The organism is Thermanaerothrix sp., assembly GCA_026417795.1.
Lineage (GTDB): Bacteria > Synergistota > Synergistia > Synergistales > Synergistaceae > Thermanaerovibrio.
Map to the genome: position 1 here is coordinate 1 of JAOACP010000015.1, position 46,445 is coordinate 46,445.

Here is a 46,445-nt window from a genome sequence, read left to right on the forward strand (position 1 = left end):
GGATAAGGGAGTGCGCCAGGGTGATAAGGGACATGGCGGGGGAGAGCGACGCTTCCACCATGCGGGACCTCATAAGGTCAAGCCACGGGGTGGCCATATTCCCCTCCGTGGTAAAGGCGGGGCTCGGCATAGGGGGCAAGTACGGTCAAGGAGTGCTGCTCAAGCACGACCCCTACACGAACCGCTGGTACGGCCCAAGCTTCGTAAACATAGCGGGGCTCTCCTGGGGAATCCAGATAGGCGTTCAATCCACCGCGCTGGTGCTGGTGATAAACAACCAGAAGGGGATCGAAGCCTTCGAAGGGGACAAGATAACCTTGGGAGGCGACCTTTCCGTATCCGCCGGGCCCGTTGGCAGGAACGCCCAAGCGGGGACGGACTCAAGCCTCAAGGCGTCCATTTACAGCTACTCCATGTCAAAGGGCCTCTTCGCGGGACTTTCCCTTGAAGGGGCGGTTATATCCACCGAGGGGGACACCAACCGGGCCTACTGGGGAAGGGATATGTCGGTTCAGCAGATCCTTTCCAAACGGGCATCGGGGACAAAGATGGCACCCCTCCTGAAGGCCCTAAGGGATGCCGTAAAATCCAGAGACTAATTGGTTGTCATCTTTAAGACGACAACCTGCCGATATATTATCAAGAAGCGGCAACCGGGAGCTCCTTCGGGGCTCCCGGCTTTTTGCCCCGCAGCCAGGCGCGGAGAATCCAAAGATCCGCGCCTGTAGCTTCGCTAGCAGCCCAACGTCTAAATATCAAAACGCCAAAACGCCAAAAGCCTCACCCTACCAGGAGAAGCTCTGCGAAGCCGTCGCGGAATCGGCTTGCCTTCGATAAGATCTCGGTGACATCCACACGGCACGCCTCCTCTATGTCCCCCATAAACCCCATCTCGGCCAGGAAGGCCCCATGGGAGGACCTCTCCAATATACACCCCATGATATCCCCCCTTACACTCCTATGCTCCTCAAGGGCCACGCGGGCGGAGGAGGACAAATCAACGCGGGACGCCCCTTTGATGTCAAGCAGTCGATCCACCAGGGCCCCTGCGGCGACCACGTCCTCATAGGACTCAGATCCTTCGTGCCCGGCGCACAGAACCGCCACAGGCCCCGTCTCATGGGCCACAAGCCCCGCCGCGGCGCTAAGGTTTCTCAGACAGAATGGATAAACCCGGTCTGACGCCTCAAGGGCCCGAAGGATGGCACCGGTGCCGTTTGTGGTGGTCATTACCACACGAAGCCTGCGGTCTTGAGGCATCGCCATGAGTTCCCTGGGAGAGTTTCCACCGTCGAAGCCACGGGGAGCCACCCCACCCCTTTCCCCAAGGAGGGACCAACCTTCCCCATCTTCCTCAAGCTTCTTTTTCAAAACCCTTGCCTCTTCCACATCTCCCGCTAGGACAGCCCTGACACCTCCCAATTCAAAAAACACGCTCATCTGAGTGGTGGCCCTCAGCATGTCCACCACAAGGCAGAAGGCGAAGGATCCCGATATCTCCCTTGGGGTAAAGAACACCTGGACCCTGCATACCATGTGGATACCACCCCCACAACGATGTGATAGAATAAAACCAAGATTTTCAGCACATGAAAGGAGTGATCCCGATGCCCAAGAAAATGCTCGTGGCGGCGGACCTAAGCAAGCTCGGCGAGTCGGTGGTAAAGTACGGCTACTCCCTATCCCACAGGCTCAACATCGAGGCCACGTTCCTCCACGTGATCCCAAATTACTACATATGGAGGGGTTACGAGCCCTGGCTTCCCCCGGAGATAAACCAGGAGGTTCAGCAGATAGCAGACAAGAAGATGCGGTACTTCCTCAAAAAGGCGGAGGAGCAGCTGGGCTACCAGGATCATCCCGCCCATAAATTGGAGATCCTCTTCGGCGACCCCGCGGAGCAGATAATCGAGTACGCAAAGAAGGAGTCCATGGACCTCATCGTGCTGGGATACAAGGGACACAGCACCCTGGAGAACATCATCGTGGGAAGCACCGCCTCCAAGGTGGCCCGCTACGCTCCATGCTCGGTTCTCATATACCGCCCCGGCCACGAACCCATATAGGGCATCGCAGGCAAAATCCATCCCCAACGGATAATGGATGATTCGAACCAGTTAGCGTAAATGCACAGGGAGGGAGAGGCAGCGCCTCCCCCTCCTCTATTTGCGTTCTGCCTAACAAACGCCAACGTTCAAGGCAGCACAAAATCCGGCTATATTATCAGCTTGCCGCCCCCCTTTGGGCCCCCCATCTTGTCAAGCTGCTGCAGCACGTTGGAGGAGGCCACCGCGATGCTGGGCTTCTTAGCCTCCTGGGCGGCATACTCCTGAAGCCTGCGCTCGTACTCCTTGAGGCTCTTCTTCAGGGCCTCCACGTCACCCTTCACCCACTGGAGTATGCCCTCCACCATGGCCTTGACCATCTCCTCCGGGGGATCGGAGTTGAGCAACCCAAGCTCCTTGAGCATCCTATGCTCCTCCCGCACGGACTCCAGGATGTCATCGTCGGTCACGAGACCCTTCTTGTACAGGACCCTAAGGACTATGTTGAACTTGGTCTTGTTGTTCTCATCGTTTATGGCCAGGGAATCCACCCGGGCCAGCAACATGGAAAGCACCTCTTCAAGACTTATCTGCATGGGCATGGCCATCGCCGATCTCCTCCTCCTTGTACAGTAAGCCCAATTTTACCACCTCCATGGGAAAACCGTTATATACTTTACATGCAAAGCCCCGTCCGGAACGTCATCTTAAACACGGCTCATCGCCACACAAGGACTCCATAAGGAGGTGTAATCCCGATGAACAACGTCAAGCGACAGGGTATGCGGCTTATGATAGCCATAAAACAGGAATGGCCCGCGCTGCTCAACATAACCTTCGGCTGCGTGATACTTACCATAGGTATAATGGGGCTCACCATTCCCTATAAACTTCCCGATTCAGGGTTAACCGGCCTTGCGGTGTTGGCAAAGTACGCCTTCGGGCTCTCCCCCGCCTGGATAATAGGTTTGGGGAACGTGGCCCTTCTTTGGTGGAGCTGGAAGGAGCTTTCCCCAAGGTTCGTGGTTCTCACCACCTACGGGGTCACACTGCTCACGGTGCTGATAAGGCTGGCGGACAACCTTCCCCACCCCACCATCCATGACACCCTGCTGGTGGCCATACTGGCGGGGGTCATAAAGGGGATAGGTGGAGGCATAGTGTTCCGATGCGGAGCCTCCCTGGGCGGAACGGACATCATCGTAATGGTGCTTCGAAAAAGGCTTGGGGTTGAGGTGGGCAAATACTCGTTCTACATAAACCTGTTCATCCTGGCGCTCTCCAGCGTGGTGGTGGGGATCGAAGGGGCCCTCTTCGGGCTGGTAAGCGTCTACGCCAACGGGGTGGTCACCGACAACGTGCTCAGCAGCTTCGACAGGAGAAGGTTGGTCTTCATAGTCTCCAAGGAACACCGGGCCATAACACAGTACATAATCCAGGAGATGAACCGCGGTGTAACGGAGCTCATGGGCAAGGGGGGCTACTCCGGTGAGGACAGGCCTACCCTCATGTGCCTGTTGACCCCCAAACAGGCCATGGACCTGAAGCGTTTCGTGGCCCAGCTGGACCCCAAGGCCTTCATGGTGATCTCCGAAGCCTCCGAGGTTTTGGGCCGTGGCTTCAAAACCTGGAAGCAGCTCTAGGGCCGCAAATCCCGCTCCCGGGCCCTTCGCTCCAGCCTACCGTTGGACATCTCCTGCCATGGCGGCCCCCACCAAGGGGGCCTTCTCCATCAGGGACGACAAGATCAGCCTCACCTTCCGGCGAAAGGCATCCGCCAGGTACAGATCAAGCCTGGCGGCCAGCATGGGCACCAAACCTTCAGCCCTGGATATGCCCCCGCCAAGCACCACCGCTTCGGGATCCAAAAGATGTACCGCCGAGGCCATCCCCCTGGAAAGGGCGTCTAAAAACTCCTCCATAACTTCCGAAGGGTTGCCCCTCAAGAAATCCTCCCACTGCTCCTTAAAGCTCCCATTACCCCTAGCTTCCACCCCATCGGCCCCCGCCAGGGCCTCAAGGTGTCCTAGGCCGCCGCAGCCGCAGGGACGGCTGCCCCTTACCACCATGTGCCCCCCTTCTCCCGCCATCCCGTTGGAGCCCGTCAAAAGACGCCCCCGAACCACCACACCACAGCCAACCCCGGTTCCCAGGGTGAAGAGCACGAAGTCCGAAAGCCCCTTGGCGGAGCCGGCTATCATCTCCCCAAGGGCGTAACAGTTGGCGTCGTTCTCAGCGTATAACTCCACGGGAGAACCCGCGGCGGAGGAAACCACGGAGGATATCTCCCTGACTGACACGTTACGCCAACCTAGGTTTGGGGCGCTCACCAACACCGAACGGGATCTGTCCAGCATACCCGGCAAAGCCACCCCGCCCATGCTTGGGAACGGAAGTCCCTGCTCCTCGCATAGCTCAAGGGCCTTACGGGCCAGAGCGGTCCCCACCGAGCCAACGCTTCGGTCCGAAGGGGTATCTATCATGCCGTACCCCAGCAGCACAGCCCTTTCGGGGTCCCATAGGCCCACCGAGATGCTGTGTCCCCCAACGTCCGCCGCAAGGCGAAGCCCCAACGCCATGAAGCACACCCCTCCCCCAGTTAGCAGGTTCGATCCGCTATCATCGTGGCGGAAGCCAAAAAACGCCTCACGTCAAAGGGATCATCGGTCTCAAAGGAAACCTCGCAGGCCCCAACCCGGCGGCTCATAGGAAGCAAACTCACCGCATCAGCGATCTCCGGCCTTGTAAGCTCCACGCTCACCCTGTAAGGGGGCTTCATCGGATCAGGGCGCGGGACCCTCCCAGCATCCATGGACCACAGGGCGGACTTTGCCCCCTCCATGAGCACCTCCACGCCTCCCTGAAGGGCCGCAAAGGAACGAGCCCCCAGGGACTCCTTCAGCTCGCAGATGACGGGTCTTTCTCCGTCGAAAAGCGCCTCCGCCTCAAAACAGGCGAAGTCATCCCCGGCTATAAGGATAACCGGCGTGAAGAGCACGGCGCTTGAGAACACCTCCAGCCCAATGGGCCCCATGCGCCTTCCGTTGACCCTTACCCCCCTTATGGAAGCGGCGCCGTCCAAGGGCAAGGCCCCTTTCTCGGCACCCCACATGGCGGGATAGCCTATCAGCATCGCCGCATCGCTCTCCGACATCAGATGGGGAAGGCTTAAAAGGCTCAACGGGCTGTTAACTATGGTGCAAAACCGCATGAACCTAACAGGATCCAACAACCCCTCCGGGTCGTCCACCACCACAGAGTTATCCCCAAGGCAGAGCATCTCGCAGAGGGGCTCCATGTAGGAGCTGACCAGGCTCTGCGGAGGGCGGGATGCCATACAGGGGAACCCCTCGGACCTTATGGATATGAGGATCCTCATGGCTAAGACACCCAAGCGGCGATTGAAGAGGGGCTGCTCAACAAAGGACGCCCCACCCCAACAAGATGGCATACCCCGAAATGGAGCATTTTCTCCGCCCTCTGCGGGTTGCGCACCATGCCGGTGCACTCCACGACGCAACGGCCTCCCACCGCCTCCATGACAAGCCTTGAGTAGTCGTCAAACCCTTCGGGGGTATCGTATCCACACAGGTTGCCGGAGACTCCTATGAGGTCCACGCCTAAGGATGCCAGCTCCCTTGCCACCCTAGCCCCCTCCTCCGGGGCAAGCCCTTCACCGGCGGAGCCGGGGAAGAAGTCCGCAACCCCAAGCCGCACCGATATTATGGCGTCCTCAAATGCCCCCGCCAAAGCATCCACCACCTGAAAAAGCAACCTGGCCCGGTTCATCAAACTGCCCCCGTAACGGTCCTTTCTTTGGTTGGTAAAGGGGCTTAGGAACTGTCCCAGCAGGTAACCATGACAGCAATGCACCTGAACCCCCCTGTACCCAGCATCCAAGGCCCGCCGGGCGGCGCTGACAAAGAGATCGGGCAGCTGCTCTATTTCATCGGCGGTCATCTCCGATGGGACGAGTTGATGCTCCCTCATCGGGTGTGGCACCGGGGAAGGAGCCACGCACCGGAAGGTTGGGTCGTCAAGAAGCGTAAGATCCGCCACGGAACTACCCGCGTGATTAAGCTGCACCAGCGGCACCGCCCCGCAACGTTCTATGAGGGATGCCACCTCCCTGTGAGGCTCCACCAAAGGATCCGAATCCAGCCTCATCTGCCTTACCCTGGCCCTGCCCCATGGATGCACCGCATGGTGCTCCATTATCATAAGCCCCGCCCGGGATGTCAGGATCTCCTTAACCCTTAAAAGGGTCCCCTCCGTGGGACGCCCCTCAGGGGTGGCGGTGCCCGATGCCAACGGCGCCGCCACCAGGCGGTTAGGGATCCTCACCCCCTTTATCTCCAACGGCTCCTTAAGCAGCATCACCGCACCCCCTAGAAGTTTTAGTACGATCCCGGCGTCAAGGACTAAACGTTAAAGCGGATCTCCATGACGTCGCCATCCTTAACCCGGTACTCCTTGCCCTCGAGCCTCAAACACCCCGCGTCCCTGCAGGCCCCTATGGAGAACCCGTGGGCTCGGTAATCATCGAAGGACACCACCTGGGCCTTTATGAAACCCCTGGCGAGGTCCGAGTGAATGGCCCCAGCGGCGTCCACCGCCGTAGCTCCGTCCCTCAAGGTCCAGGCCCGGACCTCATCGGGGCCGCAAGTGAAGAAGCTTATGAGCCCAAGGAGCGAGTACGCCCCCCTTATCACCCGGTCCCTACCGGGCTCAGATATGTCAAGCCCTGCGGTGAACTCCTCAGCTTCCTCCGGGGAAAGGTCCAAAAGGTCCATCTCGAGCTGTCCGTACACCGACACCCAAGGGACCTCTCCCAGCTCCGAAAGCAGCTCCTTCCCTCCCGGAACGTCCTCGGGGCCCTTCTGGGTCTCGTCCAGGTTGAGGACCACCATCTGGGGCTTGGCGGACAGAAAGGAAAATCCCCTTAAAAGCCTAAGCTCATCCTGGCTCAGCCCCATCTTGCCGATGGGCACCTCGGAAAGCAGGCTCTCCTGACAACGCTCCAGAAGCTCCTTTTCCACCTGCTCCTCCGGGGACAGCTTCTTCTTGCCCCCCAGGCGGCTCAAACGGTTCTCTATGACCCCAAGGTCCCGGTATATGAGCTCCAGGTTGACGATTTTGTAGTCCCTTAGAACGTCCACCTTGCCCTCCGGGTGCTCCACCGAAGGGTTGGCAAACCCCCTCACCACGTGGAGAAGGGCATCCGCCTCCGCCACGAAGGAGAGAAAGGAGTTGCCGAGCCCCGCCCCCTTGCTGGCATCCCTGGAAAGGCCCGCAAGGTCCACGAACTCAACCTGAGCGGGGGTCCTCTTCTTGGGGTTATGATGCTCCGCCAGCAGATCAAACCGCCAGTCAGGGACGGGAACCACCGCCCTGTTGGGGTCGGTCTTGCCTCCAGGATAGGGCTTAACCTCCGCCCCAGCCCTGGTTATCACGTTAAAAAGGGTGGTCTTCCCGCTCAGGGGAAGCCCTACTATGCCGCAATGAAGCATGTGTCCACTCCTCCCAAAATAGCTGAGCCTCGCAGAAAAATCGAATCCCTTAGACCCTATTTTATCCGAACCAAGTCGTTTCCGTCCCTCGGGTGTTAAAATGAACAGCAAGACCATTGGGACCGAAGCTTACAGAGGTCTTCGCATACTTTATAGCTTCCAGATGGGGGGTGTCGCCCTTGGCCCGCATAATGATCGCCGACGATGCGGAGTTCATGAGGCTAGTGCTTAGGAAGATGATAGAGAAGGGTGGACACAAAGTGGTCGGAGAGGCGGACAACGGCAGGGATGCGGTGTACCTATACACCATGCTCCATCCGGACCTCGTGACGTTGGACATAACCATGCCCTTTTTAAGCGGATTGGACGCGGCGGAGAAGATAAAGGGAAACCACCCGGAAGCCAGGATACTGATGGTCTCCGCCATGGGGACTAAGGACAGCCTTGAGAGGGCCAAATCCATAGGGGTCAAGGGGTTCATAGTAAAACCCTTTCAAGAGGAACAGGTGCTGAAGGCCATAGAGGAGGCCCTGGGGGACTGATGCCGGAGATTAGCCCTTTGTTCGTCCCTTCTGCCACGAAGGGACATCCCTTAAAAACCGTGTTTTGCCCTTCTTTGGGTAATGAGCCGTCCGATGGGTTCAGACCTTTGAACGCAGGCGCCAAGACCAGGTGATTCCAATGGACATGAGCCTTCTCAGGCTAAAGGACGGAGAATGGTGCGTGGTGACAAGGATGCCCCACGGTGAGGCGGCGTTGCGCCTTGAAGCCCTTGGGTTAAGGGTGGGGAAGAGGATACAGAAGCTGTCCGGGATGCCCTTTCAGGGCCCGGTTACGGTGTGCGTGGACGGCCGTCAGGTGGCCATAGGACACGGGGTGGCGGCCAGGATAGCGGTGCGGCCGGAGAGAAGGGAGGCCATGGGGTCTCCATGCCTTTGATATGTCATAGGACTCCCGACAACCCATCGGGGGACGACCGGTGCGGAAGGCTGCTTCTGATCGGCAACCCAAATGTGGGCAAGAGCGCCCTCTTCTCCCGCTTGACCGGTTTAGATGCGGTGTCCTCCAATTACCCAGGTACCACCATAGGATTTCTTGAGGGCACCCTCGAACACCGGGGCAAGTCATATCGAGTCATAGACGTGCCCGGGGCATACACGCTTAACGCCACCAACGAGGCGGAGGAGATAGCAAGACGAATCGTGGACGAGGGAGCCCAGAGGGCCATAATCGTGCTGGACGCCACCGCCCTAGAGCGGAACCTGGTGCTGGCCATGGAGGTGCTGGAACGCAAGATACCATCGGTGGTGGCCCTCAACATGGTGGACGAGGCGCGCCACAAGGGGATAATCATAAACATCGAGACCCTTGAGAGGGAGCTGGGGGTGCCGGCGGTCCCCACCGTGGCGGTCACGGGCCAAGGTATCAGGGAGCTCCTGGACAAGCTGGATCAGGCCAGGGAATCCCACCTATCCCCCTGTTCCAAGGAGGAGCGCTGGAACCGCATAGGAGCAGCGGTAGGAAGGGTCCAGCGGGTGGAACACCGCCACCACACCCTGGTGGACAAGCTGGAGGACATAAGTGTAAACCCCATATGGGGATCCTTGCTTGGCATACTGGTGCTGGCAGCCTCCCTTTATCTGGTCCGCCTTTTGGGGGAGGGTCTCATATCCCACGTGTTCGACCCCATTTTTGAAGGGATATTAAGGCCCCCACTGGAGGACCTGGCGGGAACCCTGGGGGATGGAACGCTGCGCAAGGTCCTCATAGGAACCCTTTTCCAGGGGAAGATCGACTTCGAGCTCAGCTTCGGGCTTCTTACCACCGGGCTCTACGTGGAGTTCGCCATGGTGCTGCCATACATAATCGCGTTTTACGGGGTTTTGAGCCTGCTCGAGGACGTGGGGTACCTGCCGCGCCTTGCCATACTGTTCGACGCCCTTCTGCACCGAATGGGCATTCACGGGTACGCCGTCATCCCCACACTCCTGGGGCTGGGCTGCAACGTTCCCGGCATCCTGGCCACAAGGGTCCTTGAATCCAGGCGGGAGCGGTTCATAGCCTCCACCCTCATATCCGTGGCGGTCCCCTGCACGTCCCTTCAGGCCATGGTGGTGGGGGCCTTGGGTGAAAGCCCGGCGCACATGGCAGCCGTATACCTCACGCTCCTTGCATCATGGGTCATCATCGGACGCCTTCTGCATCGGGTCCTTCCGGGCTTCAGCCCGGAGCTGATAGTGGAAATCCCCCCCTACAGGCGTCCCTCCCCTTCGGCCCTGTGGCTCAAGATGAGGCTTCGAGTCAAGGACTTCCTGCTGGAGGCAACCCCTCTGGTCCTTGGAGGCATACTGCTGGTAAACGGCCTTGAGGCCCTGGGGGTCATGGATCTCATATCCTCCCTGTTCGGCCCCCCCATCAGGTTTTTAACCGGACTGCCTCCAAGCGCCGCAGGGCCCATAGTAATGGGCCTGTTCCGAAAGGACGTGGCGGTTGGACTGCTCCTTCCGCTGGGACTGACGCTTAACCAGATGACCGTGGCAGTCACGGTGCTGGCCATGACGTTCCCGTGCATAGCCACCTTCGTGGTGCTGCTCAAGGAGCTTGGGACCAAGGACACCATGAAAGCGCTCCTGATAATGGTAACCGCCGCCCTGTCCGCCGGATCAATCCTCAACATGATCCTTAAGCTGGCAACCCCGTGAGCCATGAGCGGTAGCTACCAACTCAAACGCCTTCCGGAGGACTTCCAGGTCCAAGAGGTGCTCGAGGAGGGCTTCATCCAGGACGGAGGAGGCTTCGCGGTTTACCTGATGGAAAAGCGGGACGTGGGGACCCAGGAGGCGGTGGAAACCATCGCCGCAAGGAGCGGCGTTCCCATACGGGACATCCGATTCGGAGGCCGCAAGGACAAGAGGGCCGTAACCCGCCAGTTCATCACCGCACCCAAAGGGGCGGACCTCTCCCGGGCGGGGTGCAGCAGGATATCCCTGCAAAGGGCAGGGTTCTCCGCCTCCCACATATCTCCCTCCAAGATAACCCACAACCGTTTCACCATAACCATCCGGGGGCTGGAGGATCCAGACCGCTTCGCAAGGCGCATCTCCATGGGAGGGCTCGGGTTTCCCAACTACTTCGACGACCAGCGCTTTGGAAGCGTGGGAGCCAGTGGAGCTTACTTCGCCGAAAGGCTCATAAAGGGTCACCTCAACGGGGCGCTTAAAGTAATTTTAACCGACGTAACCCCTGAGGACACCCCAAAGGAAGCGGCGCGAAAGTCCCTCATGGCTGAGGCCTGGGGTGACTTCGGGAAGTGCCTTTCGCTGGCGGCCCATGGGCTTGAAAAAAAGATCCTATCCCTCCTGGCGGAGGACCGCTCAACCAGGGGCATGAAGGGGGCTCTGCGTCTCATCCCAAGGGAACAGATGAGCATGCTCTTCTCCGCCTACCAGTCATTCCTGTGGAACCTAACGGTGAGCAGGCTCTTCGAGGCCTCATCTGCGGCGGGGCTTCGGGTTGTACTAAGGGGCGGAGAGGCCTTCTTCCCCTTCATAAGGCCCCATGGGCACCCCATGATGGTACCCACCGCCTCTTACAAGATGCCAACAATGGAGGGGGCGGTGATGGAGGCTTTTAATGCGGTGCTGGAGGGAAGGGGCATAAAGACATCGGACTTTAACATCCGTTTTATACGCTCAGTGCACTTCGGTTCCTACGAAAGGAGCACCTGGCAGTTCCCCACCGGCCTGAGGCTTCTGTCATCGGGACTAGACCAACTAAACCCTGGGAAGCACAGGGCCACATTGGAGTTCAGCCTGGAGAGGGGAAGCTACGCCACTATGTTCATAAGGTACCTGATGGAGCTTCCGGCATGACCGCCACCCTTCCCCTCTCCCCCCTAAGAAGGGAAAAGGGCACCTGGTAGGCATTTTCAAGGACTCCCAGATCCGGCCGGCCTCCATCCATTGAGGCCATTATCCTTCCATCCCTCATGACCATAACCCTTCGGCACCATCCAAGGGCCAGGTTGAGGTCGTGCAGCACCACCAGGACCACCCGATCCTCCGACGCGGCATTGAGGAGCTCCATAACCTCAACCGCATGTTTGGGATCCAGCGCGGCGGTGGGCTCGTCCAACAGCAGAACCCTTGGGACCCTGGCCATGGCCCTGGCCAGGGCTACCCTTGCGCATTCCCCCCCAGAAAGCCCCGCCGCCTCCCGGTTGGCAAGGTGAAGCACCCCCACATCCGCCATGGCCCTCTCCGCCATGTCCCACTCCCGCTTGCCATAGCCCCTTAAGGGCCCCACCAGGGGGTAAAGCCCCATGGTGACCACCTGGCGCACCGTAAAACCCTTCTCAAAGGTCACCGACTGGGGCATTAAGGACACCAACGAAGCCCTCTGGCGGCTTGGGAGCCTACTGAGTTCCAGCCCATCCAAAGCCACCGAACCACGAAAGGGGACGAGGCATCCAAGGGCCTTAAGCAGCGTGCTCTTGCCGCTTCCGTTGGGGCCCACCAGGGCGGTCACGCCCCCTTCGGCAAGGGACAGGTCAACCCCCTTAAGTATCTCCCGGCCCCCTAGTTCTACCCATATCCCCTGGGCCCTAAGCATCGCCGCGGCCCCTCCAAACCAGCCATAGGAACACCGGCCCTCCCATCAGGCTGGTAACGACACCCACGGGCATCTCATCCAACATCCGACACATCACATCCGCCCACACCAGCAGGACTCCTCCCAGAAGGGCGGAGCAGATGGAGAGCCCAAGGCTGGAAGGACCTAGGACAAGCCTTATCATGTGAGGGGCCACCAACCCAACAAAGCCTATCACCCCAAACTGCCCCACCACCAACGCCGCCGCACAGGATGCCCCAATCAGGGCCAAGACCCTCACCAGCCTCTCCCGGGCCCCCAGGGAAGACAGATCCGCACCGGAGGCTAAGAGGTCCAGCTCCTTGCGAAGCCCCATGGATGTAAGCAAACCCGAGAGGGCCCCCAATAGGGCCAGCAAAACCCCGTACCAGGTGGCGCCGGAGAAGCTTCCCATAAGCCAAAGCACTATGGCGGACACCTTCTCCCCCGCCAGGGCTTTTAGCAACGTCAACCCCGCCCCAAGGACGGAGCTGATCACCACGCCGGACATTATCATCCCCGAAGGGCCGGCGCCCAAGGACAAGGAGAGCACCGCCACAAGGGAGGCGAAGCTGCCCAATAGGGCGCCTCCGGAGGGGCTCATCCCCAAGAGGATGGCCGCCGCCGCCCCAAAGGCCGCCCCTGAGGCCACCCCAAGTGTATAGGGCTCCGCCAGACGGTTCCTGAAGACGCTCTGAAATATCACTCCCGCAAAGCCAAGGGCGGCGCCGGAAAGCAGCGCCCCAAGGGTCCTTGGAAGCCTTAGGTACCAAACAACGAAAGGACTTCCCAGGCCCTCTCTCGAAGGAGGACCTTGGAGGATGGCTCGGAGCACCTCCATCAAGGGCATCCGCCACTCCCCCGTCGACGCCCCCGCGATGATCCCTCCCAAGGCAGCCATCGAAAGCGCCGCCGCTAGAAGTCCAAGATCTCCACGAAACCTTGAATCCATAGCCTAGGGCTTGTCCTTAAATCCCATCATCAAGGAGTAAATCTCCTCCACCTTCCCGCAAAGGCTTTCCACCGAAACTCCAAGCTCCTGGGCATACCAAACGGCGCCGCCGGCCCCTACGCCTTCCTTAACGTATCCCCTCTCATAGTCCGAAAGCCCCCTGTGGCAAGACCGAGAGAAGTCCAAGGGGGCCGCATAGGGATCGGCTCCGAGGGAAGATGCCATCTCAAAGAACGCACAGGACTTATCCTGGGCCACGTACTTGGTGGTGGCCACCGATATATTCCTATCACATCCCATGGCCCTAAGAACTGCCAACACCGCCAACATCTGAGTCCCACCGGCCAGCACCACCCGGGCCTCTTTGGGCAGCCCCCAAACGAAACCCGCCACGGCGGCCTGCATGGGATCCCCCATCTCTTGAACGGCCTTAAGAGGATCACCCTTGAAGGCTCCAAAGCCTCCGCCGCACCTTGAACATCCCCTCTCCCATATGGCCTCCTTGAGGCTTATGGGATTAAGGGGCCCCGCAGAGGAGACCATTCCGTCAACACCTAAGGATCTAAGCACCATGAGGGCGGTGGTGGTGCCGCCAGGCACGGACTCCCCTATCACGTAGGGCCCCTCCAAGCCCCCCATGGACCTGCCAAGTTCCAGGGAGGCATCGAATATCTCCATTGCGTTGGGAACCGCCGAAACGGCCGACGGATCCCCGCCGGGAGGACATTTTAGGTCCACGTGCGGACAGGCGGGAGGTAGGTAAGACCCGCACCGTATCACGAGGAACGGGAACCTCGCCATCTCCCAGGCAGCCCTGGTTATAAGCGCCGGCGTCGGGTGCCCTTCCGGATCAACCGGAACCGCGTCAACCACCCTGGGACGTCCGTAGTAGAGCACGTCCGCGTCTGCGGCGGCGGTGAAAGGTATAACCTCCGGATTCGCACCAGCCGCAGATATACCGGGTATCTTGCACACATCACTGGCACCGATGAACAGGAAGAACATCACATGATACCTCCCTCGCTGGCAGGGGTCTTGACTTAAATTGGACTCGGGAGTAGAACTCCATTGCCATGCACCGCCGTTGAAGGATAATCTATAAAAGGGACTTTTGAAAGCCCCTCCAGCTAAGGGGGTTAAGGACCCATGAGAACCAAGCCGGCACCTACGCGTGGTAACCTGAGCAAGGTCATGAAGGCCCTGGACCTTGCCAGGAAGGGACATGAACTCCTGGAGCAGAAGAGGCAGATCCTCATGATGGAGCTCATGAAGCACATGGAGTCCGCCAGTAAGATCCAGGGGGAGATGAGAAGGCTCTTCGAGGAGGCATACTCCTCCCTTCAGAGGGCCAACGTGTCCACGGGCATAGACACCGTGGAGGAGATGGCCCGATCCATTCCCATAACCGACGGGATAACCATCCGTCTTAGGTCCGTCATGGGCGTCGACATCCCAGAGGTGGATCCCATAGACGAATCGCCCATCCCAAGCTACTCCCTCATAGGTTCATCGTGCCCAATGGATCGGGCATACCTTAACGCCCGGAGGGTTCTAGCCCTGATACTGAAGCTGGCGGAGGTGGAAAACTCGGTCTACCGATTGGCGGTTCAGATAAGGAAGACCTACCGCAGGGTCAACGCGCTGAAGAAGGTGATAATCCCCTACAACCAGGAGGCGGCAAGGTTCATATCCGATGCCCTGGAGGAGATGGACAGGGAGGATTTCGTGAGGATGAAGGCGGCCAAGGAAGGCCGAGGAGGTGAGGATAGTTGACATCCCTTGAGGAGACCATGGCGGTCCTGCTGGGGACCGAGAGCGAGGCAAAGCGGCTGGTGCAGGAGGCCAAGGATGAGGCGGAGACCCTGATACGGAAGGGGCAGGAGGACTTCATAAGGGAGAGGGACATGCGGATATCCGCTGCCCGGCAGAGGGCGGCGGCCATGCTGGAGAACGCCCGCAACGCCGCCCAGGCGGAGGCGGAGGAGATAATCCGCAACGGCAAGGCCCGCAGGGAGCGCATGCAGAGGGCCTTCGAAGAGAACGCCCGCCAGGTGGTCCACGCCATCGCCCTAGAGGAGGCGGAGGCCATACTGGAAGGGAGACGCAGGGGGCGATGATCACGTTCAGCGCCAACGGAGAGAGGATCTCCAGCGGGGTTAAGGCCAAGGTAATGCTCTCCAACCTCCTCAGCGACGAAGCCCTGTGGGAGCTGCTTCATCATGACAGCATGGAAGAGATAGCCGCAAGGCTCAAAAGGGAGGAGGGCTATAAAGAGTACCTGTTGCAGCTGCCCCCCGGCGAGATCCACAGGTATGACCTGGAGGGACAGCTCAAACGGATACCGTTGGACGAAACCGGGGCGTTCATCGCAAGATCCGCCGGGCCCAGGGCCCGTTTCCTCACCGCTTGGGCATGGAGAAAGGACTCGGAGAACTTAAAGTCCATCCTAAGGCACATCCACAGCGGGAGAAAGGATCCCGCGGGGCTTCAAAACAAGCTCTACCACGTTCCCCTCTCCAAGGTGCCCTACGAAGGGCTGCTTGCCGCCTCCAGCTTTAGCCAGGTCCTGTCGTCCCTCAGGAAAACCCCCTACCACGCCTCGCTGGAGGAGCCCTTGAGGAAGCTCCAGGATGGGGAGATTAGGAGCCTCTTCAACGCGGAGATGGCACTGGACATGACCGCGGAGGGCAACGTGGCAAAGGCGCTTTCGAAGCTCCCTACAGAGGATGGGAAACACGTCAAGGAGTTTCTGGGGGAGAGGTGGGATCTTTTCAATCTATACACCATATACAGGGCCAGGTTCTTCTTCCAGATGGGGCCGGAGGAGACCATGGGGCAACTCTTGCCCCATAGACACCGGCTCTCCCCGGAAACCCTAAGGGCCCTTTGCAGAACCCAGGGGGAGGAGGCCTTCTCCAACGCCATCTCTTCCACCCCATATGGGCATGTGTTCAATCAAAAAATAATGAACGACGACATGGGCGTCGAGAGGAACCTAAAAAGGCACCTGTTCCTCAAGGCCATCGGGTTTCTCCGGCGTAGGCCGCCATCGTTCCAATCGGCGTTCTTCTACCTGTACGTGCGGGAGCTGGAGGTGGAGGACATCATAACCGCCATAGAGGACGTGCGGTACGACTACGACAGGAGGAACGCGGCGTTGTACCTTTCAAGGCCTCTCATAGCTAGGGGGGATTCCATGTGGCAGTGACGAGGATGCTGGCCCTTACGATAATAGGGCCGGGAGACGAGATGGAGGCGGTGGCCCGGGAGATGGTGCTGTGCGGAGGATTTCATCCCATGCCGCTGGACTACCTGATATCCGACCGCGCCATAAGATCTAAGATAACCTCCAGACCCGAGAACCCCTATGACCAGCTTCTGATGGACCTCTCGGCCCTTTGGACCGCCTCGGGGGAACCGCTTCCCGAGCCGTTCCCGGTAATGGTGGACAAGTCCATGTGTCTTGAGGTTATATCCAGGGAAGTCCAGAAGGTGACCCAGGTAGTAAGGGTATGGAAGGAGAGGCTCTACGCCCTGGAGGAGAGGCTTGACCACCTGGAGGCATCCCTGATACTGAGCTCCGCCGTCAAGGAGGCGGGCCATTCGGGGAAGGACCTGAGCTACACGAGCTTTTCCAGGTTCTTCTTCGGAAGGGCCAGCACCGAGAACTTCAAACGCCTTGAGGATGCGGTCGAGGAGTCCCCGGTGATCGTAAGGCCCGTCAAGGTAACGGACTCAAACACCTGGTGCCTGGTCTTCACGTTCCCAGGATACGAGACAAACGTGAGGAAGCTGTTGGACTCCATATACTTCAAGGAGTACCCCGTCATACCGTCGGATATGGAGGGCTCCGAGGAGGATCTCAAGGACCAGATCGAGAAGACCCGCAGGGCCGTAGAGGTCCTTAAGGGGGCATCCCGAAGGCGCCTTGAGAAGGACAGGAAGCTATACGAGGAGCTCTACTCCCGGGTGTACACCATGCAGCGGATATACGAGCTGTGCTCCAACAGGGGGGAGGTAAGCGGCCTGTTCGTCCTCTCGGGCTGGATACCGGAGGACACCTTTGAACAGGTAAAAGGTCGGATCATGGCGCTGGCTCCCCGAAGCCACATGATCGTGGACGACGTATCAAGAAGGGTCGACGCCATATGGGTTCCCACCCTGCTCAGGAACTCCAGGCTGGTAAGGGCCTTTCAGGACATCGTGGGGCTCTACAGCACCCCTTCCTACGGCGAGATAGACCCGTCCTTTGCGGTGGCGGTGACCTTCTGCCTCTTCTTCGGTTTCATGTTCGGCGACGTGGGACATGGTCTCATGCTCATGGCCGGCGCATGGTTCCTAAAGCAAAAGAAGGTCATGAGGCAATCCATGGCCACGGTGCTCTATTACGCAGGCTCGTCATCCATCCTGTTCGGGTTCCTTTACGGCAGCTTCTTCGGGATAGAAGGGCTTCTACCGTCCCTTTGGCTCTCCCCCATGAGGGATATGGAGCGCCTTATAGCCACCGCCGTGACGGTGGGGGTGGCCATGGTGAGCATAGGCATGGTCTTTAACATGGTGACCCAGTACAGGAAGGGGAACTTCGGACGGCTGCTCTTCGACGGAGGCGGCCTTGCGGGGCTCATGTTCTACTGGGGGGCCGCCGTGGTGCTCTACTCATCCTTCAAAGGGCTCCCGCTGCCGGTGCCGTCGTGGGCGATATCAGCCCTGTTAGGCACCTTGGTGCTGTGCATGGTGTTCCGGGACACGCTGGCCAGGGTCATCTTGAGGTCCCCCCAGGAAGGCCACCAGGAACCCTTCTACATGAAGGCCTTCGAGGCCCTTCACGGGATGATGTCCTTTTTAAGCAACACCGCCTCATTCGTGAGGCTGGCCGCCTTCGCCCTCAACCACGTGGGGCTGTCACTGGCGGTGATGATGTTGTCCGACATGGTTAAGGATCTGCCGGGAGGACTCTTCTTCAGGGCGGCGATACTCATAGCGGGCAACTTGGTCATCGTGGGCCTGGAGGGCCTCATCGTGTTCATCCAGACCCTGAGGCTGGAGTACTACGAGTTCTTCAGCAAGTTCTACCGGGGTGGAGGCAGGAGCTTCCGTCCGGTGGAGTGGCAGGCCAGGAACATGGACATCGAAGGCAGGCACCTCCCAAGGGGGATCTGAGGGGAAATCTGGCACAGGTTGCCCCGGGCAATTTAAAATTTAAAGTTTAAAATTTAAAAACAAACCAAATGGAGGGATGTTACCATGCTTGGACTTATGATCTGCTGTTTCACCGTTGGAGCCATGATGTTGGCGGGGTACGGCCTCAGGGGTAAGCGGGTCCCCAATCCCCGGGGAGTGTTAGGCGCGGCGATGCTGCTCTCGGGGGCCCTCATGCTTGCGGGCGTCATATTGTCCCTGTCGGGCAGCGCCTGGGCCTCCGAGGGGGCTGCGAAGGCGGGGTCCCTGGGGGCTTCGGGGCTTGGATTCATAGGGGCCAGCATCTCCACCGGTCTTGCGTGTTTGGGCGCCGGCATTGCGGTGAGCGGAGTTGGCGCCGCCGCCCTGGGCCTCGTGGGAGAGAAGCCCCAGATGCTGGGCACCACCCTCATATACCTGGGTCTGGCGGAGGGGATCGCCATATACGGCGTCATCGTCTCCCTCCTCATAATGGGAAAGATGTGACATGAAGGCCTTTCTCATAAGCGACAACCACGACACCCTTGTGGCAATGAGGCTTGCGGGCATAGAGGGGGTTGTGGTCCATGGGAAGGAGGCCACCGAGGCGGCCATAGACGAAGTCCTTAGCAACATGAAGGACGTGGGGATCCTGGTCATAACGGAGCTGGCGGCCAGCGCGGCACCCCATAAGGTGCGGGATCTGAGGCAGCGGGGGGAACTCCCCCTTCTGGTTGAAATACCGGACCGGCACGGCATGAGGCGCAGCGAGGACTTCCTGACCAGGTACGTTCAGGATGCCATAGGGGTGAAGGTGGGATGACGATCCGGGATGACAAGCTGGAGGCCCTAAGGGAGCTGATCCTTGACCAGGCGGAGGCCAAGCGAAGGGATACCATAAGACAGGCCCAGGAAGAGCTGGACAGGTGGCTCAATGAACAGCGGGAGAAGCTAGAGAAGGAAGAGGAACTTATCCTTGAGGACGCCCGCCGCCGGGGAGAGGACATAAGGCTAAGACAGGTGATAAACGCCGAGAGGGAGGATTCGCTGGAGACCTTGAGGTTCCAGAACCGGCTCATATCGGACGCCATATCCATGCTCCGGGACGAGCTTACCCGCCTTCGGGAGAGGGATGACTACCCTTCGATACTGGCGGGGTTGGCCCTGGAGGGGCTGGAGGCGGCGGGGTTCGATGGGGCCTACAGGATAAGGCTGAGCGCGTCGGATCAGGACCTGGGGGACCGGGTTGTATGGCTGGTGAAGACCCAATGCCCGGAAGCGGACCTGGTGTTCGATCCGGAACCGGCCCCCATAACCGGGGGACTTTGGCTATCCTCGGAAGATCGGCGCAAGGAGGTCCGCTTGGACTGGCAGAGCAGGTCCAGGGAGATGGCCGACACGGTGGCGGAGAGGCTGCTGCAACTGCTTTAAGGGGGGAGCGATTTGGAGGCTTCTGCTAGGAGGGGGCTGGTGACCATGGTCAACGGCCCGGTCATAAAAGGCTCTTCCATGGGCAGCTTCGGCATGAGGGAGATGGTCTACATAGGCCCCAGGAAGCTGCTGGGGGAGATAATCCGCATGGACGGCCAGGAGGCCCTGATCCAGGTATACGACGACACCCAGGGATTGAAGGTGGGAGAGGCCATCGAGGGAAGCGGGCAATCCCTTTCGGTGCAGCTGGGGCCGGGGCTCATAGGCGGTTTCTTCGACGGCATAGCAAGGCCCTTGGACAAGCTCATGGAGCGCCAGGGGATATACATAATGCCCGGCGTAGACGTGCCCCAGATTGATCCGGAGAGGACCTGGGAGGTAACGGTGCTGGCGAAAAAGGGGGACATGGCCTTCCCCGGGATGGTGGTGGCCGAGGTCCAGGAGACGCCGCTTCTAAAGCACAGGATAATGGTTCCCCCCGACGTGGAAGGGGAGATAGTGGATATAAAACCCTCAGGACCAGTAAGGTCCGACCAGTGGCTGGCCCTGGTGAAGGACACTTCCGGAAGGGAGATGCAGATCCCCTTGGTCCAGCGGTGGCCGGTGAGGACCCCACGTCCCTACAGGCAGAGGCTGCTGCCCAACGAACCGCTGGTAACGGGGCAGCGGGTCATCGACGGCCTCTTCCCCATAGCCAAGGGGGGCACCGCCGCCATACCCGGCGGCTTCGGCACCGGCAAGACCGTCACCCAGCACCAGCTGGCGAAGTGGAGCGAGGCGCAGGTGGTGGTCTACATAGGCTGCGGCGAGCGGGGAAACGAGATGACCGACGTGCTGGAAGAGTTCCCAGTCCTTGAGGACCCAAGGTCCGGAAGACCCCTTATGGAGAGGACCATACTCATCGCCAACACCTCCAACATGCCGGTGGCCGCCCGGGAGGCCTCCATATACACGGGCATCACCATTGCTGAGTACTTCCGGGACATGGGATACCACGTGGCCCTCATGGCGGACTCCACCAGCCGGTGGGCGGAAGCCCTCCGGGAGATATCCGGACGACTGGAGGAGATCCCCGCGGAAGAGGGCTTCCCCGCTTACCTTCCCACTCGGCTGGCGGAGTTCTACGAAAGGGCGGGGCGGGTGGTAACCCTGGGGGGCGACACGGGAAGCATAACCATAATAGGGGCGGTCTCACCGCCCGGAGGGGACTTCACTGAACCGGTTACCAGACACACCAAGCGTTACATCCGCTGCTTTTGGGGGCTCGACAAATCCCTGGCCAACGCCAGGCACTTCCCTGCCATATCATGGCTCGACTCCTACAGCGAGTACGCCCAGGAGGTGGAGGACTGGTTCGCCTCAACGGTGGATTCCCGATGGGGGGAGCTCCGGAACCGGGCGGTCCAAATACTGGGGGAGGACAACAAGATACAACAGATAATAAGGCTCGTGGGAGAGGACGTGCTGCCCGACGAGCAGAAGCTGGTGGCTTTCACCGCCTTTCTCCTCAAGAACGGATACCTCCAGCAGAGCGCCTTCGGCCCCGACGCCTACTCTCCCCCGTCAAAGGGCTTCGCCATCCTGGATCGGATACTGTACTTCCACGACCGGTGCGAGGCCTTGATAAAGAAGGGGGTCCCCCTGTCGCTCCTGAAGGATCATGAATCGGTGGACGCCATGACCCATCTAAGGGAGCTCCAACCCGACGACGTCAAATCCTTTGAGGAGCACAAGAGGAGCTTGGACTCCCACATAGAACGGGTTGCCAGGGAGAGGACCGCGGTGACCAGGGAAGAGAGGAGGTGAGGCCCGATGGCCATAGCTGAGTTCAAGGGGCTGCAGCGCATAACAGGACCCTTTATATTCATGGAAGCGGTTCCTGACGTAGGATACGGAGAGCTTGTGGAGGTGGTCCCCGAGGACGGCCTGCCCCGCAGGGGAAGGGTGGTGTTGGTAAGTCAAAAGGCCATAACCGTTCAGGTATTCGAGGGGACCTCGGATCTGGTGCCCTCCTCCACTTCCGTGCGGTTCCTCAAAAGGCCCCTTGAGATCTCCCTGTCAAAATCCATGCTGGGGAGGACCTTCAACGGCATAGGGGAACCCATAGACGGCTGCGGCCCCGTCTACGGGGGCAAGCGAGTTCCGGTCAACGGCCTGCCGTTAAACCCCGTGGCCCGCCAGTATCCAAGGAACTTCATCCACACTGGCATCTCCGCCATAGACACCCTTACAACCCTCATAAGGGGACAGAAGCTGCCCATCTTCTCCGGCAACGGCCTGCCACACAACCGGCTTGCGGTCCAGATCGCCACCCAAGCTAAGATAGTGGGCGACGAGAGCTTCGCAGTGTGCTTCGCCGGCATAGGCATAAAGCACGACGACGCATCGTTCTTCATGAGGGAGCTTGCCCATCGGGGACGGAACAACAACATGGTCACGTTTCTGAACCTGGCGGACGACCCGGTGATAGAACGGATAGCCACTCCCAGGATGGCCCTTACAACGGCGGAGTATCTGGCCTTTGAACTAGGTATGCACGTGTTGGTCATCATCACCGACATGACCAACTACTGCGAGGCCCTGCGGGAATTGGGGGTCGCAGCCGGCGAGGTGCCAAGCCGGAAGGGCTACCCCTCCTACCTTTACAGCGACCTGGCAAGCCTCTACGAAAGGGCGGGGGTGTTAAAGGACAGACCCGGCAGCGTCACCCAGCTGCCGATCCTCACCATGCCCAACGACGACATAACCCACCCCATACCGGACCTTACGGGCTTCATAACCGAGGGGCAGATAGTCCTCTCCAGGGAGCTAAACTCCAAGGGCATATACCCTCCCATAGACGTGCTCACCAGCCTCTCAAGGCTCATGAAGGACGGCATAGGGAAGGGCTACACCAGGGAGGACCACCCCAACCTGGCAAGCCAGCTCTTCGCCTCCTACAGCAGGGTCCAGGACGTAAGGGCCCTGGCGTCGGTGGTGGGAGAGGAGGAGCTGTCCAAGAACGACAAGCTCTCCATGGCCTTCGGAAGCGCCTTTGAGGAACGGTTCCTCCGCCAGGGCGCCGATGAGGACCGGGACATCTCAACTTCACTGGACATCGGATGGGAGATACTCAAGCTGCTTCCACGGTCGGAGCTGACCCGGGTGACCCTGGGGCAGATAAGGGAACACATGAGGTAAGCCCTGACCCGGATCTATTCCGGATCAACCCCGAGGCCCTCGGCAGAGCTCACTCAGATGCTTTAGGCGCCGAGGGCCTTATTTCAAGCCTTATCTTCATAGGGATTTCGGGATTCTTGATGAGCCTCCCAAGGGCCCTGCCGCAGGCAAGGCCCACCTCCCTTGGATTCAGCAGCACGGTCCAAACCCCTGGACACGCCATCCCAGGGGGAGGTCCAAGCACAACCGACACGCCAGGAGGAACGGGATCCCAACGGGCCGTCCCATCCCATACCAAAGCCCTTCCATCAGGATCCTGGCGGCTTTGGAGAAACGAAAAGGGGCTCCAGCGCCCTCCCATGTAGCGGAAAGGCCCCACCGCCTCGTGCAGGGCCTCCACCAACATCTCCTGGTGGAAGCCTATGGAAGCCGCACCCTCTTCTTCGACGTCCCCCCAGCAGAGCACCGGAAACGGAAGGTTGAATGCCCCATGGGCGGCTGAGTGCGGCTCCCCCATCCAAAGCGCTCCCTCCAACTTGCGCCCCACCAGCTCGTCAAAGGGCCCCCTGCCCCACCGGCCCCCAAGGACCAATACGGAGCTGCCCTTAAGGGAAAGCCCCCTGGCAAAGCCATCCAACAGGGGGCCCAGCCACCATCCGAAGTCATCCTGAACCACCACCCCACAAAGGTCCCACCGACCCGCCGCAAGCCCCGAGGCCAACCTATCCGGCCTGTAGCCGAGCCTACGCACCGCGTCCCACACCCGCTGGGCCGTGAGCTCCGATATCCTGGGGTCCCCTTTGAGCACCCGGCTCACCGTACCCTTATCCACTCCAGCCAGCTCAGCCACGTCCTTCATCGTAGCCACGCAAAGCACCTCCCGCACCAGTCCTAAGGCGCTAATCCATATTGAAAGGACGAAAATATATATCGGCAAGGACTTTTCCCTTGATCAATATCACCAATCCACCGGACCTTGGATTATAATACCTTTCAAAATAGCTTTAACAGACTCTTTTCCCAAGGTCCCACGAGGGGGAGAGGGGAAGGGGGCGCGGACGGTGAGGGCAATTGGGTACGGTTTAAAGCGGCTTTGGATGATCCTTGGAATCCTTGGGTGCCTTTGGGCCTCCGGGGCCCAGGCTAACGAAGCCATCCTCAGCTTCGGAAGCCTGGTAAGGATAGGGGATGACGGCACGATCGCCGTTACGGAAACGATAGTGGTCCGCGGGGAGGGCAACATGATAAGGCGGGGCATCTTCAGGGACTTCCCCACCGTTTACGAATCCCCCACCGGCAGGACGATCCGGGTCCCATTCAAGGTGGTAAGCGTCAAGAGGGACGGAGCTCCGGAGGATTGGCACACGGAAGGCATGTCCAACGGGGTGAGGCTCTACATAGGATCCAAGGACAGGTTCCTTGCCCCTGGCAAGTACCGGTACGACATAACCTACACCACCACAAGGCAGGTTGGTTTTTTTAAGGATCACGACGAGCTTTACTGGAACGTGACCGGCAACGGATGGGGCTTCCCCATAGCCGCCGCCGCGTGCAGGGTGTACCTTCCCAACAATGGCCGCTTCACCGCCCTTGACGCCTTCACCGGCCCCCAGGGCTCCAAGGGAAAGGACGCCAAGTTCAAGGTGGACGACGACGGAAGCGCCCTGTTCTGGACCACAAGGCCCTTAGGGCCCGGGGAAGGGCTGACCATAGCGGCGGCGTTCCCCAAGGGGCTGGTGAAGGACGTGCCGCCAAAGGTGGCGGGGCTCAGGCCCTCCTGGTGGCGCGGCATCGGCTATGCCCTATGCGCCCTTGGGGTGTTCTACTTCGTCTTCATATGGTTTAAGGTGGGCAGGGATCCCGCGGGGGGCACCATAATACCCCGCTTCTACCCTCCCGAAGGCATTTCAGCCCCGGCGGCAAGGGCGCTCAGGCTCATGGGTTTCGACAACAAATGCATGGCCTGCTCCATAGTGGACGGGGCGGTCAAGGGATTCGTGGCCATAGAAAGGCTTGGGAAGACATACCGGCTGGAGCTCATGAACCCGGACCTCAAGGACGCCCCAACCCACGTGGCGGTTGTCCTGGCCAACCTCTTCCAGTCGGGGCAGAAGAGCATAACCATAACCCAGGAGGAGCACAAGAGGCTTCAGGCGGCCCAAAGGGCCTTGAAGGACCTCTTGAACGACTCCCTGGAAGGAAGGTTTTATCACTCCAACCTGCTCCACTGGATTGGGGGAAGCCTAATCTGCCTTGCATCCATCGGGGCCCTGTTGCTAAGCCTCATGGAGAGCGAGGGGGGCATCTTCATAGGCCTATGGACTTCCGTATGGACCATCGGGGTGTTGGTCCTCATGGCGGCGGTAAGATCCGCCTGGGCGGACTACTTCAGCATGAGGGGCTTCAAGCGTTTCGCCAAGGCCCTGTTCTTAAGCCTCTTCTCCGTCCCATTCATGATAGGGGAGATAATAGGCCTCTACGGAGTTACGATGTCGGCGGGGCTTGGAGGGGCCCTTCAGGTTTTCACCGCAGGCATCTCCATTGGGATATTCAAGTTCCTGCTCAAGGCCCCCACCGAAGGGGGAAGACAGGTCCTGGACGAGCTGGAGGGCTTCAGGATGTTCCTATCGGTGACCGAAAAGGAGAGGCTGGATCGGCTCACACCTCCCGAGATGGATATCAAGACATTTGAATCCTACCTTCCATGGGCAATGGCGCTGGACGTCGAAAACCGCTGGTCAGAGCGCTTTAACGCCATGGCCCAGGAGGCCCAAAGCCGCGGGGAAACTTCCCAAAGTTACATGCCCATCTGGTATTACGGCGGCCTGTCGGACCTTGGGAGCGGATTCGGGGAGGCCTTATCAAGCGGCATAGCCTCCTCCATAGCCTCCGCTTCAACTCCCCCCGGTTCCTCCTCGGGCTTCGGAGGCGGCGGTTCCTCCGGAGGGGGAGGCGGCGGAGGAGGAGGCGGCGGCTGGTAGGGCTGACAAGGGAAGCCCGCCGCAAAGAAGGCTTCACGTAAAAGTTGTTTAGATCTTTATAACCCAAAAAGGAGGCGTAGTGAGATGGTGTTTTTAGGGATACTTGGGTTGGTGGTGGTCCTTTGCATTTGGTTTTTGAGCATTTACAACCGGTTCGTGAAGCTCAAGAACATGGTGGACGAGGCTTGGAGCGGCGTTGACGTTCAGCTCAAAAGGCGTTGGGATCTGGTGGGCAACCTGGTGGAGACCGTGAAGGGCTACGCCTCCCACGAAAAGGAGGTCTTCGAGGAGGTGGCAAGGCTCAGGAACCAGATGAACTCCGCCTCATCCGTGTCTGAGAGGGCCCAGGTGGAGAACGGCCTCACCCAGACCTTAAGAAGCCTCTTTGCGGTGGCGGAGGCATACCCGCAGCTTAGGGCTTCGGAGAACTTCTCGGAGCTCCAGCGGACGCTGGGGGAGCTGGAGGATCAGATACAGCTCGCCAGGCGCTACTACAACGGGACGGTCAGGGACTACAACATAATGGTGGACTCCTTCCCAAGCCTCATAGTGGCCCGCAGCATGGGGTACTCCAAGAGGGATTTCTTCCAGCTGGAGGATCCATCGGAGCGCACAGCCCCGAAGGTAAGCTTCAGCTAAACACCGGCTCCTTGAAAAAGCCCAAGGGGGCTCTTAGGGTTCCCATGCCCCCTTGGGCTCATCTCTTGCCTTTGGGGCCCACTACCTACCCTGGTAGAAGGCCTCATAGGCCGCCATGGTGGCAGCCACGTCCGCCAGGCTCATGATCTCAAACGGGGCGTGCAGGGATATGACCGCTGGCCCCATGTCCAGGACGTCAATGCCGTGTCTTGCCAGGTACTTGGCCACGGTGCCGCCCCCGCCGGAATCCACCTTGCCAAGGCTCCCCACCTGCCAGGGAACGGAGGCCTCGTCGAGCCAGCCCCTCACCTTGGCCACGAACTCCCCCCTGCTCTCGCTGCCGTCGTACTTGCCCTTCAAGCCGGTGCCCTTCATCATGGCGGGCCCATCCCCCGCCACCGGCAGCTGGTTGAGGTCAAAGGCATCCTTGTACATGGGGTTGAAGGCCTCGGTGACGTCGGCGCTTATGGCCTCCGAAGCCGCCAGCGCCCTGTCAAGCTGGAAGGCCCCCACGGCCCCCTCCGCCTCCAGCACGTAGGACATGAGAATCCTCAAAAGGGCTCCCTGGGCACCCCCTACCCCTTCGCTCCCTATCTCCTCCCTGTCAAGACATAGGAACACCGCACCGACCTCAAGGTCCCGGGCGGACAAGAAGGCCTCGAAGGAGGTGTACACGCAGATCCTGTCGTCCAAACCGTAGGAAGTAAGAAGCGACCTGTCAAAACCAGAGAGGAAGGCGTCCCCCGCGGGGACCAGCGCCAGGTCCGCTGAGACCAAGTCGTCCTCCGATGCGCCGTAGCGGTCCTTCAGGGTGCTTAAAACCTGCTCCTTAACCGACTCGGCGCCGGGCCTGTGGCCTAATATCACGTCCAGGTCCTCGCCTTTGATGGTCTCGCTGGCCTTTCTTCCATCCAGATTGCGGTCAAGGTGGGGCGCCAGGTCGGGGATCATGAGCTTAACGTTCCCACCGTCCAGGACCGCAGTGGTCCGGTCCTTAAAGTGCACCTCTCCCCGGATCTCAAGGGGCACGTTAACCCACTGATACTTCTTTATCCCCCCGTAGTAATGGCAGTCACCCATGAGAAGCCCCTTTTCCTCGTAGAGGGGCTTTGACTTGAGGTCTATCCTGGGAGAGTCCCCGTGAGAGGCGGTTATCCTGACACCTTGAGCGGCGGGACGCTTCCCGGGCCTATAGGCCCCAAGGGCCCTGCCCTTCCAGTTGATGAAGGTTCCAGCTTGGGTCATACGCCCCCCTTCGCCGAAGCCAAGGCTCAAAAGCCTCTCCTCCAGCCACCTTACAGCCTCCCGCTCGGTCTTGCAACGGGAAAGGAATTCCGCCGCCCTATCTCCAAGACCCTCAAAACCAGCTCGTCCCTCCAGAAACTCCCAGGCCTTAAAACCCCTGCGATCCTTCACTTCTTTGTGGTTGTCGTCTTCCTTGCTATTCTTGCTCAAAGGTCTCACCTCCTGAGTTTAAATTATTATAATGCAAATTGTGATAGCATATGGACCATCCTATCTAGTCCGAAGGGGCGCCAAGGGGGTGGGATGATGCTTTGCGGGAACTGCGGGTACAACAACTCCGCCAGCGCCAAGTTCTGCATCCTGTGCGGATCTCAACTGTCCAAGGGGGAGATAATGGATCCGGACCCTAAGATATGCCCCCAATGCGGGGAACCCAACGAGGGGCACGCCATGTTCTGCTCTGCCTGCAGATCCGACGTTTCAGCCGCCCCGAGGCGATCGGTCCTAGGGGGGGCAAAAATTGAGCAGCGCCATGATGAAGCAGCCGGCGGCCTGGAAACCGACGAACAGGAAGGGTTCCAACTGGAAGAGCAAGATCATGGCGCCGACCCAGGCGACACTCCGGTCCAAGACCTTTCAGAACACGAACCGGGGCTTTCACCTCCCATGGAGGAGCCGCCCCTTGAACCTCTTGTCCAGGAGGATCCGCCTTCCCAACCTTCCGCTTCCCAGCCCCAGGGAGTTGAGCCCGAAGGGGAGGAAGAGAGGGGAAGCGGGAAACGGTTAGGATTCCTTCCATTACCCAAGGTGCCCATTCCAAAGCTATCCCTCAACTTTAATTTCAACTCCAGACTTCTGATGAAGAGTCTTATCCGGATTGCCATCATGATAGTCATAGCATCCATCGGGGTATCCATAGGGCTGGTTTCAATCATGGTGATCAAGGGAAGATGAGAGAGGGCTGAAGTTTTCGGTATAAAGTTGACAAATCGCGAAAAAGGCCCATAATGATCCAGTGACTTCGCAGGGAACTTTAAAAGGGGCGTGCAGGTCGCGCCCCTTTTTGGTGTCCTTTGGGGACATAGGCCATGCGAGTTTTCCGTATCGTCCCGGCATAAAGCCGTTTTTTCGAAGCTTCTTCTTAACAAGGGCACCGACTCTTGAAGGACAGTGGGGGCGGGGACGACGGAAGACCCGAGCCTTCACAAAAACTTCAGGAGGTAGTGCACACATGACGATCGATCGATTTGACCAGTATCCCATCAGGGACGAGCTTTTATCCGCCTTAAGGCGCAAGGGTTTTGACCATCCAATGCCGGTTCAGGTAAGGATGCTTGAGGATCCAACCTTGCTGGACGGGGACCTCATAGTCCAGGCCAAGACCGGTTCCGGCAAGACCCTTGCCTTCGCCTTGCCGCTTTTAAACAACATGGAAATTGGGGAACGGGCCCCCAGGGTGTTGGTGCTCTCCCCCACCAGGGAGCTGGCCCTTCAGACCGCCAGGGAGTTCCAGTGGCTGGGGTACGAGATGAGGATAAAGGTGGCCTCCCTGGTGGGAGGCATGGACATGGAGAGGCAGGTAAAGGCCCTGCGGGACGGCGCCGCGGTGGTGGTGGGCACACCGGGCAGGGTGCTGGACCACATCCGGCGGGGCTCCTTCAAAGCCGATACGGTGCGTAGCCTGGTCCTCGACGAGGGTGACCACATGCTTGACCTGGGCTTCAAGGACGAGCTGGAGGCCATAATGGAGGCCATGCCGGGGGTTGAGAGGAACTGGCTGTTCTCCGCCACCATGCCGGAAGAGGTGGTGACCCTGGCCAAGCAGTACCTGGACGCCCCAAGGAAGATATCCCTGGTGGATGATGCAGCCAAGCACGACGACATAGTCCAGAGGGCCTACATAATACCCGCCCGGAAGCGGTTCGAGGGGCTGGCCAACGTGCTCCTCTTCGAGCGTCCCCGCAGGGCCATCGTGTTCTGCGCCACCAAGCTGCAAACCCAGGAGCTGGCGGAACGGCTCTGCGACGAGGGGTTCAAGGCCGCGGCGCTGCACGGGGACATGACCCAAAGGGAGCGGAACATGGCCCTTGAGAGCCTGCGGCGTGGAAGGAACCAGATAATGGTGGCCACCGACGTGGCCGCCCGGGGGCTGGACATAAGCGGCGTGTCCCACGTCATACAGTTCGGCCTGCCCGGGTGCCTTGAGACCTTCATACATCGAAGCGGAAGGACCGGCAGGGCGGGGCAGGAGGGGCGCAACCTGATCCTGCTTACCGCCCGGGAGGCTGGTGAGTTCCGGTCCATGATAAGGGGAACCTCTTTGGAGGTGGAGTGGCTCCCAGCGCCGGACGCGGAAGAGGTGGAGTCCCTTTCCAGGGCGGAGCTGGAGAGGTGGTGCGTAAGCAACCCTGCGGAGACCGAGGAGTACCTGGAGTGGGCGGAGGAGATACTCCAGCGGGACGACGCGGCGGAGATAGTGGCAGGGCTCTTAAGCCGGTCCCTTGCCGACGAGCCCAAGGGCTACTCCATACGGGAGGACGTTCAGATGGAGATGGCCAAGGGCCGCAACTCCGACAGGCCGCGGCGGTCCTCCGACCGTCCCCTCAAGAAGCTCATCTCCGGGGCGGTGACCATGAAGTTCCCCTCCGGCAGGCAGGACGGATGGGAAGTGGGATCCCTTCTTGGGGCTCTGTGCAGGGGCCTTGGGGTGAAGAGGGAGGACGTGGGGAACATAAAACTGAAGGACCGTTGCGCCTTTGTGGAGCTCTCCCCCTACGCGGCTTCCCAGATCGAGCGCCGGCGGGATAGGTTGGCCCGGGAGGGGCTCAACGACTTCGTAAGGTTCGAGCAGGACTTCCAGCCCGCCCCAAGGGATCGCAAGAGGAGCTTCTCCAACCCCCATAGAGGCCGCTAATGGCCTAAGATGTGCTATCCTCCCCGGGAGAGAATCCATCTTCCGGGGAGGTCTTTTCATGTCCCGTCCGCAACCTAGGCTTTTCGTCCGTATCTTAGGTCTTGTGGGGCTTTGCATCTTCCTGTGCAAGGCCGCAAGGGCCCAAGGCCTAAGGCCGCTCATACCTGGCGAGCTCCAAACGGAACTTACAAGACAGTTCAAGGTCCGCTACTTCATGCCCTGGAGCCAGGAGGCCATCTTAATTGATCCGAAGGAGGACTTCGAAGGCTGGCACCGGAACATCCTGGACTCACCCCTGGCGGGGTCGAACCTCTTGATGGCGGAGCGGTCAAAGAAGGAGGCTTGGATCCGCCTGGCCTACCAGGCGGCAAAGACAAAGCTCCCGGGGATGGCGCTTAGACGATCGGACCTTCGAGTCCTTCCCACCCGGGAACCACTTTTCGAGCCCCCAGGGGGATCCAAAACATCGTTCCCCTTCGACAGGCTTCAGAACGGAACGGTGAACCCCATGGAGCCCCTTTTGGTGGCCGCCAGGTCGGAGGGGTGGCTGTTTGTGATAACCCCCTGGGCCGCGGGATGGCTGGAGGAGGACGCGGTAGGCCTGTTGGACCAGGACACCATCAAAAGGATCCAGGAGTCCCCCCTTGGGGTGGTTACAAGGGACGGGGCTTCCATTGCCTACCAGTCCGGCATTTTGGCATTCACGGCGCCCACCGGCACCCTGATACCCCTTGAGGGGGACTCGCCTCTGTTGCCGCTGTGGAACCCCCATGAAGGCCGCTTAGAGCTTGTAAGGGGCAGGAAAAGCGACTTCATAAGCCCATTCCCGATTCCCGCCACCGCCGAGGCCCTTGAGGCCCTGGCAAAATCCTTTCTTGACCAGCCCTACGGGTGGGGCGGGATGTACGGCCACAGGGACTGCTCCTCCACCACCAGGGACGTCCTCATGCCCTTTGGGATATGGCTGCCAAGGAACTCCCACGGTCAGGGATCCTTAGCGGGGCTGGACCTGTCGAAGCTATCAAGGCGGGAAAGGACTAGGCTGATAGTTGAGAAGGGAATCCCGTTCATGTCCATCCTCTACATGCGGGGACACGTGATGCTGTACGCGGGGCATCACGACGGGAATCCGATGGTGCTGCACAACCTCTGGAGCCTCAAGATGAACGGAATGGAGCGGATTTTCGGGCGCTGCGTCTTGACGGATCTCAACATGGGGGACGTCCCGCTTATCGACCGGGTGACCAAACTGGTCCTGCCCGCCACATTGGAAGGTTCCAAGGCCGTTGAGGGCAAACCGTGATATACTTGGCGGAAAAAATCCTTCCATTAAAACCTGCGAGGAGGCGAGGACTTTGGAACACCGGGTTGCCCTTTTGGGCTGCGGCAACGTAGGGAAGGCTCTGGTGAGCATGTTGGCCCGCAAGCGGGATTACCTGAAGGTACGGTACGGCATAGACGTTAAGCTGACCTACGTGGGAGACGTAAGGTGCGGATCCGCCATGGACAAGGCGGGGCTGGATGAAGACAAGATCTTGCGGGGCCTTTCATCGGGCAAGCTGCCGGATCCCTTCGGTGCAATGCCATTGGAAGAGGTAATCCGGCAAAGCGGAGCCACCATAGTGGCGGATGCCACCCCCACCAACCTGGAAAGCGGCGAACCGGGGCTATCCCACGCAAGGTGCGCCCTGTCTTCCGGCGCCCACTTCGTCACCACAAGCAAGGGCCCCCTGGCGGTGGCGGCCAGGGAGCTGGAGGAGACCGCCAGGAAGAACGGCCTTTCGTTCCGCTACGAGGGAGCGGTGATGAGCGGAACTCCTCTTATCAGGCTCATCCGGGAGGATCTGGCGGGCTGCAGCGTCAAGTCCGTGGAAGGGATACTGAACGGCACCACCAACTACATGCTCTGCCGGATGGAAGAGGGCCTTTCTTACAGCGAGGCCCTCAAGGAGGCCCAGGAGATGGGTTACGCCGAGGCGGACCCCACCGCTGACGTGGAGGGCTTCGATGCGGCGGTCAAGCTCTGCGTGCTGTCATGGGTTGCCTTTGGAATGGAGCTCAAGGTGGGACAGGTGGAGAGAACCGGCATATCCGGCCTCACCCCGGAGCACATCCAAGGAGCGAAACAGGCAGGAAGGTCATTTAAGCTGATAGCATCCCTTCAGATGGAAGGAGGGGAGGTCAAGGCAAAGGTGGCGCCGGTGGAGATATCAAGAGACCACCCCCTTTTCGGGGTAAGGGGGGCCCTCAACGCCGCCACCATAACCACCGACCACTTAGGCAAGGTAACGGTATCGGGCCCCGGCGCGGGCAGGGACGAGACCGCCCAGGCGCTGCTCTCGGATATCATATCGGTGGCGAAGACAAAAATATAAAAAACTACCCAAACTATAGAAAGTTGACTATAATTATATCAGCTTATCCGGCAGGGAGTGGTTGCGATGATATCCACGAAGGGATTGTGCAGGGTTCTCCTTGCGGTGTTCCTCTTGGCATCCGCTGGAACCTGGCAAGCCATGGGAGAGGAGTACCAAGTGCCAGACGAGGCGCTGGACGAGGGGCTGGAGGCTGCGGTAAGGTCCATGACGGGGCTTGGCATCCCCCAGGACGTGGCGGAAAGGGCCGCCTACGGGCAGAGGGTAGCTTTGGAGGCCACCATAAGGGCCCAGATCAGGACCGCGGAGACGCTGCAGGGGGTGCCGGGGCAGGCGGTTAAAAGCATGGTCATGGAGACCGCCAGGTACTCGGGGCAGCACATGGGGGAGGCCCTAGCCGGGGCGGTGTCGTCCTACGGCCTCCAGGAGGCTACCCGGGCCGCCATGTCGGTGGCCTCAGCCGTAAGGAGCGGGATGGACGTGAAGGACGCGGCGGAGATGCTCTCCTCCATGGCAAGGTCGGGGTACACCGCCGACGAGGCCCTAAAGGTCATGGCCCATGTGAAGGAAAAGCTTCAGTCCCTTCCCCAAGGGGAAAGGGAGACCTTGATGGCCCATGTTAAGGTGATGATCAAGGAGCGGGTGAGGACACAGCAGATGCTGAGCTCCGTTGAAGCCCAATCGGGCAAGGGATTGGCCCTGGGTAAGGGGAATAATCCCCAAAAGGGCGCCACAGACCAACCTGGCGGCGGCAACGGAGGCGGAAACGGCAAGGGCGGCAAGGGCAACTAACCGCTCAAACAAAGGATGAAAACCTGGTCGAACTACCACAAAATCAAAAAGACGGGAAGAGGGACAGCTCCCTCTTCCCGTCTTTGCTGATAAAGCTCAACGAAACAACCAACCAGGGATCACTTGGCAGGGCGAACCTCTACCGACCACTCGGGGCCCGACGAAACCTTGAACTTTTCGGCAAAGCTGTCCATGTTGAGGGCCAACGACAGGTTCATCAGGCTGTTATAGTACAGCAACGGCTCCCCTTCCGGCACGTCTCCAAAGGTGTTCACAAATGGGACCCTTCCGCGGTAAACCTCCTTGCCATCTTTTAAAATCCTTACGTCGTAAAGCTTGCCCTTGCTGGGCTTTAGGAGGCCAAACACACCCTCTCCAATGTTGGTCCAAACGTTTCCATACTGAACGTCTAGGACAGGTATGGTACCATAGGCCGCCCCATCCCTCACCTCAGCCCTCTGATAGGGTATCCTCACCACATCTTTTTTGAGAACCGGCCCCACCTCTTCAAAAGTTATCTTGCCTGAAGCCAGCTTGGCTCCGGTATAGGCAAAAAGGTCCCTTCCATGGAACGTATAAGACCTCTCGGAGCCCTTTCTCATGTGTTTGGCCTGATCTATGACCCTTACCTCCGCAAGTCCCACAGAATCGGCAAGCAACGTAAGGGTTCCGTTGTCCGGGGTAACCACATACCTGCCATCCTTCGTCCTGGCTACAACCGGCTTCCGGTCCGTGCCAACCCCTGGATCCACAACCGACACGAACACCGTGCCCTCCGGCCAATACTGAACGGTCTGAAACAACCGGTATGAGGCCTCCCATATGGAATAGGGCGGTATCTCATGGGTAAGGTCATACATGGGAAGCTTTGGGTCCTCCCCAAAAGCCACTCCCTTCATTGCAGAGACGGCACCATCCTTGAGCCCAAAGTCCGTCTGGAAGACCAACGCGGAGCCCGCCTCTCCAACACAGGCAAAGACGGCCACCAGCAACATTGAGAAAAGAAACAGCCTGCCCTTCTTGAACAAACTCCTTAACATACCTCCTCACCTCCATATTAAATTAATCCGCTGATACCATCCCTAGCGGATAGACACCGCCAGAACTCCTTGGGCCTGCACGTCCGCCCTGATGCCCTGTGAATCCGCCTTCACCCCTATGACGCCGAAGCTGGAAGGCCTGAAGTCCAGCTTCGCCCCGCCGTAGCTAAGACCGCTTAACGCCTTTGACAACCCCTTTTGAAGCTGATCCAGCTGATCCCCAATGGGGAACCTCAAGACGTCCCGGAGGGAAGGAACCACCGAGTCGTTAAGGAACGCCAGGGACTCACCGCCGGCGCCGACCTCCACCGCCAGATCCTCCACCGACACGGTCCTGGTGGAGATATCGTAGAAGGGCCTGCCAAGGAAGTTAACCACCGAGTTGATGGCAGCTCCCTTGCCGTCGGTGCCTATGAGCTCCGCGCCAAGGACAAACCGGTCCCCCCTTCCGGTCATCCCGAACCTCTCAAGCCTGGCCTTCCCGTCGTTCGGAAGGGGGATGTCCCTGGGGGTCCAGTTCCTGGCGATCAAAGAGTTGGCGAAAGCGTAGTGTATGGTGGCGGGAAGTATAACCCGGAAAGAGCCGTCCCCCCTCCCGGAGACCAGATCGGGCAACGGCCTTGCCACCGGCCTCCCGGGAAAGGCGCCGCCCACCACCTTCATCCTCGCGTCCAGGCCGGCGGCCATGAACACCCCGCCGCCGTTGACCTCCAACGGGGTTGCCCAAAACCTCTCGGGGTTCATCACAAGCCAAAGTATGTCCCCTTCCCCTATGCTCAAGGGCTTAGAGATATGGTTCCAAAGCTCCTGGGCCCGGCGCTTTAACGCCAACCGTTCGTTGAGGACCACATCTATCCTGCCCTTCTTCTGGTCCACCCAATCCCTTACAACTCGGTCCGCCACGGGCTGAAAGGAAATCCTCAAGCCCATCATGTTAATCGCCGGCGGCTTGCGCCAAGATATCCTCACCTTGGGATCCGTGGATATCCTCCAGTCGGGCAACACCCTGGGCTTGGCCACCACGGTGGCCAGCATCTCCCCGTCGGCGTTGGCGGATAAGGGAAGGCCCATGGAGCCTCCTGAGAAGGTGGCGGTAAAGTAAAGGGGCACGTCCATGGCCACCGAATCCCCCTCCCGGCGAACCACGGGACGACCCTTTCGTATTATCACGTACTTCACGGAACCGGAGAGGGCCCCCTGGGAAAAGGACTCCCGGCCCTCGACCCTCATGGGAAGCCTGGAATCCGCCAGATCCGCAAGGTTAGCATAGGTGGCCTCAAACCTCACGGATATCTGAGACAACGTGCCGTCCCCCTGCTCCGCAAAGGCGGGGGCGAAGGATGCCAACAACATGCAGCACAACGACAGGAACATCTTCTTCATAGCCTTTATAAACTTCCTCCTTTTAACGATGAAAGGCGCCACCTCAGCGCCCCGTACCTGCGCACGTCGGACTTGGCGTTGACCGCCATGGAAACCGCCCTGCGGGATCCCACAAGGACCGCCAGCCGCTTGGCCCTGGTAAGGGCGGTATATAGCAAGTTCCGCCTCAACATGGAGGCGTGCTGGGGCAATATGGGCACCACCACCGCGGGATACTCGCTGCCCTGGGATTTGTGGATGGTCAGCGCGTAAGCCAAGGCGATGCTCCGCTCCCCGTCGGGCCCCAGCTTTACGGGCCGCCCCTCGAAATCCAAGACCAGCCCATCCCCATGGGCTTCTCTTACAATACCTATGTCACCGTTGTATATATCAAGATCGTAATCGTTCCTAAGCTGTATGACCTTGTCTCCCCTTCGTATTGCCCCCTCTCCCCGCCTTAGGGGCTCACCGGAGGGGTTCAGCACCTCCTGCAGCTTAAGACAAAGCGCCCTTGCCCCCACGTCTCCCTTGTGCATAGGGGTGAGCACCTGAACATCCCACATGGGATCAAGCCCCGTTCGTCTGGGTATCTCGTAACCCACTAACTCCGCCACAAGCTCCGCCGCCGCGATGGGGTCCTCTTCCTCCACGAAGGCGAAGTCAAACCCATCGTCCAACGAGGGCATATCCAGCTCCTCACCCCGGAGAATGCGGTAGGAGTTGCTGACCACCAGGCTCTGCCCCGCCTGCCTGAAAACTCCGCTAAGCTCCACCTTGGGCACCGCCCCGGAGGAGATCAGGTCGTTCAGCACCGTACCGGGACCTATGGAAGGCAGCTGGTTGCAGTCCCCCACCAGGACAAGGGAACACCCCTCCCCAAGGGCCGACAGAAGACCGTGGAACAGCGGAAGGTCCACCATGGAGAACTCGTCAACCATCACCACGTCCGCTTCCAACGGCGCTCCCCTGCCCCTCTGGAAGCCGCCGGACCTAGGGTCATACCCCAAGGCCCGGTGGATCGTGCTGGCCTCCAATCCGGTGACCTCACTCATCCTCTTGGCCGCCCTCCCGGTGGGGGCCATAAGGAGCACCTCAAGCCCCATGGATTGGCAAAGGGCGGTGGTGAAGCGAAGCAAAGTGGTCTTGCCTGTGCCAGGGCCGCCGGTTATCACGAATATCCTGTGGGAAAGGGCCCCCTTCACCGCCTCCCGTTGGGCATCCTCAAGGGTCATTCCCCATTGGGCCTCCAGGGCGGAGATCATAAGATCCAGCTCACGCTTAAGCCTGGGTCCTCCGGAGGCGGCCAAGTCCTTGACGGCCCTGGCTACCTCCTCCTCCGCCCTTTTAAGGAGCGGATGGTAAACGCACTCCATGCCGCCAAGGTTCTCCACCTCAAGGGTTCCCATCTGACACAGGAACTTCAGCCGCTGGGGCAACAGCTCCCCCTTCACGTTGAGGAGCCTCTCAGCAGCCCTTAAAAGCTCCTCCTCGGGCAGCATGGAGTGCCCATCTTCAATGGAACGCCTGAGCACGAACATAAGGCCCGCGTCCAGCCTCTCGGGGGCGTGATCGTCAAACCCGATGGTCTTGGCTATCTGATCCGCAGTGACAAACCCTATGCCCTTCACATCATAGGCCAGCTGATAGGGGTTGCTCCTTATCACCTGGGGGGCCAGGTCGCCGTAGGCGCAAAATATCCGATCCGACATGGAGAAACCTATGCCGTACTCCATGATCTCCATCATCACACCGCGCCTTTGCCGGTGTTCCTCCCATCGCTTTCGGATCTCCTCCAACCGTTTAGGCCCCACGCCAGGTATATCAAGAAGCCGCTCCGGCTGGTTGTCCAGCACCTCCAGCGTATCAGCCCCGAAGGCCTCCACGATGCGCCTGGCAACCGAAGGGCCAACCCCCGGCAGCAGCCCGGAGGACAGGTATCTAACCAATCCTTCCTCGGAAACCGGCATCTCCACGTGAAGCTTCTCGGCCCGGAACTGAAGGCCGTAACGCTGGTGGGTTACCCACCTTCCCCACAGGGACAGCCGTTCCCCAGCCATGATCTGGGGGAAGGAGCCTACCACCGTCACCGTTTCTCCTTCTGTGGTGGCCACCTTGGCCACGGTGTACCCGGCAAGATCGTCCCTGTAGGATACCTCCAGGACCTCTCCCCTTATCCTGTCAAGGTCCAAGTCCAACCCCTAAACCCCCCCGCCAAGGCCGGCGAAGGACCGATCCAGTATGCCTATGATGACCTTGTCAACGTCCCTCATGCCCTCCTGGTTCACCCTTGCCACGTTCTCCACCGAGGCCTCGAAGGCGCTGGAAAGCACCCCCTGGGGCTTGCAAAGAGACAATCCGGAGGCAGCCATCCTCGCGGCTAAGTACGCCTCGTGGGAGCCGGTGCCCACCTTGAGGGCGCAGCTCTCCTTGGCGCCGTCGCACAGCATGCCCGCCAGGTTCGCCAGCACCATCTCCATGGCGGACTGAACCCTTTGAACATCACCGCCCAACAAAAGACACATCCCCGCCGCAGCGCCGGCTCCCGCGGCCACGGAACAGCCGCAAACGGGCGAAAGCCGGCCAAGGCGCCGCTTCACAAAGCTGGTGGACAGGTGGCTCAACGCCAAGGCCCTGGCCGTCTGCTCCCTGGAACAACCCAGCTCCTTCCCCAACATGGCCACCGGAAGTATGGCGGTTATCCCGTGGTTCCCGCTGCCCGCGCTGCTCATCACCGGCATCTGAACGCCCCACATGCGGCTGTCCGCCGCGGCGGTGGCGGTGGCCCTTATCCTAAGCCCCAGGTCCCCCTGAGACGCCTCCATGATGCACCTTCCCATCCCCAAGGAACGGCCGTCCCCCGAAAGACCTACCTCCGCCACCGCCATGTTCATCTCCACGCCCCGGAACAGAAACTCCTGATCCTCAAGGTCCATCTGATCCAACATGGCAAAAACGTCGGGGTAGAATTCCGGCAAGTCATGGTCCCCGCCTAAGGCCCCGGAACCGGCGCTGGCGCTTTCATCCTCTTCATATACCACCCGGCCGTCCAACATGACCTTGGCTATCCTGTCGTGGCTGCCCATGACGAGACAGACCGCCTTGTGGCTTGGGGTGAACACCGCGGAGAGCACGTATACCCCAGCTCGGCCGGGATCGCATACCACGCTCACCCTTTCATCCTCAACCCACGCCCTGGCACGCTCCACGTCAGCCTCGGTGGTGTCCTTGAGCGCCTCAAGGCCATAGGAGGACTTGCCCACCAAGGCCCCCAAAGCGGCAGCCAAAGGGTTGCCCTTGGCGCCGTTGGCCCCGGGTATGCCCACCGCCATGCCGTTCTTGTAGATGCTGGAACTCACCGTCACCCGGACCGCCGCCACGTGCTCCCGATCGCTCAGCTCCTCACAGGCCCTGGCAACGCTCAAAGCCACCGCCCCAGGCTCCGTACACCCAAGGGCCGGACGCACCTCCCTGCGTAGGAACTCCTTAAGAGATATGGTCAAACGCACCTACTCCCCTCATGAAAATCAGATCTCTTTTTCAACGAAGGTAACGGATCTTACCGCCGCACACGGTAAGCCCCACCTCTATGCCGCCTATCCGATCCGAATCAACCCTGAAGGGGTCCTCCAACAGGGCTATGAAGTCCGCCGACTTCCCAACCTCCAAAGAACCACGGCTCCTCCATCGGCCGCAAACCTTGGCGGCACCTCCGGTGTAAAGCCAGAAGGCCTCGGATATGTCCAGCCTCTGATGGGGCATCCACCCGTGCTCCGGCTCCCCGTGCAGGTCCTTGCGGGTCACCGCTATCCTTATGCCCTCCAAGGGGTCCGACATGCCATAGGGAGCATCTGACTCCCCGGAAAGAGCCACTCCACGGTCCACCATGGCCTTCCACGCATAGCTGTTCCTGGCCCTGTCGGGCCCCAAACGGTCCAGTATTATCTTCCAATCGTTGGCCAAGAACAAGGGCTGTATGTCCGCCGTAACCCCCAGCTGCGCCATTCGGCCATAGAGATCGGGATCCCCCACCTGGCAGTGAAGAACCCTGGGCGGCAGGCCAGAGGAGTTCCCCACCCTAAGGGACTCAAAGGCCATCACCGCCTGGTCAAGGGCCCTGTCGCCGATGGCATGGCAGGCCACCTGACAGCCCAAGGGCTCCACAGCCCTCATCAGGAACTCCAACTCCTCCTGGGTGAACGCCAGGAACCCCTTCTCCGAAGGGGCATCCCAATAGGGCTCCTTAAGGGCCGCGGTCCTAGCCCCTATGGTACCGTCCAGCACCAGCTTAACCGGCCCTATCCCGCAGTACCTGGGTTTAACCGCCCTGAAGAGCCTTAGGGCCTCCTCCAACTCCTCAACGTCGGACCTTGAGCCTATCCTGAATATGAGGTCAACCCTCAAGGGAAGGCGCCCTTCCTTGTCCTCCTCCAGGTAGAACTCCGCCATCCGCTTGAGGCTTCCAAAGGCGGACAGGTCATCGCTCTGAACCCACGTAACTCCCTTGGCAAGCAGCGCCTCGCAGGCCTTTTTCAGCCAGCGCCTTAGGTCCTCCTCGGAGGGCACCGGCAGTTTGGACCGCACCCACATAAGGGCCTCCTCACTCACAACCCCGTTGGGGACCCCGTCAGGGTCGGTCTCCACAAAGGGGCCCGCAATGCCGGGAGCGTCCATGAGCCCAAGCTCCCTCAATCCCGCGGTATTAAGGACCCCCACGTGCCCGCAGGCCCTTTCGTAGAATATGGGCCTATGGCCGCTTATGAGGTCCAGGTCCCGACGGGTGGGGAATCGCCGCTCCTCCAAGGATTCCTGGTCCCATCCCCAACCAACGTGCCAACCGTTGGAAGGATCCGACTCCACTTCCTTGCGCCCCATCCCAACAATTTGAGATATGGAAGAGGCCCCCCGAAGGTCCAAGGACATCAGGGACCTTCCGTACTCCATAAGATGAAGGTGGGTGTCCCCAAAGGCGGGAAAGACGAAGGCCCCCTTAAGGTCAAGGAGGGTGGTCCTGTGATCACACCGGGCGATAACCTCCTCATCGCCTCCCACGAACTCCAGCACCCCGTCCCTGGCGAAAAGGGCCGTGGCCCTTCCGGGAGGCGCAAGGGGATAAACCACGCCGTTAATTATCCCTATGGTAGATCCTCGCTCCATGGGATTCATCTCCCTCTGCATTATTACAGAACTGATTTAGGGCAAAAGACCCTTCATCCACCTTATGAGAGACCGGGCCCCGAAGCCGCTGGCCCCCTTCACCAGGTGCCCCCTGTTCTCGTTGACCACGTCCACACCCGCTATGTCCAGGTGGGCCCACCGCTTCCCCTCCGACACGAACTCCCCAATCAACAGAGCGGCGGTTATGGCGCCGCCGTACCGGCTGCCGCACTGGGCCAGATCCGCCACCTGGGATTTTATGCTGTCCCTCAAGGTGTCATCGTCAAGGGGAAGCCTCCATACCCTCTCCCCCGAAGCGTTGAAGGCCCTGGCAAGCTCCTCCGCCAATCGGTCATCGGGGCTGAAGAGCCCCGCCGTGTTCTCCCCCAGCGCCACGGCGCAGGCCCCCGTAAGGGTTGCCACGTCGACCACGTAGTCCACGTCCTGCTCACAGGCGTAGGCTATGGCGTCCACCAGCGTCATGCGGCCCTCCGCGTCGGTGTTCAGTATCTCCACAGTCTTGCCCGAATAGGTCTTTATTATGTCGTCCGGCCTGTAAGCCCCGCCGTCCGGCATGTTCTCAGCAGCGGCTATGACCACGTGGATATCCACAGGCAGGTCCAGCCGACAGGCCCCAAGAAGGGCTCCCAACACCGCGCAGGCCCCGGACTTATCCCCCTTCATGGTCTTCATGGAGTCGCCGGGCTTTATGTTAAGGCCGCCGCTGTCGAAGGTGAGCCCCTTGCCTATAAGCGCCACCTTGGCCTTCGGAGATTGGGCCTTGCGGACTATGTGGATGAACCGCGGGGGATTCGAAGACCCCATGCCCACCGCAAGGATGGCGTTCATCCCCTTCTCCCTCATGGCAACCTCGTCAAGTATCGTAACCTGGCAGCCGAAGCGCTCCCCCAACTCCCTTGCCCTCAAGGCAAGCTCATGGGGGGTAACCACGTTGCCCGGCTCGTTAGCCAGATCCCTGGTGTAGTTCTGGGACTCCCCAAGCACCGCTCCTTCCTCCATGGACGACTCCTGCCCTCCCATGACGTAGACCTCTTGGGGAACCACAAAGCGGTCATCCTTGTCCTTCGCCTTGTATGGGGTGAACCGGTAGGTGCCCAGCACCGCCCCCTCCGCCACGGAAAGCCCGCCGTCGGGAAGGTCCGAAGAGGCCACCACAACCCTGGAACAACCCTTTAAGGCCAGGGACCTCATGGCCTCGGCGGAAGCGGCCATGACGTTCCGGGACGAGCCGTCCCCTATGCCCGCCAAGGCCACCCATACCCCGGAGGGAGAAATACTAAGGGCCATGTCCTTCGGCTTTCCATTAAAGCCCTCCGCAGAGGCGAGCAGCGACACAAACTCCGCCTCCGCCCGTATGTCAAGGGATTGGATGTCCTCCCCCTCTTTCAGCAGCACCATAAGACCCTTTACGTTCTCCGGGAATGAACGCCCGTTAAGGCTAAAGAACTTCACCTGCGCAACCCCCCTTGTGGTTTTTGTTCTATGATACACCAACTAAAAGGTGAACGTATCGCAAAAAAACCCATCATCCCCATAAACATATCCACATAACCCTCCGGGCTTGGAAGTTTTAGAATATATCCAGGTTTACAAATTCGCCACTTCCATATATTATGCCCCTTTGGGATTTCGGCCGGTCAAAAGATCCGGCCTTATTGGGAGGGGATCCTTTGCGTTACGACGTTATCCTGGTTGGAGCCGGTCCTGCTGGAATATTCGCCGCCCGGGAGCTTGTAAAGGCCGGCAAGCGGGTGGCGCTGGTGGACAAGGGCAGGGACATTCAGAAGCGGCACTGTCCCCTTAAAGAGGGGAAGAGCCGCCTCTGCGTCCACTGCACCCCCTGCAACGTGGTTTGCGGCTGGGGAGGAGCGGGGGCTTACAGCGATGGGAAGCTGACGTTGACCCCCGAGTTCGGCGGAAACCTGGAGGGATACTGCGGAAGGGAGGAGCTGGTCCGTCTCATAGCGGAGGTGGACAGGGTATACGTGGAGCACGGGGCAAGCCAGGAGCTGTTCAGCCCCAACGAGTCGCTGGCCGCAAGCGTCATGGACAGAGCGAGGCGCTCGGGGCTTCAGGTCATTCCGGCCACCATAAGGCACATGGGCACCGACCGCTCCAAGGACATACTCTCCAGCGTGATGAGGGAGCTGGAGGGCAAGGCGGACATAATCCTCAACAAGTCGGTCAAGTCCGTGTCCGTAAAGGACGGCGAGGTCCAAGGGGTGGTCCTGTCGGACGATACGAAGATGGAAGCTAAGATGGTCATGCTGGCCCCGGGACGGGAGGGGGCCCCTTGGATGGAGGAGACGGTGCGATCCCTGGGTCTTAGCATAGAATCCCTGCCGGTGGACATAGGGGTCAGGGTAGAGATACCCGCCGCATGGGCAAAGGAGATAACCGACCAGTTCTATGAGATAAAGGCAGTGCTGGACACCCCCACCTTTGACGACAAGGTGCGCACCTTCTGCATGTGCCCCAACGGGGAGGTCACCACCGAGTACCAGACCCATCACGGGATACTCACCGTCAACGGACATTCCAACCGGGATCCGGACAAGCGCACCGAGAACACCAACTTCGCCATACTGGTGTCCACCCAGTTCACAAAGCCCTTTAACGACCCCAACGGCTACGGCAGCCACATAGCAAGGCTTGCCAACATGCTGGGGGGCACCGTGCTGGTTCAGCGCCTTGGGGACCTCAAACGGGGGCGAAGGTCCACCCATGACCGGATAGCCCGGGGGCTTGTAAGGCCAACGTTGACAACCGCGGAGCCCGGCGACCTCTCCTTCGTCCTTCCCTACCGGCACCTGAAGGGGATAATGGAGATGATAGAGGCCCTCGACTCCCTGATGCCTGGCATAAACGGCAACCATACCCTCCTGTACGGGGTGGAGGTCAAGTTCTACAGCTTAAAGCTGGGACTTTCAAAATACCTGGAAACCAACATAAAGGGGCTCTACGCCGCCGGAGACGGGGCTGGGGTCACCAGGGGGGTAATCCAGGCCTCCGCATCGGGCATATGGGCCGCCAGGGGGATGCTGCAAAAGCTCTAAAAGGAACCTTCCGTACCTTCAATCCACGGCTAAGGCCGGGGTGCCCGCGCCAAACGGGCCCCGGCCTTATTTTCTTATTTTACCCCCCGCCATTTCTTACAACCCCAAAGAACCGGAGCAACCTAATCGAAACTCCCGGCCTCCACCATGAGGAACCCATCCTCACTGGGTAGATATTTCCTAAGGGCCCTGGATGCAGACTCCGCAGTAACCCTAGATACGGCCTCCTCCATGGCCTTATGCCACAGGAAGTCCCTGCCAAGGAAGAGGTCCTTCTCCATCTGCCTCGGCAACTTGCCGTCCTGGGAGCGGTCCACCTTGACCCCCTCAAGGATGAACGACTTGGCCCTCTCCACCTCCTGCTTCGAGAACCCCTCGTTCAAAGCGCGCCTTAACTCCTCCGCAAAGGACTCCTTCACCCTGGGCACGTCTTTGGGGGAAGCTATGGCCCAGAACTCAAGCCTTCCAGAGTCATCGGGGTCAAAGACCCTCAAGGAGAGCCTCACGCCATAGCTGGTACCGTCGTTATGCCTTATGCGCCTTGCAAGCCGGGAATCCAGCCATCCACCACCCAGCACGTTCACCGCCACCAAAAGGTCCGGGTAATCGGGATTCTCCTGGGTTATCCTGACCGAAGACCACGCGGCCACCGTGGCGTTGGGCTTACCCTTTACCTGAACCCTCTTGACTCCCCCCTTAACGGGGACAAAGGGGTATTCAACCCTGCGGTACCGCACCTTCGGGGCCCAATCGGAGAACAGGGCATCAAGCCTTTGCCTGAGCCAGTTGCCGTCCACCGGCCCCACCACACCGACCTGCCCCTCCGAAAGGCCGAAGAACCGGCGGTGAAAGGCCTTAAGATCCTTCAGGCCCACGGCTTCCATCCCCTCAAGGCGCTCCCTCATGGATAGAGGACGCCTCACATCCCCCTCGGGATAGGGGTTAAAGGCCTCGTCGAGGGCCTCCTCCGCCAGGGCAGAGGGGTCGTCCATCTGATCCTCTATCTCGGATCTCATCTCAAGCTTCAACGTCCTAAGCTGCTCCTCCGAGAACCTAGGCTCCTTAAGACACAGGGCCACCAGGTCCAGGACCTTGCCGAAGTTCTCCGAAGGGGCCTTGAGATCCACCGTCACACCGGTGGCTGAGCCAGAGAAGGAGACCCAGGCCCTCATCTCGTCGAAAGCCCTGTCCAGATCCTCCCGGGACATCTTCCCAGCCCCCCTGCCGAGGTAACGGCCCATGAGCTCCCCAACAAGGGCCATGCCCTTAAGATCCTCAAGGTTGCCGATCTCAAGCCCCAGCCTGGCGTAAACCCAGCCGCCCCTGGTCCGTTTGTCTATGAGGGCCACCTTCAGAGCGCCCGCCGAAAAGCGCTGAACCCTGCGCTCCATCTCGTCCAGCGACGGGCCCAGGGCCTCTGCCTCCATCATGGGCGACTCCGCCGCACGACGCAGCTCCTCCTCATCAAGAACCTCACCGCTTGGAACCGTAACCCGCACCTCCGACGGGGAGGGCTCAAATATCCCCGCCGTCCTGTTGAACCTCACAAGGTAGCGTTCCGCCGCGGCGTTCACGTCCTCCTTGGTCACGCTCTCAACCCTGGACCTGTGAACGAAGAAGAGCCTCCAGTCCCCCCTGGCCACCCACTCGGTGAGCTCCACCGCCAGATCGTCCGGACTGGCGTACTTAAGGTCCATCCGCTTGAGAATCCTTTGCTTCGCCTGGTTTACCTCCTCATCCGTAAACCCTCTCCTGCCCTCCAGGGAACTTATCATGGCCCCAAGGGCAGACTCAGGGCCTAAGCCGCCCGGCAGCTGGGCAAGGGCTATGGCGGTTGAGGAGTCCTTGAAGAGGAAAACCCCGGCCCAAACGGCACCGGCTATACCCTTCATCACCAACTCCCGGTAGAGCCTGCCGGAGGGCTCCGCCCCTATGGCCTCCATGAGCTGTCTCTTATACACATCTCCGAGCCCACGAGACCAG

General features: G+C 59.9%; 42 protein-coding genes. 24 read left to right on the forward strand and 18 right to left on the reverse strand.

The features are described 5' to 3' along the window. The coding region (locus N2315_04625; GenBank protein MCX7828478.1) for a lipid-binding SYLF domain-containing protein at positions 1-599 on the forward strand (599 nt) is incomplete at its 5' end. Between the two features lie 181 nt (positions 600-780). Here N2315_04625 and N2315_04630 read toward each other — a convergent pair. Further along, the gene (locus N2315_04630) at positions 781-1,536 is read right to left on the reverse strand and encodes a 2-phosphosulfolactate phosphatase (protein MCX7828479.1); all 756 of its coding nucleotides are present in this window, start codon (positions 1,534-1,536) and stop codon (positions 781-783) included. A 71-nt stretch (positions 1,537-1,607) separates the two neighbouring features. On the opposite strand from N2315_04630, the gene N2315_04635 reads away from it, so the two are divergent. Continuing rightward, positions 1,608-2,066, forward strand: coding sequence for a universal stress protein (locus N2315_04635; GenBank protein MCX7828480.1), 459 nt, complete (start codon positions 1,608-1,610; stop codon positions 2,064-2,066). Between the two features lie 149 nt (positions 2,067-2,215). Here N2315_04635 and N2315_04640 read toward each other — a convergent pair whose 3' ends face one another. Then, positions 2,216-2,653 (reverse strand): hypothetical protein, encoded by a 438-nt coding sequence (locus N2315_04640; GenBank protein ID MCX7828481.1) that lies wholly within the window; start codon positions 2,651-2,653, stop codon positions 2,216-2,218. A 150-nt stretch (positions 2,654-2,803) separates the two neighbouring features. On the opposite strand from N2315_04640, the gene N2315_04645 reads away from it, so the two are divergent. Further along, positions 2,804-3,688: a YitT family protein gene (locus tag N2315_04645; protein MCX7828482.1), complete on the forward strand. Its 885-nt coding sequence runs from the start codon at positions 2,804-2,806 to the stop codon at positions 3,686-3,688. Between the two features lie 36 nt (positions 3,689-3,724). Here the strand turns inward: N2315_04645 and N2315_04650 are convergent, their stop codons facing one another. The 4 genes from N2315_04650 to ychF are packed head-to-tail and all read right to left on the reverse strand — an operon-like array spanning position 3,725 to position 7,555. Further along, entirely contained in the window at positions 3,725-4,624 is a 900-nt protein-coding gene (locus N2315_04650; GenBank protein MCX7828483.1) for an ROK family protein, read from the reverse strand. A gap of 20 nt (positions 4,625-4,644) precedes the next feature. Next, positions 4,645-5,424 carry a M55 family metallopeptidase gene (locus tag N2315_04655; protein MCX7828484.1) on the reverse strand — a complete coding sequence of 260 codons (780 nt, stop codon included), beginning with the start codon at positions 5,422-5,424 and terminating at the stop codon, positions 4,645-4,647. 2 nt (positions 5,425-5,426) lie between these two features. Then, entirely contained in the window at positions 5,427-6,422 is a 996-nt protein-coding gene (locus tag N2315_04660) for an NADH:flavin oxidoreductase (GenBank protein MCX7828485.1), read from the reverse strand. Positions 6,423-6,466: 44 nt separating this feature from the next. Then, complete coding sequence (gene ychF, locus N2315_04665; protein MCX7828486.1) at positions 6,467-7,555, reverse strand: redox-regulated ATPase YchF; 1,089 nt, start codon at positions 7,553-7,555, stop codon at positions 6,467-6,469. Between the two features lie 179 nt (positions 7,556-7,734). On the opposite strand from ychF, the gene N2315_04670 reads away from it, so the two are divergent. From N2315_04670 to truD, 4 genes are all read left to right on the forward strand, one after another. After that, the gene (locus N2315_04670; GenBank protein ID MCX7828487.1) at positions 7,735-8,097 is read left to right on the forward strand and encodes a response regulator; all 363 of its coding nucleotides are present in this window, start codon (positions 7,735-7,737) and stop codon (positions 8,095-8,097) included. A gap of 145 nt (positions 8,098-8,242) precedes the next feature. Continuing rightward, positions 8,243-8,494, forward strand: coding sequence for a ferrous iron transport protein A (locus N2315_04675; GenBank protein MCX7828488.1), 252 nt, complete (start codon positions 8,243-8,245; stop codon positions 8,492-8,494). Further along, entirely contained in the window at positions 8,491-10,257 is a 1,767-nt protein-coding gene (locus tag N2315_04680; protein ID MCX7828489.1) for a ferrous iron transporter B, read from the forward strand. The genes N2315_04675 and N2315_04680 overlap by 4 nt, the downstream gene beginning before the upstream one ends. A 3-nt stretch (positions 10,258-10,260) precedes the next feature. After that, the gene (gene truD, locus N2315_04685; protein MCX7828490.1) at positions 10,261-11,427 is read left to right on the forward strand and encodes a tRNA pseudouridine(13) synthase TruD; all 1,167 of its coding nucleotides are present in this window, start codon (positions 10,261-10,263) and stop codon (positions 11,425-11,427) included. Here the strand turns inward: truD and N2315_04690 are convergent. From N2315_04690 to N2315_04700, 3 genes are read right to left on the reverse strand one after another with little or no spacing between them, the layout of a single operon-like run. Beyond that, a complete protein-coding gene (locus N2315_04690) occupies positions 11,396-12,166 on the reverse strand; it encodes an ABC transporter ATP-binding protein (GenBank protein ID MCX7828491.1) in 771 nt (256 codons plus the stop codon). The two genes, truD and N2315_04690, sit on opposite strands and share 32 nt — an antisense overlap. After that, complete coding sequence (locus N2315_04695; protein MCX7828492.1) at positions 12,159-13,136, reverse strand: iron ABC transporter permease; 978 nt, start codon at positions 13,134-13,136, stop codon at positions 12,159-12,161. The genes N2315_04690 and N2315_04695 overlap by 8 nt, the downstream gene beginning before the upstream one ends. Before the next feature lie 3 nt (positions 13,137-13,139). Further along, a complete protein-coding gene (locus N2315_04700) occupies positions 13,140-14,141 on the reverse strand; it encodes a TIGR00303 family protein (protein MCX7828493.1) in 1,002 nt (333 codons plus the stop codon). 141 nt (positions 14,142-14,282) lie between these two features. Between N2315_04700 and N2315_04705 the strand changes: the two genes are divergently transcribed. The 9 genes from N2315_04705 (at position 14,283) to N2315_04745 (ending at position 22,904) form a co-directional block, all read left to right on the forward strand. Then, positions 14,283-14,909: a V-type ATP synthase subunit D gene (locus N2315_04705; protein ID MCX7828494.1), complete on the forward strand. Its 627-nt coding sequence runs from the start codon at positions 14,283-14,285 to the stop codon at positions 14,907-14,909. After that, positions 14,906-15,253 carry a hypothetical protein gene (locus N2315_04710; protein MCX7828495.1) on the forward strand — a complete coding sequence of 116 codons (348 nt, stop codon included), beginning with the start codon at positions 14,906-14,908 and terminating at the stop codon, positions 15,251-15,253. The genes N2315_04705 and N2315_04710 overlap by 4 nt, the downstream gene beginning before the upstream one ends. Next, positions 15,250-16,344, forward strand: coding sequence for a V-type ATPase subunit (locus N2315_04715; GenBank protein MCX7828496.1), 1,095 nt, complete (start codon positions 15,250-15,252; stop codon positions 16,342-16,344). Before N2315_04710 ends, N2315_04715 begins: the two co-directional genes overlap by 4 nt. After that, complete coding sequence (locus tag N2315_04720; GenBank protein MCX7828497.1) at positions 16,335-18,296, forward strand: hypothetical protein; 1,962 nt, start codon at positions 16,335-16,337, stop codon at positions 18,294-18,296. The genes N2315_04715 and N2315_04720 overlap by 10 nt, the downstream gene beginning before the upstream one ends. A gap of 84 nt (positions 18,297-18,380) precedes the next feature. Continuing rightward, positions 18,381-18,800: an ATP synthase subunit C gene (locus N2315_04725; GenBank protein ID MCX7828498.1), complete on the forward strand. Its 420-nt coding sequence runs from the start codon at positions 18,381-18,383 to the stop codon at positions 18,798-18,800. Position 18,801: 1 nt separating this feature from the next. Further along, positions 18,802-19,116, forward strand: a complete 315-nt coding sequence (locus N2315_04730; protein ID MCX7828499.1) for a V-type ATP synthase subunit F — start codon at positions 18,802-18,804, stop codon at positions 19,114-19,116. Continuing rightward, positions 19,113-19,724, forward strand: a complete 612-nt coding sequence (locus N2315_04735) for a V-type proton ATPase subunit E (protein MCX7828500.1) — start codon at positions 19,113-19,115, stop codon at positions 19,722-19,724. Before N2315_04730 ends, N2315_04735 begins: the two co-directional genes overlap by 4 nt. A gap of 12 nt (positions 19,725-19,736) precedes the next feature. Next, a complete protein-coding gene (locus N2315_04740; GenBank protein ID MCX7828501.1) occupies positions 19,737-21,530 on the forward strand; it encodes a V-type ATP synthase subunit A in 1,794 nt (597 codons plus the stop codon). A 6-nt stretch (positions 21,531-21,536) separates the two neighbouring features. Next, positions 21,537-22,904: a V-type ATP synthase subunit B gene (locus tag N2315_04745; GenBank protein ID MCX7828502.1), complete on the forward strand. Its 1,368-nt coding sequence runs from the start codon at positions 21,537-21,539 to the stop codon at positions 22,902-22,904. Between the two features lie 49 nt (positions 22,905-22,953). On the opposite strand, the gene N2315_04750 is transcribed toward N2315_04745, so the two are convergent. Beyond that, positions 22,954-23,742, reverse strand: coding sequence for a LacI family transcriptional regulator (locus N2315_04750; protein ID MCX7828503.1), 789 nt, complete (start codon positions 23,740-23,742; stop codon positions 22,954-22,956). Positions 23,743-23,944: 202 nt separating this feature from the next. On the opposite strand from N2315_04750, the gene N2315_04755 reads away from it, so the two are divergent. Together N2315_04755 and N2315_04760 are read left to right on the forward strand one after the other, a co-directional pair. Beyond that, a complete protein-coding gene (locus tag N2315_04755) occupies positions 23,945-25,864 on the forward strand; it encodes a DUF2207 domain-containing protein (GenBank protein MCX7828504.1) in 1,920 nt (639 codons plus the stop codon). 84 nt (positions 25,865-25,948) lie between these two features. After that, entirely contained in the window at positions 25,949-26,503 is a 555-nt protein-coding gene (locus N2315_04760) for a LemA family protein (protein ID MCX7828505.1), read from the forward strand. A gap of 81 nt (positions 26,504-26,584) precedes the next feature. Here N2315_04760 and N2315_04765 read toward each other — a convergent pair whose 3' ends face one another. Then, on the reverse strand, positions 26,585-27,958 hold the full coding sequence (locus N2315_04765; protein ID MCX7828506.1) for a hypothetical protein: 1,374 nt from the start codon (positions 27,956-27,958) through the stop codon (positions 26,585-26,587). A gap of 96 nt (positions 27,959-28,054) precedes the next feature. Between N2315_04765 and N2315_04770 the strand changes: the two genes are divergently transcribed. From N2315_04770 to N2315_04790, 5 genes are all read left to right on the forward strand, one after another. After that, positions 28,055-28,702: a zinc ribbon domain-containing protein gene (locus tag N2315_04770; protein MCX7828507.1), complete on the forward strand. Its 648-nt coding sequence runs from the start codon at positions 28,055-28,057 to the stop codon at positions 28,700-28,702. A 277-nt stretch (positions 28,703-28,979) separates the two neighbouring features. Then, on the forward strand, positions 28,980-30,662 hold the full coding sequence (locus N2315_04775) for a DEAD/DEAH box helicase (GenBank protein MCX7828508.1): 1,683 nt from the start codon (positions 28,980-28,982) through the stop codon (positions 30,660-30,662). Between the two features lie 58 nt (positions 30,663-30,720). After that, positions 30,721-31,965, forward strand: coding sequence for an SH3 domain-containing protein (locus N2315_04780; GenBank protein ID MCX7828509.1), 1,245 nt, complete (start codon positions 30,721-30,723; stop codon positions 31,963-31,965). 52 nt (positions 31,966-32,017) lie between these two features. After that, positions 32,018-33,037 (forward strand): homoserine dehydrogenase, encoded by a 1,020-nt coding sequence (locus tag N2315_04785; protein MCX7828510.1) that lies wholly within the window; start codon positions 32,018-32,020, stop codon positions 33,035-33,037. A 66-nt stretch (positions 33,038-33,103) separates the two neighbouring features. After that, complete coding sequence (locus N2315_04790; protein MCX7828511.1) at positions 33,104-33,829, forward strand: hypothetical protein; 726 nt, start codon at positions 33,104-33,106, stop codon at positions 33,827-33,829. A gap of 119 nt (positions 33,830-33,948) precedes the next feature. Here N2315_04790 and N2315_04795 read toward each other — a convergent pair whose 3' ends face one another. From N2315_04795 to N2315_04820, 6 genes are read right to left on the reverse strand one after another with little or no spacing between them, the layout of a single operon-like run. Continuing rightward, positions 33,949-34,869: an S-adenosyl-l-methionine hydroxide adenosyltransferase family protein gene (locus N2315_04795; protein MCX7828512.1), complete on the reverse strand. Its 921-nt coding sequence runs from the start codon at positions 34,867-34,869 to the stop codon at positions 33,949-33,951. A gap of 42 nt (positions 34,870-34,911) precedes the next feature. Then, a complete protein-coding gene (locus tag N2315_04800; protein MCX7828513.1) occupies positions 34,912-36,252 on the reverse strand; it encodes a DUF4403 family protein in 1,341 nt (446 codons plus the stop codon). Positions 36,253-36,257: 5 nt separating this feature from the next. Further along, positions 36,258-38,426 (reverse strand): ATP-dependent RecD-like DNA helicase, encoded by a 2,169-nt coding sequence (locus N2315_04805; protein MCX7828514.1) that lies wholly within the window; start codon positions 38,424-38,426, stop codon positions 36,258-36,260. A gap of 3 nt (positions 38,427-38,429) precedes the next feature. Further along, positions 38,430-39,731 carry an L-serine ammonia-lyase, iron-sulfur-dependent, subunit alpha gene (locus tag N2315_04810; GenBank protein ID MCX7828515.1) on the reverse strand — a complete coding sequence of 434 codons (1,302 nt, stop codon included), beginning with the start codon at positions 39,729-39,731 and terminating at the stop codon, positions 38,430-38,432. 37 nt (positions 39,732-39,768) lie between these two features. Continuing rightward, the gene (locus tag N2315_04815) at positions 39,769-41,406 is read right to left on the reverse strand and encodes an amidohydrolase (GenBank protein ID MCX7828516.1); all 1,638 of its coding nucleotides are present in this window, start codon (positions 41,404-41,406) and stop codon (positions 39,769-39,771) included. 15 nt (positions 41,407-41,421) lie between these two features. Beyond that, positions 41,422-42,858 carry a leucyl aminopeptidase gene (locus N2315_04820; GenBank protein ID MCX7828517.1) on the reverse strand — a complete coding sequence of 479 codons (1,437 nt, stop codon included), beginning with the start codon at positions 42,856-42,858 and terminating at the stop codon, positions 41,422-41,424. Between the two features lie 218 nt (positions 42,859-43,076). Here N2315_04820 and N2315_04825 point away from each other — a divergent pair, with 218 nt between their 5' ends. Beyond that, positions 43,077-44,462, forward strand: coding sequence for an FAD-dependent oxidoreductase (locus N2315_04825; GenBank protein ID MCX7828518.1), 1,386 nt, complete (start codon positions 43,077-43,079; stop codon positions 44,460-44,462). Between the two features lie 122 nt (positions 44,463-44,584). Here the strand turns inward: N2315_04825 and N2315_04830 are convergent. Further along, positions 44,585-46,445, reverse strand: a 1,861-nt coding sequence (locus N2315_04830; protein ID MCX7828519.1) for an insulinase family protein, incomplete at its 5' end; no start/stop codon positions are given.

Bases quoted from the DNA above. Each gene is read 5' to 3' on its own strand.
- N2315_04630 (MCX7828479.1), bottom strand. From the start codon at position 1,536: ATGGTATGCAGGGTCCAGGTGTTCTTTACCCCAAGGGAGATATCGGGA.
- N2315_04635 (MCX7828480.1), top strand. From the start codon at position 1,608: ATGCCCAAGAAAATGCTCGTGGCGGCGGACCTAAGCAAGCTCGGCGAG.
- N2315_04640 (MCX7828481.1), bottom strand. From the start codon at position 2,653: ATGGCCATGCCCATGCAGATAAGTCTTGAAGAGGTGCTTTCCATGTTG.
- N2315_04645 (MCX7828482.1), top strand. From the start codon at position 2,804: ATGAACAACGTCAAGCGACAGGGTATGCGGCTTATGATAGCCATAAAA.
- N2315_04650 (MCX7828483.1), bottom strand. From the start codon at position 4,624: ATGGCGTTGGGGCTTCGCCTTGCGGCGGACGTTGGGGGACACAGCATC.
- N2315_04655 (MCX7828484.1), bottom strand. From the start codon at position 5,424: ATGAGGATCCTCATATCCATAAGGTCCGAGGGGTTCCCCTGTATGGCA.
- N2315_04660 (MCX7828485.1), bottom strand. From the start codon at position 6,422: ATGCTGCTTAAGGAGCCGTTGGAGATAAAGGGGGTGAGGATCCCTAAC.
- ychF (MCX7828486.1), bottom strand. From the start codon at position 7,555: ATGCTTCATTGCGGCATAGTAGGGCTTCCCCTGAGCGGGAAGACCACC.
- N2315_04675 (MCX7828488.1), top strand. From the start codon at position 8,243: ATGAGCCTTCTCAGGCTAAAGGACGGAGAATGGTGCGTGGTGACAAGG.
- truD (MCX7828490.1), top strand. From the start codon at position 10,261: ATGAGCGGTAGCTACCAACTCAAACGCCTTCCGGAGGACTTCCAGGTC.
- N2315_04690 (MCX7828491.1), bottom strand. From the start codon at position 12,166: ATGCTTAGGGCCCAGGGGATATGGGTAGAACTAGGGGGCCGGGAGATA.
- N2315_04695 (MCX7828492.1), bottom strand. From the start codon at position 13,136: ATGGATTCAAGGTTTCGTGGAGATCTTGGACTTCTAGCGGCGGCGCTT.
- N2315_04700 (MCX7828493.1), bottom strand. From the start codon at position 14,141: ATGTTCTTCCTGTTCATCGGTGCCAGTGATGTGTGCAAGATACCCGGT.
- N2315_04705 (MCX7828494.1), top strand. From the start codon at position 14,283: ATGAGAACCAAGCCGGCACCTACGCGTGGTAACCTGAGCAAGGTCATG.
- N2315_04715 (MCX7828496.1), top strand. From the start codon at position 15,250: ATGATCACGTTCAGCGCCAACGGAGAGAGGATCTCCAGCGGGGTTAAG.
- N2315_04725 (MCX7828498.1), top strand. From the start codon at position 18,381: ATGCTTGGACTTATGATCTGCTGTTTCACCGTTGGAGCCATGATGTTG.
- N2315_04730 (MCX7828499.1), top strand. From the start codon at position 18,802: ATGAAGGCCTTTCTCATAAGCGACAACCACGACACCCTTGTGGCAATG.
- N2315_04735 (MCX7828500.1), top strand. From the start codon at position 19,113: ATGACGATCCGGGATGACAAGCTGGAGGCCCTAAGGGAGCTGATCCTT.
- N2315_04745 (MCX7828502.1), top strand. From the start codon at position 21,537: ATGGCCATAGCTGAGTTCAAGGGGCTGCAGCGCATAACAGGACCCTTT.
- N2315_04750 (MCX7828503.1), bottom strand. From the start codon at position 23,742: ATGAAGGACGTGGCTGAGCTGGCTGGAGTGGATAAGGGTACGGTGAGC.
- N2315_04760 (MCX7828505.1), top strand. From the start codon at position 25,949: ATGGTGTTTTTAGGGATACTTGGGTTGGTGGTGGTCCTTTGCATTTGG.
- N2315_04770 (MCX7828507.1), top strand. From the start codon at position 28,055: ATGCTTTGCGGGAACTGCGGGTACAACAACTCCGCCAGCGCCAAGTTC.
- N2315_04775 (MCX7828508.1), top strand. From the start codon at position 28,980: ATGACGATCGATCGATTTGACCAGTATCCCATCAGGGACGAGCTTTTA.
- N2315_04780 (MCX7828509.1), top strand. From the start codon at position 30,721: ATGTCCCGTCCGCAACCTAGGCTTTTCGTCCGTATCTTAGGTCTTGTG.
- N2315_04790 (MCX7828511.1), top strand. From the start codon at position 33,104: ATGATATCCACGAAGGGATTGTGCAGGGTTCTCCTTGCGGTGTTCCTC.
- N2315_04795 (MCX7828512.1), bottom strand. From the start codon at position 34,869: ATGTTAAGGAGTTTGTTCAAGAAGGGCAGGCTGTTTCTTTTCTCAATG.
- N2315_04800 (MCX7828513.1), bottom strand. From the start codon at position 36,252: ATGAAGAAGATGTTCCTGTCGTTGTGCTGCATGTTGTTGGCATCCTTC.
- N2315_04815 (MCX7828516.1), bottom strand. From the start codon at position 41,406: ATGCAGAGGGAGATGAATCCCATGGAGCGAGGATCTACCATAGGGATA.